Below are 57,340 nucleotides of genomic sequence, written 5' to 3' on the forward strand. Positions count from 1 at the left end.
ATAACGCCATGTCGATCACTCCATGACCCCCCGACCAAAAGCCAGGGGTGGGTTCGGACACGGGTCACTTCTCGATGGAAACTTCGGGCTCCGCTGGGTCAACTCTCAGCAGAAATCAACAGCCGTGGGCCGAGATCGATGATGTTGTTCCACAGTTTTACGGCGTGGTCGCGGCCTGGCATCGGCAGAACTCGGCTTCCGTTCGATGGGATGGCGCTCAGCTTCGCCGATCAACCTTGTGCGGGGATGGTGCCATGCAAAAGGCCACGCCTCTTTCGAAGCGTGGCCGAGGACACCTTGCAGTGAGGGGGAATGGCACCGCCGCAAAGCGGGGAACGCGTGGGCGCCGAAGCGATCCCCGCTTCGGCGCCCGCCGCTTAGCGGAACAGGCTCAGGATCTGCTGGGTGTTGGTGTTGGAGATCGTGAGCGACTGCATGCCGAGCTGCTGCTGGACCTGGAGGGCCTTGAGCCGGGTCGATTCCTCCTCCATGTCCGCATCCACCAGCGTGCCGATGCTGCGCTCGTTCGCCTTGATGAGCGAGTCCACGAAGTTCGTCTGCGAGGTGATCTGGCTCTTGGCCGAGCCGAGCGTGGTCGCGACGTTGGTCATCGCGTTCAGCGCCTTGTCGGCGAGGGCGATGTAGGCGCGGAGCTTCGACAGGTCGTTGTTCTGGATGTCGCCGATGTCGATCGTGTCGACGCTGAGCGCGTAGCCCTTGGCGAGGCCATCGTTGTCGGCGCCGGACACGGCCCACTGCTTGTTCAGGATGCCACCCGTACCGTCCGTCCCTGCGACGGCGGCGGTGTTCGCCGCCTTCACGCCGGTGTCGAAGGTCGTCTGGGCCGCCGAGAAAGTCGTCTTGGCGGTGTCGAGGGCGGTCTGGGCGGCCGCGTCCTTGTTGCTGGCGCCGAACGTCTTCTGCGCGGTGTCGAAGGTCGTCTGGGCCGTCTTGAAGTCGGCGACCAGGGTGCCGCCGGCCGCGCCGGCGCTGGCCGTGCCGGCCGTGGTCTTCGCGTCGTAGAGCTTGGTCTTGTCGACGGACACGGTGAGCGTGTCGACGGCGATCACGCCCTGGGTCCGCGTGAACGACGAGACGATCTTGCGGTCGGAGACGTAGTTGCCGGCGCTCGAATCCGTGGACAGCCAGGCCTCGCCGCTGACCACGGACGCGTCCGAGGTCTGCTTGACCGATTTCAGGGCGTCGTTGATCTCGCTCTGGATCTTGCTGCGGTCGACGTTCGGGGACAGGGCGGCGGTGAGCTTGTCCTTGATCGTCTGGAACTGGTTGATGACCGAGTTCGCGCCGTTGTAGGCGACATCGACCGAGTTGGCGCCGAGACCGAGCGCGTCCTTCACGGCACCGAGGGAGCCGTTGTCGGCGCGGATGGTGGTGGCGATCGACCAGTAGGCGGCGTTGTCGGACGAGGTCGCGACCTTCAGGCCCGTGGAGATGCGGGCGCTGGACTGGTCCAGACTCTGGTTGGTCAGCTTGAGGGTCGTCAGCGCCGTCATGGCGGACGTGTTGGTCAGAAGGCTCGACATGATGATGTCCCTAGATGAAAATTCGGGGACATACCGGATTCTCGCCGGTATAGCGGTGCGGCCTCATGCCTTCGAGCGCGCCCTCGGGCCTATCGCTCAATCCGCTATCGATCTGGACTGCGGCAGACCGTATCGAACACCTTGTCGATACATTGCTTCGCTGCCGCTTCGCGGGATTGATAGCCCGCAAGATCCTAACGACAGGTTAACGCGCGCGCTGTGACCCTTCGGTCGTGTCCCCGGCTGTGGTGTCGCTGAGGGTTGTCATCGGCGATTGCCGGTGAGGATTGGGTTGCGAGATCCACCCCTGACCGGAGAGACCCCCGATGACCGACGAGATGATGAACCTGCGCGGGCTGCTGGAGAAGAGTCCCGACGCGGATGTTTTGCGCGAGATGATCGGCTTTGCCGCGCAGCGCCTGATGGAGCTGGAGGTCGGGGGGCTGACCGGCGCCAGTTTCGGCGAGAAGAGCCCCGATCGGCTGGCTCAGCGCAACGGCTATCGCGAGCGCGACTGGGAGACGCGGGCCGGCACGGTCGAGGGCGACGGGCCCTATCTCTGGATCGACGCCACCTACGTGAAGGTCCGCCAGGCCGGCTGGATCGTTTCGGTGGCGGTGTTCGTCGCGGTTGGCGTCAACAACGACGGCCGGCGCGAGGTGCTGGGCCTGGATATCGGCCCCTCCGAGGCCGAGGCCTTCTGGACGGACTTCCTGCGCAAGCTGGCGCGACGCGGCCCGCGCGGCGTCAAGCTCGTCATCTCCGACAGCCATGAGGGCATCAAGGCGGCCGTCTCGCAGGTGCTGATCGCGACCTGGCAGCGCTGCCGGGTTCACGTCATGCGCAACGCCCTGGCTCATGCCGGCCGCTCGGGACGCCGTGTCGTCTCAGCCTTCATCGCCACCGCTTTCGCCCAGGACGATGCGGCGGCCGCAAGCCAACAATGGCGCAAGGTCGCCGACCAACTCAGGCCGACCGTCCCCAAGCTCGCCGCCCTGATGGACAAGGCCGAGACAGACGTGCTCGCCTACAGGACCTTCCCGACGCAGCACCGCGCCAAGCTGCACAGCACCAATCCGCTGGAGCGCCTCAACGGCAAGATCAAACGGCGAACCGAGGTCGTCGGCATCTTCCCCAACGAGGCTGACATCACCAGGCTCGTCGGCGCGATCTTGCTCGAACAGAACGATGAATGGGCCGTCCAGCGCGCTCGATACATCACGCTGGAAAGCATCGCTCCGATCAGCGATGATCCCGTCGTCAGCCCGCCAGCCGTGGCCGCCTGACCAGCCCGGCCAAGCCGGCGAGCGACGGTCCCTACCGTCAGCTACACCACGCTATGGGACACTGTCACTGACTGATCCGCAGCGAGCCGATGCTTGACGCGATCTTGCTGAAGGCGGCGATCAGATCGTCGGAGGTGTTGGCGATATAGGCCTGCGACGGAGACGAGGCGCAGTTCGCCAGCAGGGTCGTGCCTTGCGTATCGATCGGGTCCGAACTGACGCTGAACCCGATCGTATAGATCGAGATGCCGGCCGCTTGCGCGTTGGTACAGCTCAGCAGCGTCAACTGGTCGAGTGCCGTTCGCGCATCGCTGGCGTTGGTGAGGTTGCGGTAGCCCGTCGGCAGGCGGTTGTCCGGTGTGGTACCGTCGGCGTTGAGGAAGTATCCCATCGGAAAATACAACGTCTGATTATAGTTGTTGTAGGGATTGTCCGTCCAACTGTTGGCGCCGTCGGTCATCAGGATGATCACCTTGTTCGTCGTGGTCGCGTTGTAGGCTCCTCCGTCGGCGAACACGCTCTTCGGCGAGAGCGTCCGCCAGCCCCACATGAAGCCCTCGTGGATGTTCGTCGCGCCCGAAGCAACCAATGAACTGACGAGCGACTTCAGCGTCGCGGCACTGGTCGTAAGCCGCTGAAGCGGCTTGCTCGTACACATGAAATTCGGGCCATTCGGGATACCGACGTCGGAGCTGGTCGTGGAGGACGCTCCGCTCAAGGCGACGTACTTGCAGGCGCTGTTCTCGGCGGCCTGGAAGCTCGTTGGGCTGGCCTTGCAGGTGGCGATGCTCGTCGTATCGTCGATGTAACTGTTATAGCTGTAATAAGTCGTCGAGCCGGCCTTGAAAGCAACGCGGTTTATGCTGCCGTTGCCCGGCTCGTCGGGGGCGAACAAGGGTACATACAGGGTGTCGCTCGAACTCGGCGTACCATCCTTCGTGTTATCGGGAAAAGGCAGCGTCTCGAAGCAGCCGCCCCAGGCCCAGGCGGCATACTTCGCGGACAAGAGGCTGAAGATACTGAACCGGCTGGTGAAACCGGCCGCCTTCGCGAGCGTCTTGTCGACGTTCGTCCAATGGTAAGTCGAGGCGCCGGTCGTATCGACCCAACTGGAGGAGGCGTAAGACGTGCCGACGTTGACCGACGCAGCGAACGGGACGATCGAGATGCGTGTATCCGCGGAGAACGCAGAGTTGTTCTTGACGTAATCGATGAAGTTGGAGGCTGCGGTTTGCGCAGCCGAGAGCTTGGAGCCGCTGCCTCCCGAATTGGCCATCGAGCCCGTCGTGTCGAGCACCAGGGCAATCTCGAAGGTCTTCGGCATCGGCGATGCGCATTGCGACTGGACGGACACTCCGTTTGAGGTGCGGTTGAGGAATCCTCCGAAGAACATCGGGGCCGTGGCGCCGGCCGTCAGCAGGATCTTGCGCGGGCTGGCGGTGATCGTCAGCGGATTGACCGTCAGTCCGACGCTGCTGCCCATGTAGCTCGTCATGGAGACGAGAGCCTGAGCATTCAGGACGGTGTTCGTGGTCGTCGAGGCGGTCTGGCACAGCATCAGCGTCGACGCGTCGGCGGCCGCCTGAAGCTTGGTTCTCAGGCGCGTCGCGAGGCCGTAATCCACGGCCGCCCCCGCGAAACCGAGGAGCGGAAGGCTCGCCAAGGCGAAGATGATCGCGACGTTTCCGTCTCGGTGCGACCAAAATCGACGAAGTCGTGCGAGGGGCATCGGAAGCTCCTGAGACGCTGAACTCGGGCGGAGGAGATGGGAATGCCCCCCCGGTCAGGAGGCGGTCGTCGGGCACGAAATGCCGTTCGGCAGAATGATTTCGGCATAGGTGCTGTTGTAGGTCGTGCCGCCGCGGACAGGCCACGGCATGGTGGCGCTGAACGTGATGCTGGTGGTGCCGGTGAAGAGCTGTACCAGGGCCGCGCCCAACATCGGCGTATAGGGCATCGTCACCTCGGCCAGGATGTAGCGCATACCCGTCGTCTGAAAGGCGGTGGGAACGGTGATGTCCGTGGCCGCGGCCTTGGCGGTTCGGGCGGTGGCATTGAGAGCGGCGCTGGAGCAGACGTAGGGGCGCGTGTTCAGCGTCGTCAGGTAGACGCCCATCGCGCTCACCTTGATCGTGGCGTTCGCGCTGTTGAAGGGCGCGAGCACCAGTGACGCCGCGGAGAAGATGTCGCCCATCGTCGCCGAAGCAATCGGATTGGTCGTGTCGCCTTGCGAGGTCAGATCGGCAAGCGTGCGGGTCAGGAGCGTGACCTTGCGCGAGTTGTCGATGGCATGCGCCAATTCGGAGATGCCGACGAACAGGGACAGCATGATCGGCAGGATCAGGGCGAATTCGACGGCCGATACGCCCTGCGTGTCGCGGCGAAAATCGGATCTGAGCCGGGGAAAAAGCGGGTGCTTCATGGCGGGCCTTAGCAGGCCCCCGTGCTCGTGGACGAATAAGGCTCCGTTCGGAACACGCCGGTCGAACGCATCAGGTAGGACCCGTCCGCCATGCCGGTCAGCCCCGGCAGCAACTTCGCGAAGAACACCGACAGCGACACCACCGCGGTCACGACGACGATTTGTCCGGGTTTCGCGCAGGTATACCCCTCGAATTTCGCGCTGATCGCCTTGGTCGCTGGATCATAAGCGGTGGCCGAAGCACTACTGGCGAAGGAACTCGCCGACGAGACGTTGAGCTTGACATTGTTGCAGACAAAAACCGTCGCAACCGCGCTCGTGCCGGAACCGCACATGACGGTCTTGAGATTTGCCAGAAGGGTCGTCGGGTCGGTGACGCCGGTGTTGGCGGTTTGGAAGTTGCCGGTGAACAAATTGCGCTCAGCTCTTTCAACCATGAAGTCGAGGTTCGTCTGCGCCCAGATGATGAAGCACCACTGAATGATGCCGCCCAGCAACATGAAGAAGGGGAGACTCACCAGGGCGAACTCAACCGCGGCTGAGCCAGACGAAGCCGAGCGGAATCGGTCAATGCATTCGCGGAATGTTCGAGCCAACGAGAGGCGCATCACGAGGGGCAGCCAGAGGTTGTGGACCCAAACGATTATCTGCGGGCAAGTTGACCACGGTATCTTAACAATCGGTCAACAGAGGGTGGCATCTTAAACACGCTGTAGTGAGGATATTTATCGACGCACTTCTCGAATAAGCTGCGCGTTTACGAGCCTGAGCGTTGTGGAAGCGATCGAGATACGCGGGCTCAGCGTCGGCTTTCGCCGCCCAATCGGCCATCTGCTGGCGGGACGAGGCGCGGCCGCGCGGGTCGCTATGTGCTGTCTTGCCTCAGTCGGAAACCGGCCCGACGGCTTTCGGCCATTCACCAACGTGCCGACCAAGAGCCGCGGCAGGTGGGAATTGGGTGTCCGATGCCGATCGATTTACGCCGCGATGATCCAGCGCAGAACGGCCACGTATTCCGGCCTTAGCGCCGTCCCCGATCCTTCCCCTCCGCCGCCCGGCGCAGGGCCTCCGCAAAGGCACCTTCAGCCGCGGGACGTTCGGGCGAGGCTGCGCCCGGAGCCGCGCCGCGGGGCGCCGGGGCAAGGGCAGGGGCAGGGGCAGGGGCGGATTTCTGCTGGGACCGGACGGGCGTCGGCCGCTCATCCCGGTCTCGGGGGCGGGGCGCGTCGGAATCGTCCGCGCGCATGCTGAGCGCGATGCGCTTGCGGTTGGCGTCCACCTCGATCACCCGCACCTGAACCACGTCGCCGGGTTTCACCACCTCGCGCGGGTCCTTCACGAAGCGGTCGGCGAGCATCGAGATATGGACGAGCCCGTCCTGATGCACCCCGAGGTCGACGAAGGCGCCGAAGGCCGCGACGTTGGTCACCACGCCCTCCAGCCGCATCCCCGGTTTGAGGTCGGAGATCTTTTCCACGCCCTCCTGGAAGGTCGCGGTGCGGAAGGCCGGGCGAGGGTCGCGGCCGGGTTTTTCCAGCTCGGCGATGATGTCGGTGACGGTGGGCAGCCCGAAGGTCGCGTCGGTGAAGCGCATCGGGTCGAGGGCGCGCAGGGCGCCGGTGTTGCCGATCAGGGCGCCGATGGGCTGGCCCGTGGCGGCCAGGATGCGACGCACCACCGGATAGGCCTCCGGATGGACGCCCGAGGCGTCGAGGGGGTCGTCGCCGCGGCGGATGCGCAGGAATCCCGCCGCGAGTTCGTAGGCCTTGGGCCCGAGGCCGGCGACCTTCTTCAGGCTGGCGCGGGTGCGGAACGGGCCCTTGGCGTCACGCTCCACCACGATGTTGCCCGCCACCCGCTCGGTGAGGCCCGAGACCCGGGCGAGCAGGGGCGCCGAGGCGATGTTCACGTCGACGCCGACGCCGTTCACGCAATCCTCCACCACGGCATCCAGGGCCTTCGCGAGCTGACCCTCGGCGAGATCGTGCTGGTACTGCCCGACGCCGATGGCCCTGGGCTCGATCTTCACCAGTTCCGCCAGCGGATCCTGCAGGCGCCGGGCGATGGAGACCGCGCCGCGCAGGGTGACGTCGAGGCCGGGCAGTTCCGCGCTGGCATAGGCGGAGGCCGAATAGACCGAGGCGCCGGCTTCCGACACCATCACCTTGGTGAGCGTCAGCTCGGGCCGCTTGGCGATCAACTCGGCGGCGAGCCGGTCGGTCTCGCGCGAGGCGGTGCCGTTGCCGATGGCGACGAGCTCGACCTTATGGGCAAGGCAGAGCTTCGCGAGCACGACGAGAGCGCCGTTCCAGTCGCGCCGGGGCTCGTGCGGGTAGATCACGTCGGTGGCCGCCACCTTGCCGGTGGCGTCGACCACGGCGACCTTCACGCCGCTGCGAAAACCCGGATCGAGCCCGAGGGTCGGGCGGGCGCCGGCGGGGGCTGCCAGCAGCAGGTCGCGCAGGTTGCCGGCAAAGACCGAGACGGCGCCAGTTTCGGCGACCTGGCGCAGGCGGGCGCGAAGATCGGTGTCGATGGCCGGTTTGAGCCGCGTGCGCCAGGCCTTCCGTACGGTCTCCAGCAAGAAGGCATCGCCGGCCCGGCCCTGGTCACGGATGCCGAAGGTCCGGGCGATGCGCAGTTCCTGCGCGGAGGGCATGCCCTTGGCCGGCTCGTCGCCCACCGCGTCGGCGATGGCGAGATCGAGGACCTCCTCCTTCTCGCCCCGGAACAGGGCGAGGATGCGATGCGAGGGCAGGCGGGTCAGCGGTTCGGCAAAGGAGAAATAGTCGGCGAATTTCTCGCCGGACGCCTCCTTGCCGGCCTTGACCGAGGAGACGATGCGGCCGCGCTGCCAGCCGGTGTCGCGCAGGGCGCCCGTCAGGTCGGGATCCTCGCTGAAGCGCTCGATGAGGATGGAGCGAGCGCCCTCCAGCGCCGCGCCCGTATCGGCGACGCCCTTGGCCGCATCGACGAAGGCTTCGGCCGCGGCGGCCGGATCGCCCTCGGGCCGGGCGAGCAGGGCCTCGGCGAGGGGGCCGAGTCCAGCCTCGCGGGCGATCTGCGCCTTGGTACGGCGCTTCACCTTGAACGGAAGATAGAGGTCTTCGAGCCGGGCCTTGGTGTCGGCGCCGAGGATGCGGGCCTTGAGGCCGGCATCGAGCCGGCCCTGACCCTCGATGCTGTCGAGGATCGCCGCCCGCCGCGCCTCCAGGTCGCGCAGATAGGCGAGACGGACTTCGAGATCGCGCAGCTGCGCATCGTCGAGGCCGCCGGTGGCCTCTTTGCGGTAGCGCGCCACGAACGGCACCGTGGCGCCGCCGTCGAGCAACTCCACCGCGGCGGCGACCTGGCGCTCGGCGACCTTCAGCTCGGCCGCGAGGGTAGCGGTGATGGCGGCCATGGCTGTCTCCTCAGGGCAGGGCCGCGGTGTCTACAGGGGGGCGCCGAGGCAGGTCAAACCGACGCGGCTCACCAGAGGCGCATGGCGACCGCCAGGGCAAGGCAAAGCAGCGCCGTATCGGAAACCCGCTCGGGCCCGTGGTCGAGTTCACATCGGGCCGGCTCACCACCGAATCAGAGGCAAGCGAGGGTCGTGCAAAAGCCGCTGGGCCGAAGCGCGGCCACCGTATTCGGTCACAGATCGCTCGCCGCGTCCGCGAGGCGGATATCAGGTGACGCTCGTCCGCAGCTTCGGGTAAGGGGCATGCCGGCACCTGCCGGATCGAGGCAGGCCCCGCACGCGCCACAGGGGCGATCGAGGATCGAACCGATGCCTCAATGGCCGCCGAGTTTGCAGATTTCGCGCTGGCGGTTCGGCCTCTTCACGCTCCTCTACCTCTATCAGGGCGTCGTGGCCGGCTTCGCGCTGACGGCTTTGGCCAACCACTTCGCCGCAGCAGGGGCCTCCACGGCGGATATCGGTCGCCACCTTGCGATCGTCGGCCTGCCCTGGGTGCTGCAACCGCTGCTCTGGGGGCCGTTGATCGATCGCGCGACGCCCTATCGCATGGGACCCCGCCGCTTCTGGCTCGTCGTCTCCCTCGCCTGCGCGCAAGCCAGCCTGGCGGGTCTGCTGGTCCTCGGCGCGGATGCAAGCCTGACGGCCGTCAGTGCCGTCCTCTTCCTGCACAGCCTGGCCGCCTCCCTCGCCGATACCGCCACCGACCGCATGATCGCCGGCAGCGTGCCGGCCGACGCACTGGGGCGCACCAGCGCCGGAACACGCGCGGGTTTCGTGATCGGGAGTGCCGCGGGGACCGCGATCTTCGCCTGGATCCTCGAAACCAGAGGATTCCCGGCAGCGGCCGCGGCACTTCTCGGCCTGACCACGCCGCTTGCCCTCGCGGCCGTCCTGGTGCGCGAGGCACCGGGCGACCGGTTCCTCTCCCTGCGCCGGGACAGGCCGTCGCGCGCGCCGGTCCAGGGGCGTGGGTCGGGGGCGGTCTCTTTCGCGCGTCGGCTTCTCGCCGCGTTCCGGACGCGCGACGCGGCGATCCTGCTGGCGATGTGCTTTGCCATCGACTTCGGGCTCGCACTGTTCGAGGTGCCCTTCGCCGTTGCGCTGGTGCAGGTCCATGGCTGGGACGCGGGCGCTCTCTCGCGCCTGCAGGCGCTGCTCGCGCTCCTGGGCGGGACCCTCGGAGCGGTGGGCCTCGGCGCCTACGTCGACCGCATCGGGCCGGGGCAGGCCCTGCGCGCGCTCCTCGTCGCCTGCGCGGTGGCGTTCGGTGTCGCGGGGCTGTTGATCGCGGCCGGGCTGGAGACCGCAGCGGGTCCGTTCATCTTGGGGCTGGCCAGCGTCGTCCCGGCCCTGCTCTATGTCGCCCTGCTGCCGACCGTGCTTCTGGCGAGCCGCGACGGCCGTGCGTCGGCGACACAGTTCCAGGTCTATATGGCGGCGATGAATCTCGGTGACGTCGTCGGCGCGGCGCTGGCCGGGGCGCTCGCTTCGACGATGACTCCGACGCTCGTTGCGCTCGGTGTCGCCGGCCTGTTCCTGATCTGCGCGCGAGCGGCACGCAGGCCCGGCAATCGACCTGGTTTAGCGAACGAACAGCCGTTTTTTGCCGCCGAAGATCGAGCCCCCGATCACCCCATGTGACATGTCGAGGCTCCAGCGCGATGAGGACCCGATGAACGCTGGACGGCCGCCGCGTGGCGCTGTAGCCGTCCGGCGGCAGGTGCAGGGTTGCTGCGCGGGACGGGGTCGGCCTCTTGAACGAACGTGGAGGGGCCGAATCTCCGACGATCTACCTCGACGTGGACGGCGTCGTGACGACGGTCGGCTACCAACGCCAGGCCGGCAAGGACAGGCTGAACCCGGTCCAGGTCGCCCGCGTTGCCGCTTTGGTGCGGGAGTTCGACGCGCGGGTCGTCGTCTCATCGACGTGGCGCGTCGACGATTGCCGTCCGACGCTCGTCGAAGCCGGCCTACCCGGAGATTGCTTTCACCCCGACTGGCGGACGGCCATCCTGCCGACGAGCCGCGATGCCGAGACGGGCGCAATGCTCCCCGCCGAGCGCGCCAGACGCGGCGACGAGATCACCGAGCACGCGACTCGCAACCGCATCACGCGCTATCTCGTCCTCGACGACGTCGCGGTCGGCCCCGCCCATGCGGGCCGGCACGTCCGGCCCGATGCGGAAGATGGGCTTCGTGAAGCGGATGAAATCCTCGCCCGGACTCTCCTGGCGAGGATGACGGCTTGACCGATCCTGCGTCAGGACAGCGCAGTCCAGTCGGCCGCCGGTTTACGCTTCCGTAGCACTTGAACTTTCTGGAGGCGCGGGTCATTCCATGACAGTGGCGTGACGGTTTCGTCGTGCTGCTCCCGACATCGACAGGGTCGTCCCGACCTTCCGCCGGACTTGCCAGTTCGGCTTCTCCAGGACGCTGCACCCGTGCGGCGTCTGAGAGCACGTCGCGTCGGACCGTCGACAGGCAGGAAGGAGCGGCTGCGGTGTTTGGATTCAAAGATCAGGTGAAGACGACCAGACCCTCGCTTGCCGCCTTGGGCATCGTCGAACGGTCGGCTGCCAATGCCTATGCCGCCCTGATCGCCACAGGCTGGACCGAGATCGGTTTCGGCTACCACGGCACGGTCCATGCGCATCCGGACCATCCGGACGTCGTCGTGCGCTTCGCGCGCAAGGCCGACGGATTCGGTGACTATGCGGCCCTGCTGCGCAGGGGCTTCGCGGGGTCCGACGGGCCGCACGCTCCGCGGGTCCACGACCTGTCCGTCAGCCGCTGCGGTGCGCTGATGACGGTCGGCTCGCGCCTGACGAACCCGATGCCCGATACCTGGTGGTTGGCCTACGCCCACGCGGTCATCGCAGACCATCCCGGCGTCGCGATGGACGAGGGCGTCCGCGACCGGTTCAGGACGGAGTGGCCTGCGCACGAACCCTTGGTCGATCATTCGAGCTTCGACGGGATCCGGGAAGAGTTCAGGGCCGCGTGGCCGGACTACGAGGCCTATGTGGCCACCTTGCGGGCAGCGTCCCCGCGCGGGCTCGACCCGAACGTCGGGAACGTCCTCGTCGGCCAGAACGGCAATCCCGTGGTCAACGACCCGCTGTGCGACGACGGATTCGGCCTGTGGCGCTCACCTTTCTCGCGCAGGCTCACACGCTGCGCGGATGCCCTGCGCCGTCTGGTGGGCGAAGCACTCGGTCGAGCGCCTGTGGCCGCTTGATCGGGGCGGGTCGGCCTGTTCGGGGCAAGGCTGGAACCAGTCGACGGCGGGGACCGTGGTGAAGTCGGCATCGCGTTCGATGGTGCGAGCGCGGTTGGAAATCGTCTGTTTTGGATGATCCTGCCGGCTTGAGCCTCATGATCGGCGACGAACGATCAAGGGGCCCGGACTTGGTCCGCCCATTACAAGAAGCGAACGCAGCAGCGCATTGCCGTTGCGCGCGCTCATCGCTTCTCGCGTGACCGGCATCAGTCGGTAACCCCGGTTCGAATTCCGCCTCGTCTGCCCTCCGGCAAAGCCGGTGCGACCGGTTTCCCTCGGGATGCTCCCCGCGTCAGTGAGCCGGCCCCGGCTCCAAACGTGACAGGCGGTCGAGGAGCGCCCGGTCGTGGAGGAGGGCCATGCGCTCCTTGGGGCTGAGCCAGGCCGTCGCTTCGGTGATCGTCTGGGCCTCGACGACCTTGGCCTGGGCCAGCGCCCGATCGGTATCGACGATCCCGCGGGGGCGGGGGGCCGCTTCGGGCAGCATCGCGGCATGCGCTTCCGCAAAGCCGGGATCGGCGTGGAGCGCCTGGAGGGCATCGGCGTCGTCGAGGCCGAGCTCCGCGTTGCGGCGGCTCAAGACGCCGGCGCTCGTCGCGATGGAGGGCGGGTCGCGCTCTTCGGGCGTTATCAGCAGGCCGAGGCGCTTGAGGGCGAGGCCGAGGCCGAGCTGGCCGCTCGCCCACGAGATCGGGATCGCCAGGACGAGGCCCAGGATGGTGGGCGACATCCAGAGGAACAGCGAGGTGGCGATGGCGAAGGCCGCGATCCCGGTGATCAGCCCGAGCGCCATGTGCCAGCGGTGGCGCCGCACGATGTCGGACCACGGGATCGAGCCGTCGTCGCGGCGCTGCGGGTTCCAGCCGGTGTCGCGTCCGAGCAGGATCTGGAAGACCGAGCCCGACTGGATCAGCATGGCGATGGGCGCGATCAGCGCCGAGAGCAGCACCTCGATCAGGCTCGACAGGACGAGGCGGATGGCGCCGCCGCAGGCCCGGCGCACCGGCCCATCGATCAGCGCCAGGATCAGCCCGAGCCCCTTCGGCGCGAGCAGGATGCCCATGGTGAGCCCGAACAGCTGGAGCGCGCGCACCGGATCGAAGCGCGGCCAGACCGGATAGAGCCCGAACTCGCTGGTGAAGTATTCCGGCCGGACGTAGGCGGTCTGCAGCACCAGGGCGATACCGACCACGAGCTGGGCGAGCCAGAGCGGGGAGGCGACGTAGCCGGCGATGCCGGTGGCGAAATGCTGGCGCGAGGCCGGCTTCAGCCCGGCCGCCCCGATGATGCGGCTGTGCTGGAGGTTGCCCTGCGCCCAGCGCCGGTCGCGCACCGCGACATCGATGAGCGAGGGCGGGCTCTCCTCGTAGGAGCCGGGCAGGGCCGGCAGCATGGTGACGCTCCAGCCGGCGCGCCGGATCAAGGCCGCCTCGACGAAATCATGGGACAGCACGTGGCCGCCGAACGGCGGCTTCCCCTTGAGGTCGGGCAGGCCGCAGGCGGCGGCGAAGGCCCGCGTGCGGATGATGGCGTTGTGGCCCCAGTAATTGCCGTCGCGGCCCGACCAGACCGAGAGCCCGGTGGCGATGACCGGCCCGTAGATGCGCGCGGCGAATTGCTGGACGCGGGCGAACAGGGTGTTGCGGTTGATGATCAGCGGCAGCGACTGGATGATGCCGGAATCCGGATCGGCCTCCATGGCGGCGGCGAGCTGCACCACGCAGGGGCCGGTCATCAGGCTGTCGGCGTCGAGCACCAGCATGTGGTCGTAGGCGGCCCCCCAGCGGCTGACGAAGTCGCCGATGTTGCCGGCCTTGCGGTGATGGTTCTTGGCCCGGTGGCGGTAATAGAGCCGGGCATCCGCGCCCCAGCGGGCGCGCAGGTCCAGGAAGGCGCGCTCCTCGGCGATCCAGGCGTCGCCCACCGTCGAGTCCGACAGGACGAAGTAGTCGAAGGCGGCGCCCAATCCGGTGGCATCGATCTCGGCGCGCATCGCCTCGATGGCGGCGAAGGTGCGGGCGGTGGCCTCGTTGTAGACCGGCATCACCACCGCCGTGCGGGTGGTCAGGGTCGTCGGCAGGGCCGCGGCTGTGCGCCGGCGCAGGAGCACGACGAACCCCAGGATGGCGCCCGTGAAGGCCAGCGCGATCCAGGAGAAGTTGAGGGTGAACAGCGCCAGCAGCACGTATTGCAGCCCCGTGGTGCCGCCGGAGACCGAGACCACCTCGTACATCTGGAACGCGCCGTAGGCGGTGAGCAGGGCGGCCGCGCCGAAGACGAAAACGCGCGCCAGCCACGGCCGGGGATGGCGGATGGCCGGCCTATGCCCGGCAGCGGGATCCCAGGTTTCGAGCGCCTGCACCGGCATGGCGAGCGGCGATTCCGGCGGCATGGCCGACAGTGCCTCCGGCGGGTTGGCCGGACGGACGGATGCGGGCGGCGGCGCGGCCGCGACGAGGGGCATGGATGCGGTCACGGGGTCCAACGATACAGCCAGGTTTCGGTCAGGGGCTTGTCGGCGCGTTGCAGGTTCAGCCGCAATTCGCAGGCCTTCTCGCCGCGCGGATCGAGTTCGAAGGCGACCCGTACGGTCTTGCGCTCGGGGTAGCGATAGAGCGTGCTCGAAATGATCGCCCCCGGCGACACGCTGAGCTGGGTCTGGAGGTCGCCGGGGGCGGTCAGCCCGTCACCGGTGAAGTCGACGAGGAACAGGCGCCGGTTCTCCGACCCGCCATGCCCGCTGCGGGTGCTCGAGACCACGGCGACCGGAACGGGGTCGGGCGGCTGCCAGCACCAGTGCAGGCGGTAGCTGAACGGCAGCTCGGCGCCCTGGGCCAGCACCGCCTTCGGGCGCCAATAGGCCAGGACGTTCTCGTTGAACTCGGAATCGCTCGGGATTTCCAGAAGCGTCACCGCGCCGGGCCCCCAGGCCCCCAGCGGTTCGAGCCAGAGCGAGGGCCGCCACTCCCAATGCTGCACATCGTCCTGGAACGTGGCGTAGTCGCGCGCCCGCTGCATCAGCCCGAACCCCTTCGGGCTGTCGTCCATGAAGGAGGACACCTGCAGGGTCGGCGGGTTGCGGACCGGGCGCCAGATCGCCTCGTCGATGCCGGTGCGGATCTGCAGGCCCCCCGAGGCATAGGCGCCGGCGCGCGCGTCGTCGGCCCCGCGCCGGTCGTGCGGGCCGAACAGGTAGCTCGTGGTCATGCCGCCAAGGCCGAGATGGTCGATGGCGGCGCGCGCGAACACCGTGCCCTCCACATCGCAGAGCGAGCTCGCCCCCGGCCGCAGGCTCATGCGCAGGGCGGCGGTGGCGGAGGGCGAATCGACCAGCGCATGCAGGACGAGGGGAGAGCCCGGGGCGGGGCGCTCGATCCACAGGGCACGGAATTCCGGAAACTCCTCGCCGCGGGCATCGGCGGGCCGCAGGGTCAGTGCCCGGGCGGTGACGCCGAAGCCCTGGCCGGCGGCGATGAGCCGGAAGAACGACGCGCCCTGGAAGCTCGCGAAATCGGTGAGTTCGCCACCCGCGAAACGGGCGCGGATCCTGATGCCCGAATAGCCCGGATCGTCCTTGCCGGTATTTTTTTGAAAACTCGGCAGGGCGAAGCCATCCGTCTCGAAGCGGGCGCGGTCGTACGCAACCGGCGTCACCACGCCGTCCTCCACCAGCGCCAGGGCGACGCGGCCCTTGAACACCGAACCGCGATGGAGCGGTTCCACCGTGAATCCGAGATCGGCCTGCGCCCAGATCGCGGTGCCGGGGACGGTGCGGATGCCGGCATATTGCTCGCGGTTGAGGCCCGAGAGGGCATCGGGCAGATCGTCGGTCTGCGGTGCCGCGTAGGCCCGCTTGGCCAGGGCACGGGCGAGGTCGGCGACGAGGCTCGCCTGGAACGGCGTGCCGGCGGCCGGCAGGGCCGGTGCGTCGTCGGCCCAGGCGGGCAGGGCGGCGGGCAGGACGGACATTCCGCCGGCCAAGGCCGCGACGCCGGCACTGCGCAGGAGGTCTCGACGGGTGCGATCGCCGGAGGTCGAAGGGGAGGGGCCAGGGAGCGGCGGCGTCATCATGTCCGTCTTGTCGGCGCGGCTGCGCGGAAAGGAGGTGTCGGCACGCGTCTATCATGCCGGGCGCTGAACCGGGGGTTAAGCCGTCACGACGGTGTCCGCTCATGGGAGAGATGCGCGGGTCCGGTCCGAGGGTTCGGCCTTCAACGCGGCTCCGGGCCGGACCGTTCAGCGCGTCCTGCGCGGATCGCGCGCCGTGCCCTTCTCGGTGCCTCTCACCGGTCGGCATCGGGTCGGCACTCTTGAAAGAGCCGGGTTCGCGCAGTAGCCGAGCCGTGACAGAGTGGTTCGACCACACGGGCTCGACTAAACGGGCTTGGCGAAAACACACCGACTTGGGACCCCGATGACGGACCAGACGACCACGAATTCCGGACGCAGCCTCACGGCGATCGTGCTCGCCGCCGGCAAGGGCACGCGCATGCGCTCGGACCTGCCCAAGGTGCTCCATGAGGTCGCGGGTCGGACCATGCTCGGGCACGTGCTGGCCGCGGCCCAGGGTGCGGGGGCGACGCGGATCGCCGTGGTGGTCGAACCGGGTCAGGCCTCGGTCGCGCGCGAGATCGCGGCTTTGGCGCCCGGGGCGGCGGTCTATCCGCAGGCCGAGCGCCTCGGCACCGCCCATGCGGTGCTGGCCGCCCGCGCGGCTTTGGCGGCGGGCGCCGACGACGTGGTCATCGCCTTCGGCGACACGCCGCTGATCACGGCGGCCACCCTCACCCGCCTGCGGGCGCCGTTGGCCCAGGGCTGCACGGTGGCGGTACTCGCCTTCGAGACCCCGAACCCGAAAGGCTACGGCCGGGTTCTGGTGCGCGACGGCCGGGTCACGGCGATCCGCGAGGAGAAGGACGCCACCGAGGCGGAGCGCGCCGTCACCCTGTGCAATGCCGGGCTGATGGCGCTGTCGGGCCGCCACGCCCTCGACCTCCTCGCGCGCATCGGCAACGCCAATGCGGCCGGGGAATATTACCTGCCCGACGCGGTCGCCCTGGCGGTATCGGACGGCCTCGCGGTCGCGGTGGTCGACGTGGCGGAGGCCGAGGCGCAGGGGGTCAACGACCGGGTCCAGCTCTCCGTGGCCGAAGCCGCGATCCAGGGCCGCCTGCGGCACGCGGCGCAGGTCGCGGGTGCCACGCTCATCGCTCCCGAGACAGTTTTCTTCAGCCACGACACGGTGTTGGGGCGCGACGTTGTGGTGGAACCTCACGTAGTGTTCGGCCCCCGCGTGCGCGTCGGCGACGGCTGCGTCATCCACGCCTTCTCGCATCTCGAAGGCGCGACGCTGGCCGATGGCGTCGGCATCGGCCCCTATGCCCGCCTGCGCCCCGGCGCGGTGCTGGAGACCGGCGCGCGGGTCGGCAATTTCGTCGAGATCAAGAACGCCCGCCTGGAGGCGGGGGCCAAGGCCAACCATCTCACCTATATCGGCGACGCGGTGGTGGGGGCGGGCGCCAATATCGGGGCCGGCACCATCACCTGCAATTACGACGGGGTGAACAAGCACCGCACCACCATCGGGGCCGGCGCCTTCATCGGCTCGAACACAGCGCTGGTCGCACCGGTCGGGGTCGGGGCAGGCGCGATCGTCGGGGCCGGCTCGGTGATCACCGCGGATGTCCCCGACGGGGCGATCGCCGTGGCCCGCGGCCGCCAGCGCATCCTCGCGGGCGCCGCCGAGGGCAAGCGCGCCAAACTCCAGGCGGAGAAGGCGGCCCGGACCAAGGCGTCTTAAGGCCGGACCCACCGCCCGAAGCCCTTCCGCGCGCAACGCGGCGTCGAGGTTTTCGCGCCAAGTTCGGGACGGCTGGTACGCGAGCGTCCCGATCCGGTACAAGCCGGAGCGCGAAGGGGCGGATCGAACCTTGCGGGAGAACGGCCTCGTGCAGGGCCGACGGTCCCGCCCCTGTTTTGAGGACACGACCCATGTGCGGAATCGTTGGCATCGTCGGACGGGACGCGGTCGCCGGCCAGTTGGTCGAGGCCCTGCGCCGTCTCGAATATCGCGGCTACGATTCGGCCGGCATCGCCACCCTGGCCCATGGCCGGCTCGAGCGCCGGCGCGCCGAGGGCAAACTCGTCAATCTCGAGATGAAACTGCGCGACGAGCCGCTGGCCGGCGCCATCGGCATCGGCCACACCCGCTGGGCGACGCATGGGCGCCCCAACGAGACCAATGCCCACCCGCATGCCACCGCGCGCCTGGCCGTGGTCCATAACGGCATCATCGAGAATTTTCGCGAATTGAAGGCCGAGCTGCAGGGGCAGGGCGTCCGCTTCGAGAGCGAGACTGACACCGAGGTCGTGGCCCAGCTCGTCAGCCACGCCATGGATCAGGGCCTCGGCCCGGTGGAGGCCGTGGCCGCCTCGCTGCCGCGCCTGCACGGGGCGTTCGCCCTCGGCTTCATCTTCGCCGGCCACGACGACCTGCTCATCGGCGCCCGGCACGGGGCGCCGCTCGCCATCGGATTCGGGCAAGTCGTGGAAGGCATCGGTGAGACCTATCTGGGCTCGGACGCGCTGGCGCTGGCGCCGTTCACCGAGGAGATCACCTATCTGGAGGAGGGCGATTGGGCGGTCCTCTCGCGCGAAGGCGCCGAGATCCGCGACATCGCCGGCCATCCGGTCACGCGCCTGCGCCAGCGGATCGTCGCCCAGGCCTACCGGGTCGAGAAGGGCAACCACCGCCATTTCATGGCCAAGGAAATCCACGAGCAGCCGGAAGTCGTCGGCCGCACGCTGGCGCATTACGTCGATCTGGCCAACGGCCGGGTCGCCCTGCCCGAGGCGCTGCCCTTCGATTTCAAGACCCTGTCGCGCCTGTCGATCACCGCCTGCGGCACGGCCTATTATGCCGGCCTGGTGGCCAAGTACTGGTTCGAGAAGCTGGCGCGCCTGCCGGTGGAGATCGATGTCGCCTCGGAGGCGCGCTACCGCGAGCCGCCCCTCGACAAGGACGGCCTGACCCTCGTCATCTCGCAATCGGGCGAGACCGCCGACACCCTCGCCTCCCTGCGCTACGCCAAGGCGCAGGGTCAGCACACCCTGGCGGTGGTCAACGTGCCGACCTCCACCATCGCCCGCGAAGCGAGCGCCGTGGTGCCGACGCTCGCCGGCCCCGAGATCGGGGTCGCCTCGACGAAGGCGTTCTCGTGCCAGCTCACCGTCCTGCTCTGCCTCGCCATCGCGGCGGGCCGGGCCCGGGGCACCCTGAGCGTGGAGGAGGAGCGCCATCTCGTCGACGCCCTCATCACCGTACCGGGCCTGATGGCCGATGCGACGAAGCGCGAAGGCGAGATCGAGCTTCTCGCCCGCGAGGTCGCGAAGGCCCGCGACGTGCTCTATCTGGGGCGCGGCACCAGCTATCCGATGGCCCTGGAAGGTGCGCTGAAGCTCAAGGAAATCAGCTACATCCACGCCGAAGGTTATGCGGCGGGTGAACTCAAGCACGGCCCGATCGCGCTCATCGACGAGAGCGTCCCGGTGATCGTCATCGCCCCCCACGACGCGATCTTCGAGAAGACCGTCTCGAACATGCAGGAGGTCGCCGCACGCGGCGGCCGCATCATCCTGATCGGCGACGCCAAGGGCGCGGCGGAAGCCGGTCTCGACACCATGGCCACCGTGATGATGCCCAATGTCGACCCCGTCGTGGCGCCCATCGTCTATGCGGTGCCGATCCAGCTCATCGCCTACCATACGGCGGTGTTCATGGGGAAAGACGTCGACCAGCCGCGCAACCTCGCGAAGTCGGTGACGGTGGAATAGGGTCCGGCCGCCGGAGACCGAGGGACGCATGCCGATCCGACAGCGACGCCGCCGTCTTGCGCTCATCCCCGGCTTCGTCGCGGCATTCCTTGTCCTCGGCGCGCCGCCCGGCTCCGCAGAGTCCATCGCGCCGCCGGCCGAGGTTCCACAGGCCCCTCCGCCATTCGCCGACTGCCTCGGCGAGATCGCGGCGGCAGCACGCGCGCGCGGTGTCCCGCAGGCCCTGATCGACGCGCGCCTGCTGGGCCTCTCGCCCGATCCCGAGGTGCTCGGCGCCACCCGGAGCCAGGCGGAATTCGTCAAGCCGATCTGGGCCTATCTCGACGCCACCATCACCGAACCCAACATCGCCGAGGGCCGGCGCAAGCTGCAGGAATGGGCCTCGACCCTCGACACGATCGAGCAACGCTTCGGGGTCGACCGCCACATCCTCGTCGCCTTCTGGGGCGTCGAATCGCGGTATGGCGCGGTCCTCGACGATCCGGGCGTGGTCCGGCCGGTCCTCCGCTCGCTCGCGACCCTGGCCTGTGGCGACCAGGCCCGCGCCGGCTATTGGCGCGACGAGTTGATGGCGGCGCTGCAGATCCTCGCGCAGGGGCAGGGGGCGCCCGAGCGGCTGACGGGCTCCTGGGCCGGCGCCATGGGCCACACCCAGTTCATGCCGACGGTCTATCAGGCCTATGCGGTGGATTTCGACGGTGATGGCCGGCGCGATATCTGGACATCGGTGCCGGACGCCCTCGCGGCGACGGCCAACTACCTGAGGGCCATCGGCTGGCGAACCGGTGAAGCCTGGGGCACCGAAGTCGCGCTGCCCGAGGGTTTCGACTACGCCCTGGCCGACGAGAGCACGGAGCGCAGCCTGGCGGAGTGGCGGCAGCGCGGCGTGACGCCGGTACGGTCCGGCATCGACGAGACCGCGCGCGCCACCCTGGTGGTTCCGGCGGGCGCCGGCGGTCCGGCCTTCCTGCTCCTGCCGAATTTCCGAATCATCCTGCGCTACAACACCGCCCTGGCCTATGGCCTGACGGTGGCGCACCTGTCCGACCGCCTGCGCGGGGACCCCGCCTTCACCCGGGACTGGCCGCGCGGCGACCGCGTCCTGAACGCGGCCGAGCGCACCGACCTTCAAACCCTGTTGGCGCAACGCGGCTACGCGGTCGGCGGCATCGACGGGAAGATCGGTCCCAGGACCCGGGCGGCCGTCCGGGCCTACCAAGCCGCGACCGGACGCACGCCCGACGGTTACGCCGACGCGGCCCTACTGGAGAAGGTCAGGGCCGCTCCCTGACGGCGAGGCCGGCCCAGAGCCGCTCGGCCGGCGGGCTTTGGCGCATGCGCGACCGGAACAGGCGAATCGCGATGGGCACGTCCCGATCGAGCCCGGCAGCGCGGACCAGGGTGCCACGGGCGAGGTCGTCGCAGACGAGGCTCATCGGCGCCCAGGCGATCCCCCGCCCGTCGCGGGCCATGGCGACGAGGATCGAGGCGAGATGCGAGGTGAAGGCCGGAACCAGCCGGGACTCGTCGCGCTCGATCGCCCGGGTGGCCGTGAGGATGCGCCCGATCCCGGATTCGGCGCCGAACGACAGCAGCGGGAGCGCAGTGCCGGACTCGCCGGACAGGCTGTAGCGCGGTGCCGTCCCGGTCGCGTCCGGCGCGCTGACCGGCAGGAGCACGTCCACCCCGAGCGGGACCGACCGGAACTGCTCCGACATCATGAGGGTCGCGGCCGCCGGATGGTGGTGGCAGATCAGGAACTGCGCCTCGCCGCGCAGCATCAGGTGCTCGCAGGCCGCCATGTGGGCGGCGATGAGGTTGACCGTGGCGTTCAACGGCTCGCGGGCCTCGATCGACCGCAGCCAGGGCGGGAAGAAGGTCAGTGCCAGCGCCTGCGTGGCGGCAAAGCGCAGGGTCTCGGCCGCCATCCGGCCCGCCTCGCGGGCGGCCTCGCGGCCCTGGTAGAGCCGCCGCAGGGTCTCCTCGGCCACCGGACGGAAGCGCAGGCCCGCCGCTGTCAGCGCCACCGGCAGGCTGTCGCGGTCGAACAGCGGGCTGCCGACCCACTCCTCCAGGGCCCGGACCCGCCGGCTGAAGGCCGGCTGGGTGATGCCGCGCTGCTCGGCGGCCCGCGAAAAATGGCCGCCATCGACGAGCGCCAGGAAATCCTCGAGCCACGCGGCATCCATCGGCGTCGAATCGTCTCCCTCGGGGGCGCCGTCCTGGGGCGGTCCTGCCGGACGAGCATGCGAGGCCCGTCGGAGCGGGTCAACGCATTGCACGAGAGCGCCGGCATCGACCGATGCCGCATCGGCATTGGCCGCGGCCGCGCCGATGCGGTTCAGTCCGCCGCACCTCCGATCGAACCCAGCCGAGAGAGCCCGAGCGATGCGACCGCGCACCCTCTACGACAAGCTGGTGGACGCCCACACCGTGCGCCGCCTCGACGACCGCACCGGCCCCGGCGCCGGCGTGCTGCTCTACATCGACCGTACCGTGCTCAACGAATACACCAGCCCGCAGGCGTTCAGCGGCCTGCGCGCGGCCGACCGCGCGGTGTGGCGGCCCGGCGCCGCTCTGGCGGTGGTCGACCACGTCAACCCCACCGCCGCGCACAGGATCGCGGCGATGCCGGATGCCGGCGGCGCCCGACAGGTCGCGTATTTCGGTGAGAATTGCCGCGATTTCGGCATCGAACTGCTCGACGTGCTGCACCCGCTCCAGGGCATCGAGCACGTGGTGGCGCCCGAGCAGGGCTTCGTCCTGCCCGGCATGATCGTGGCCGCGGGCGACAGCCACACCACCACCTACGGGGCGCTGGGCGCCCTCGGGTTCGGCATCGGCACCTCGGATATCGAGCATTACCTCGCCACCCAGACCCTGGTGTACCGCCGGATGCGCACCCTGCGGGTCACGGTGGCGGGGCGCCTGTCGCCCGGCGTCACCGCCAAGGACGTGGTGATGGCGCTCATCCGCCAGATCGGGGCCGACGGAGCCACGGGCTACGCGGTGGAATTCGCCGGCGCGGGGATCGCGGCCCTCTCGGTGGAGGGGCGCATGACCATCTGCAACATGGCGGTGGAATGCGGCGCGCGCGGCGTCGTCATCGCCCCCGACGCCGCCGTCATGGCCTATCTGCGCGACACGCCGCGCGCGCCCAAGGGCGCCCTGTGGGACGCGGCCGTGGCGCAGTGGTCGACCCTGGCGAGCGACGCGGACGCGCGGTTCGACCGCGAGGTCGATCTGGCGGCGGACGCCATCGAGCCGATGGTGACCTGGGGCACGAGCCCGGACCAGGCCGCCCCGGTCAACGGCTGGGTGCCCGATCCGGACGCCGAGCCCGATCCCGGCCGGCGCCGCGACATGGTCCGGGCGCTGGCCTACATGGACCTCACCGCCGGCACGGCGCTGGCGGCGATCCCGATCCAGCGCGCCTTCATCGGCTCCTGCACCAACGCCCGCCTGTCGGACCTGCGCGAGGCGGCGACCATCGTGCGGGGACGGCACGTGGCCGAGGGCGTCCACGCCATGGTGGTGCCGGGCTCCTCCAGCGTGCGCCGGGCGGCCGAGGCCGAGGGGCTCGACCGGATCTTCCTCGCGGCCGGCTTCGAGTGGCGCCAGTCGGGCTGCTCCATGTGTCTGGCCATGAACGACGACGTGCTGGCGCCGGGCGAACGCTGCGCGTCGAGCACCAACCGCAACTTCGAGGGGCGCCAGGGGGCGGGCGGGCGCACCCACCTGATGAGCCCGGCCATGGTGGCGGCCGCGGCCATCGCCGGACATCTCACCGACGTCCGCACCCTCGCGCGGAAACCCTGACATGCAGCCCTTCACCACCGTCACCGGGCCGGCGGCCGCCCTGCCCGCCGCCAACATCGATACCGACGTGATCATCCCGAAGCAGTTCCTGAAGGGGATCGACCGCAGCGGGCTCGCCGACGCCACGTTTCACGACCTGCGCTTTTCCGCTCCCGGAGAACTCCGGCGGGATTTCGTGCTCAACCGCCCGGACTGGGCCGATGCCCGTTTCCTCGTGGTCGGCCCGAACTTCGGATGCGGCTCGTCGCGCGAGCATGCGGTCTGGGGCCTCCTCCAGCTCGGCATCCGGGCGATATTCGGCACGAGCTTTGCCGGCATCTTCGCCGACAACGCCGCCAATAACGGCCTCCTCCTCATCGACCTGCCCGCCGAGACGGTGGCGATCCTCGCCGGGCGCGCCGCCGATCCGGCCCGCAACCGCCTCACGGTCGATCTGCCGGCCGAGACGGTGACGGCCGCGGACGGCACCGTCTTCCCCTTCACGATTCCCGCCCTGCGCAAGGATGCGCTGGTGCGCGGCCGCGACGCCATCGGCGCCACCCTCGACCACGCCGCGGAGATCCGGGCCTTCGAGGCGCGCCATCTCGCCGCCAATCCGTGGCTCGCCTGAGGTTTTCGCCATGACCCTCACCGCACGCGGGCCGAGCCCGTTCCTCACCGGCTTCGACCTCGTCGATGCCGCCACTCAAGCGGGAGAACCGACCCTCCGGGCGGCGATCTCGGGCGGCGGGAGTCGCCTGCCCGTGCTCCTGCTCCACGGCCATCCGCAGACCCACGCCACCTGGCATGCGGTCGCCCCGGCTTTGGCGGCGGCCGGCCATCCGGTGGTGGCGCCGGATCTGCGCGGCTACGGCGATTCGCAGAAACCGCCTTCGGACGGCGACCACGCCACCTATGCCAAGCGCGCCATGGCCGCCGACGCCGTCCGCCTGATGCGCGCGCTCGGCCATGACCGCTTCGCCGTCGTCGGACACGACCGGGGCGGGCGCGTCGCCCACCGCATGGCGCTCGACCATCCCGAGGCCGTGGCGCGGCTCGCGGTTCTCGACATCGCCCCGACCCTGACCATGTACGAGCGCACCGACCGGGCCTTCGCCACGCGCTACTTCTGGTGGTTCTTCCTGATCCAGCCGGCGCCGCTGCCCGAGCGGATGATCGGCGCCGATCCGGAGGCCTATCTGCGGCATCATCTCGCCGGACAGAGCCGGACGCCCGGCATCCCGAGCGAGGCGATGATCCGGGAATACCTGCGCTGCTACCGGGGCCCCGACGGCATCCACGCGATCTGCGAGGATTACCGCGCCGCCGCCGGGATCGACCTCGATCACGACCGTGCCGACGATGCGGCCGGCCGCCGGATCACCGCGCCCCTGCTCGCCCTCTGGGGGGCGCAGGGCACCGTCGGCGCCCTCTACGACGTCCTCGCCACGTGGCGCGACAAGGCGGTGGACGTCGCCGGCCAGGCTCTGCCCTGCGGCCACCTCGTCCAGGAAGAGGCGCCCGAGGCGGTGCGCGAAGCGGTGATGCCCTTCCTGTGCGACGCCGCCTGAACCTCCGGGCCGGAGATTCTCGTCGGTGTATCGGCACGCGCCGATGCCGTCACACGCTCGGCCCGTGCTATGCGCCCGGCCACCAAACGCCGCGAAATCCGATCGGAATCCCGTGAACGCCGTCACGATCATCGCGCCGATCTTCGGGATCATCCTGATCGGCTGGGCCGCCGCCGTCGCCGGGCTCCTGTCCGACCGCGTCAGCGATGGCCTGTCCGAATATGTCTTCGCCATCGCGGTGCCGGCGCTGATCATCGGCACCCTGACCCGGCCCGGCCTCACCGGCGAGATCGCCTGGTCGTACTGGATCTCGTATTTCGGCGGCGCCGGCGTGGCGTGGCTCGCCGGGTCGTGGATCGCCAAGCGCCGCGCGGGCATCGGCCGGCAGGGCGCGGTGCTGCACGGGTTCGCGGCGAGCCAGTCGAACACGATCTTCGTCGGGGTGCCCACCATCCTGCAGGCCTATGGCGAGGAGGGCGCCTTCCCGCTCTTCCTGCTCCTCGCCGTCCACCTGCCGCTGATGATGGGCTGCGCCACCTTCCTGATCGAGGCCGAGGCCGGCCGAACCCTGGCCCAGCGCCTGCGCGGTCTGGTCCTGGTGCTCGCCAAGAACCCGATCTTCGGCGCCCTCCTCGTCGGCATGCTGCTGAAGGGCGGCGGCATCGTCCCGGGCGGCGTCGCCAAGTCGCTGATCGACGCCTTCGGCAGCACCGCCTCCACCTGCGCGCTGATCGCCCTCGGGGCCGGGCTGAGGCGCTACCGCCTGCTGTTCGACCTGCCCGGCGCCCTGGTGATCGCGGTCCTGAAGCTCGTGGTCCATCCCCTGGTGGTGTGGCTGCTGGCGACCCGGGTGTTCTCGATGCCGCCGGCCTATGCGGGGGTGGCGACGCTGTTCGCGGCGATGCCGGTCGGGATCAACGCCTACCTGCTCGCCGTGCGCTACAAGGCCGAGACCGGGCTGGTGGCCGCCTCGCTGCTGGTCTCGACACTGCTGGCGCCCTTCACCACCATCGCGTGGCTGACGGTGCTGGGACGGGCCTGACGCCGACCGGCGTCCCTGAGAGACCGATCTTCAGGATCGTGCGCGATGCCCTGCCCGACCACCGCGCGGCGCTGGGTCGACACGGTGCTGATGCACCGTCCGACACGCGCGCGTCCCACACTTGAGCCTTGGCAGCGTAGCCGCTACCTCTCTCACAGGGGCCGTCAGCGGCCGATGATCCTCGCGCACCGCTGATCGCGGTCGGAAAGTGTATCCGTGGCGCCAACCCTTCCACCGAGTCCGGAGCCGGACCTCGCCGGCGCCCGCCCGCGGGTGAGCGCACGGGGCCGCCTGCGGACCTATTTCCTCACCGGCATCATCGTGTCGGGGCCGCTGGCGATCACCATCTACATCACGTGGTGGTTCATCAGCCTGATCGACGGCTGGGTGAAGCCGCTGGTGCCGGCGAGCTACCTGCCGGACCATTACCTGCCGTTCTCGATTCCCGGCCTCGGCCTCGTCATCGCCTTCGTGGCGGTGACGCTGCTCGGCTTCCTCACCGCCAACCTCGTCGGACGCAGCGTCGTGGAGTTCGGCGAGGTGCTGCTCGCGCGCACCCCCGTCATCTCCGGGCTCTACAAGGGCCTGCGCCAGATCTTCGAGACCCTGTTCTCCGCCAACGGCACCTCGTTCCGCACCGTCGGCCTCGTGGAATTCCCCGTGAAGGGAACCTGGTCGGTGGTGTTCCTGTCCGCGCCCGCCGCCCCCGACGTGCAGAACGCGCTGGCGCCGGGGGGCGATCACGTCGGGGTGTTCCTGCCCTGTGCCCCGAACCCGACCACGGGATTCTTCTTCTACCTGCCGCGGGCCGACATCGTCGAAGTGGCCATGAGCGTGGACGACGCGGCCAAGCTGGTGATGTCGGCGGGCGTGATCCAGCCCGACGATCCCCAGGCCAAGCTCCAGGCGATGGCCGCATCCGTGCGGACGGCGCACGGGGAGGCGGCGCCGGTGGCGGCCAAGGCGATCGCGACCCCGGTGGACGCGTAGGACCGATCGGCGCGCGCACAGGCAGACGGGGAGGGGTCACCCCGCCCCGAGCAGCCGGATCGCCGCATCGCGCTCGAACAGGTAGAGCAGCACCCGCAGGGCCTGCCCGCGCTCGGTCCTCAGGCCGGGGTCGCGCTGCACCACGAGCTGGGCATCGTCGCGCGCCACCTGGAGCAGTTCGGCATCGCTCTCCAGGCTCGCGAGGCGGAAGGCGGCCATGCCCGATTGCCGGGTGCCGAGCACCTCGCCTTCGCCGCGCAGGCGCAAATCCTCCTCGGCGATGCGAAACCCGTCCTCGGTCTCCCGCATCATCTCGAGGCGCGCCCGCGAGACCTGACCGAGGGGCCCGCGATAGAGCAGCAGGCAGGTGGAGGCCTTGGCCCCCCGCCCGACCCGGCCACGGAGCTGGTGGAGCTGGGCCAGCCCGAAGCGCTCGGCATGCTCGATGACCATGATGGTGGCCTCCGGCACGTCGACGCCGACCTCCACCACGGTGGTGGAGACCAGGATCTTGGTTGTCCCGGCGGCAAACCGCTCCATCGCTGCGTCCTTGTCCGGCCCCGGCATCTTGCCGTGGATCAGGCCGACCGCGTCGCCGAAGCTGTGGTGCAGGTCCGCGTAGCGCTCCTCGGCGGCAGCGAGATCGACGAACTCGGATTCGGCCACCAGGGGGCAGATCCAGTAGACCCGGTCGCCGGCGGCGAGCGCGCGGCCCAACCCCGCCACCACCGCGTCGAGACGGTCGGTGGAGACGAGGCGGGTGACGATGGGCTGGCGCCCGGCCGGCTTCTCGTCGAGCACCGACACGTCCATGTCGCCAAAGCAGGTCAGCGCCAGGGTGCGGGGGATCGGGGTCGCGGTCATCACCAGGATGTCGACGGCGGCCCCCTTGGCCCCCAGCGCCAGGCGCTGGTGCACGCCGAAGCGGTGCTGCTCGTCCACCACCGCCACGCCGAGATCGGCGAACACCACGCTGTCCTGGAACAGCGCATGGGTGCCGACGACGATGTCGATATGGCCGTCGGCGAGGTCGGCCAGGGTCGCTCGGCGCTCGGACGCCTTGTCGCGGCCGGTGAGGAGGCGCAGGCGCAGACCTTCGGTGAGCGGCCCGAGCCGCTCGAAATGCTGCCGGGCCAGGATCTCGGTGGGAGCCATCAGGGCGGCCTGGCGCCCGACCTCGATGGCCGAGGCCATGGCGAGCAGCGCCACGGCGGTCTTGCCCGATCCGACATCACCTTGGAGCAGGCGCAGCATGCGCCGGTCGGAGGCGAGGTCGGCGCGGATCTCCGCGACCGCACGGGCTTGCGCCCCGGTGAGCGCGAAGGGCAGGGCGGCCTCGATCCGGTCCTTCAGATGGCCGTCGCCCGCATTGGCGCGGCCCGGAGCCCGGCGATTGCGGGCGCGCAGGAGGGCCAGCGCCAATTGCGAGGCGAGGAGTTCGTCATAGGCCAGCCGGCGCCGGGCCGGGCTCCGCGGTGGCGCGGTGGCGCCCTCCGGCACCGGGGGCGGGGCGTTCTCGGGCCGGTGTTCGGCGCGCAGGGCATCGGCGAAAGCCGGCAGGTTTTCGCGGGCGAGCCAGGCCGGATCCTGCCATTCGGGCAGCACCGGCAGGCGGTCGAGGGCGGCATGCGCCAGCTTGGAGATCGCCCGCGAGGTCAGCCCCTCGGTGGCCCCGTAGATCGGCTCCACCGCCGGCAGGGCGGCGAGCCCCGCCTCGTCGATGATGCGGGCCGGGTGCACCATCTGGCGGTGACCGTCCCACAGGTCGATGCGCCCGGTGATGTAGCGATGGGCGCCGAGCGGCAGCATCTTCTCCACGCGCGCCTGGGGCATGCCGAAGAACACCAGGGTGATGTCGCCGGTGGAATCCTCCACCAGCACCCGGAACGGGCGCCGGCCCGGTCCGGCCTGCGGCGGCCGGTAGCCGGTGACGGTGACCCCGAGCGTCACCGGCTCCCCCGGCGGCGCCTCGGCGATGGAGCCGAGGAGCTTACGCACGACGCCGCCCTGCGGCAGGTGGAACAGCAGATCGACGATCCGCGCCGGCTGCTCGGGCGTGCCCAGCAGGCGCTCGATCATCGGCGCCATCTTCGGCCCCACCCCCGGCAATCCGCGCGCGGGCGCGAACAGCGCATCGAGAATGCTGGGACGCAGCGGGGTCGGGCGGGGGACGTCGTCGGTCATGCGGCTCGGGCGAGGGCGGGTTTCGCGAGGCTACGGGGCGTGTCTCAAAGGGTGGCGGACGACCGCATCAGGCAAGACGACCGCACCGGGATGGTGGCACGGGCCGGCGCCTCTATATACGGCGATGAGCGCCCGGTCCCGACGCGGATGCCGCATCGGCCGGGCAGGGATGCCGTGATCCGAGGATCGCGGTATCCAAGTATCCCGTTACGATCGAGTATCCTGCAACGATCCTTGCATCCCTGCATCACAGGTTTGGCACGCATGTCCGGCACCACCCGCACCAGCGCGGATCTCGATCCGCGCCGCCGCCGCACCCTCTTCCGCGCCTGGCACCGGGGCATCCGCGAGATGGACCTGATCATGGGCCGCTTCGCCGATGCGGAGATCGGCACCCTTACGGACGAGGAACTCACCACCTTCGAGGCGCTGATCGAGGTCCCCGACCGCGACCTGTTCCGCTGGCTCACCGGCGAGGACGCCACCCCCGAGAACTACGACACGCCGGTGTACCGGCGCCTCAAGGCGTTCCACAAGCACGACGCGCCGATCCATTAGGATCCGAATCTGAGTCGGCCAAGCTGGGTGGGGAGCGGCAATCGGCGCCGAGGCCGGAAGCGGACTTTCGACTGTGCGCCTGGGGTGGTCGTCCGGCCTCTGCCCGGCCCCGATGGCGGCCGGTGGCTCATGGCGCAGGTGGCTCATGGCTTTGCCCTGACGGAACAGGATCGCCGCGCGCGGGCCGCACGCGTCACATGAGGTGGCGCAGGGCCACGATCGCGAGGACGCCGATGAGGATCGTCGCGAGGAGGGGGAGACGGGCGGCGGCGAGAACGGTGATCGCGCTCGCCACCGTCTCTCGCCAGCCCGTGGCAAGCATCGAGGGCGCGATCACCGCGACGAGAACTGCGGGCGGGATCGCGTCCAAGGCGGCCTGTGCCCGCGGGCCGAGATCGAAGCGCCCGGCCAGCGCGAGACCGCCGATACGGGTGAGGTAGGTCACGATCGCCATGCCGACGATCGTCGCGACGGTGGTGGGATCGAGGATCATCGGGCCTGCTCTTTCGGTCGCGCGGTGGCGGCGGCGGCCGCGATGCCCGCGAGCGCACCGGCCAGCACGTGCCAGGGCGTTCCGACGAGGCGGTAAGTCAGCGCGCCGACAGCTGCGCTCGCCAGGACCGGTGCCGCCGTCGCCGGACCGCGCCACATGCCCGCGACGATCCCGATGAAGAGTGCGGTGAAGGCGAAGTCGGCTCCGATCGCGCGGGGATCGCCGAGGAACGTGCCGCCGACCGCCCCCAGCGTCGAGAAGACCTGCCAGTTGATCCAGAGCGTCGCGCCCATGGCGCCGAAATACGCGGGCATCAGCCGGCGCGTGGTGGCGCGGCGTTCCGCGAAGGCCCAGTTCTCGTCGGACATCACGAACAGGGTGAGGAAGCGCTGCCAAGGCCGGAAGGCGCCGGTCTTGGGTCCGAGGGATGCGCTCATCAGGACGTGGCGGGAATTGATGAGCAGGGTCGAGGCGATGAGCGCCGCCACCGGCACGGGATAGCCCCAGAGCTCAATCGCGGCGAACTGAGCGCCGCCCGCGCAGACGAGGAACGACATCAGCCAAACCTCGGCCACGGACAGCCCTTTCGCCGTGGCAAGGGCGCCGAAAACGAGCCCGATCGGCATCGCGGCGATCGCGGCGGGGAGGATGTCACGAAAACCGGCCATCGCCTCCGATCGCGCGGTGCCGGGCTCCGCTCGGTCGGACTTCGGAGTGATCTCGATCATCGTAGCGACTTCATCATGGGAGCGACTTCCGCTGATTTTGCGGCAAAGCGGCTTCTGCGTTTTTCGCCAGAGCCCGTCATGCAGGGTTAGACAGCTTGCTTGCAAGCGGATCTGCCAAGCGGATCTGCCAGCCACCGAGACGCGTCGGAAGCGGACCCGCCATCAGCCAAGCTGATCGCGTTCAGACCCCGAGATCTCCGGAAAGCGACACGGGCGGCCCGTCGCCAAGCCGGGGATCGCCGAAATATCTTGACAATATTCCTATTTTCTGCCCATATCCCCGCACCTGCCGCCCGCACGAATCGGGAGCCCGACCGGAGACCGACCGGTTGGGCTGGGGGCGGCGGGGCGGTGCCCGCGTCGGTGGCTTCGGTCGCTGCCGCCCCGGGCGACGGCTCGTCACGACCGTTGGCTCGGGACAGGGCGGCGCGCCGGGGGAGGAAATGCCCCCGCCGACCGACCCGTCGCTGGGACAGCGGAGAAGAGCTGCGGCGCCGCCCATGACGAGGCGGCGTGCGACGAAGGCTCGCTCGAAAGCGTGCGGGGTCTCCAATACCCGCCGAACTTAGCGCCAGCGCGAGACCCGTCGGAGACACCGCGACGCGATGAACGGCCCCGGCGGTGACGCCGGAGCCCGGGACGCCGGGGAACCGGCAAATATCATAGCGCAACACTGGGTTCCGCGGCGTCCCGCGTCCCCGTTCGGCGTGTCTCCTGGGCCATGCCCCCGGCGCGGGACCGCGCGCGGGGGTAAAACCGCGTGGGGAAACGCCGGCGACAGCCGAGGGTGAGGGGAAAAACCGCCCCCATCGGCGCGACGCGCTCGGATCGGTGCGCTGGATCAACGCGGAGGGTTGCGTTAACGCCGGTACGGCGCCGGGCGGGTCTGGTAAGGACCGGGCTCACGGATACATACGGTCTAGTCCCGCGGGTCCGGTCCCGTTATTTGGCCCCGCTCTGTCCGCGTCTCAGGGGAACGAACGTCCTTCGAGGCGGCCGCGGCGGTCCTGCAGAGAACGATGTCGGACGGAACGGCTGGTTCCGACCGACGCAGCACGAGTGCAAAACCCCGACCCGATGGCAAAACCTCAGCCCAACGCGCCCGCCCCCAAGGCTCCTTCGAAACCCCAGACGGCGCGCTTCGCCCTGCCGAAATCGGGAGCGCTGGCGCGGGCCCTCGATGCGCTGAAACGCGGCGACAGCCCGACCCTCGCCAACGTGCCGGACGGGTTCGACGCGGTGGTGGTGGCCGACCTCGCCCGCGCGCTCAGCCGCGGCTTCGAGGGGCCGGCGGTGCTCGTCCACGTGGCCCGCGATTCCGGGCGCTCGGCGGCCTTCGTCAATGCGCTGAAATTCGTCGCCCCCGAGATCGAGGCGATGAGTCTGCCGGCCTGGGATTGCCAGCCCTACGACCGCGTCTCGCCCAACGCCGCCATCGCGGCGCAGCGCATGACCGCGCTCTCGCGCCTGACGCGCTCGCGCTCGTCCGAGGAACAGCCGCGCATCCTCTGCACCACGGTCAACGCCCTGGTCCAGCGCGTACCCCCGATCAAGCGCATCGCGGTGGAGACGTTCTCGGCCGCCATCGGCAACGTGGTGCCGATGGATACGGTGACCGCCTGGGTCGAGGCCAACGGATTTGTGCGCACCGGGACCGTGCGCGACACCGGCGAATACGCGGTGCGCGGCGGCATCCTCGACCTGTCGCCGCCGGGCCTGCCCAACCCGATCCGCCTTGACTTCTTCGGCGACACGCTGGAATCGATCCGCGCCTTCGACCCCGAGACCCAGCGCACCATCGGGCAGCTGCGCTCCCTCGACCTCGTGCCGATGAGCGAGGTCCAGCTCACCACCGAGACGATCCGGCGCTTCCGCCAGGGCTACATCTCCACCTTCGGCGCGGCCACCCGCGACGACCGGCTCTACGAGACCATCAGCGAGGGGCGGCGCTATGCCGGCCTCGAGCATTGGATGCCGCTGTTCTACGAGCAGCTCGACACCCTGTTCGACTATGTCGCGGGCGTGCCGATGATCTTCGAGGCCCAGACCGACGAGGCGGTGGCCGAGCGCCTCGCCCTGATCCGGGATTATTACGACGCCCGCTCCGAGGCGATGAAGACGCCGAGCGCCGGTGTCGCGCCCTACAAGCCGCTCAAGCCCTCCGCCCTCTATCTGACGCCGAACGAATGGAAGGAGCGGGTGGCCGCCGGCTCCATCGCCCGGCTCTCGCCGTTCTCGATGCCGGAGACTCCGGCGGCCATGACCATCGATTGCGAGGGCCGGTCCGGGCGCAACTTCGCGGTCGAGCGCGCCGACGAATCGGCCAGCGTGTTCGACGCGGCGGTGGCCCATGTGCGGGACCTGCAGGGATCCGGGCATCACGTGATCCTGGGATCCTGGTCCGACGGTTCGCGCGACCGGCTCTGCAGCGTGCTCGCCGACCACGGCCTCAAGAAGCCGATGGCGATCAACACCCTCGCGGCGGTGAACGCCCTGAAGCGCGGCTCGGACGTCGCCGTGGCGGTCTGGGGCCTCGAATCCGGCTTCACCATCGACAAGCTCGCGGTGATCTCGGAAGGCGACATCCTCGGCGACCGGCTGGTGCGCCAGAAGCGCAAGGCCAAGCGTCCGCAGGACATCATCCTGGAGGTGCAGGCGCTCCAGCCCGGCGATCTCGTGGTCCATGCCGACCACGGCATCGGCCGGTTCGTCGGCCTGAAGACGGTGACGGCCGCGGGTGCGCCGCACGATTGCCTGGAGATCCAATATGCCGGCGGCCTGTTGCTGCTGCCGGTGGAGAATATCGAGCTTCTGACGCGCTACGGCTCGGAGGATGCGGAAGTGGCCCTCGACCGCCTCGGCGGCGGTGCCTGGCAGGCCCGCAAGGCCAAGATGAAGAAGCGCATCCTCGAGATGGCCGGCCAGCTCATCAAGGTCGCCGCCGAGCGCTTCGTCCGCCAGGCCCCACGCCTCCAGGCACCGGATGGGCTCTACGGCGAGTTCGCCGCCCGCTTCGCCTTCGAGGAGACCGAGGACCAGGCCACCGCCATCGACGCGGTGCTCACCGACCTCAATGCCGGCCGGCCGATGGATCGCCTCGTCTGCGGCGACGTCGGATTCGGCAAGACCGAGGTGGCGCTCCGCGCCGCCTTCGCGGGTGCGCTCGGCGGCAAGCAGGTGGCGGTGGTGGTGCCCACCACCCTGCTCGCCCGCCAGCATTACCGCACCTTCGCCGAGCGCTTCAAAGGCTTGCCGGTGGAGGTGGCGCAGATGTCGCGCTTCGTCTCCAATACCGAGATGAAGCGGGTGCGTGACGGCCTCGTCGCCGGGACCGTCGACATCGTCGTCGGCACCCATGCGCTGCTCGCCAAGGCGGTGAGCTTCAAGGATCTCGGCCTGATCATCGTCGACGAGGAGCAGCATTTCGGCGTGGCCCACAAGGAGCGCCTCAAGTCGCTCCAGGCCGACGTGCACGTGCTGACGCTGTCGGCGACCCCGATCCCGCGCACGCTCCAGCTCGCCATGACCGGCGTGCGCGAACTCTCGATCATCGCCACGCCGCCGGTCGATCGCCTCGCCGTACGCACCTTCGTGACGCCGTTCGATCCGCTGCTGGTGCGCGAGGCGCTGCTGCGCGAGCGCTATCGCGGCGGCCAGTCCTTCTACGTGGTGCCGCGCATCGAGGACCTGGCCGAGGTCAAGAAGTTCCTCGATCAGGAGATGCCCGAGACCAAGGTCGCGGTGGCCCATGGCCAGATGGCGGCTGGCCAGCTCGAGGACGTGATGACGGCCTTCTACGAGGGCAAGTTCGACGTCCTGCTCTCGACCACGATCGTCGAATCCGGCCTCGACATCCCCACCGCCAACACCCTCATCGTGCACCGGGCCGACATGTTCGGCCTCGCCCAGCTCTACCAGCTGCGCGGCCGGGTCGGGCGGGCCAAGGCGCGCGCCTACGCGCTGTTCACGACGCCGCCCAACCGCACCCTCACGGTGCAGGCGGAAAAACGCCTCAAGGTGCTCCAGACCCTCGACACGCTGGGGGCCGGCTTCCAGCTCGCCTCCCACGATCTCGACATCCGCGGTGCGGGCAACCTCCTCGGCGATGCCCAGTCCGGCCACATCAAGGAAGTCGGCTACGAACTCTACCAGCAGATGCTGGAGGATGCGGTCACGGCCCTGAAGGCCGGCATCGACGAGCCGGTGGAGGAGGCGTGGTCGCCCACCATCGCGCTCGGGGCGCCGGTCACGATTCCGGAGGACTACGTCGAGGACCTCACCGTCCGGCTCGGTCTCTATCGCCGGCTCTCGACCCTGGAGAACGATGCCGAGATGGAGAGCTTCGGCGCGGAGCTGATCGACCGGTTCGGGCCGCTGCCGCCCGAGGTGGAGCAGCTCCTCAAGATCGTCACCATCAAGATCCTGTGCCGGGACGCCAACATCGAGAAGGTCGAAGCCGGCCCGAAGGGCGCTGTGGTCCATTTCCGCGACAAGTCGTTCGCCAACCCGCAGGGGCTGGTCGCCTATGTCGCCGAGCAGGCCTCCTTCGCTAAGGTCCGCCCGGACATGAGCATCGTGTTCATCCGCGAACTCGATTCGATCCCCGAGCGGCTCAAGGTGACGACGACGATCCTGCGAAGCCTCGCCAAGATCGCCCGGGCCAAGAAGGCGGCATAACCAAGAAGGCGGCGTGACCAAGAAAGCAGTACGACATGCAAAAAGGGCGCACCTCGCGGCGCGCCCTTTTCAAAAAACTATACGATACGAGCCGGTTAGGCCCCTTCGCTCACCTGCCGTCTCAAAGGTCCGGCTGGTTCAGGACATAGGGGCCGATCTGGCTCTGCAGGTCGATGGCGGTCCCGGCCCGCCCCGCGACCACTTCGTCCACCACGATCACCGGAATGCCGGCATGACGCATCAGCTCGCGCAGGCGGTCCGACAGCATTGCGAAGGCCGGATCGCGGCGCGAGGAGCTCTGGAGAAGAACGGCGGCCGGGCGCGCGATGACCGCGAGCACATCTTCCGCCGCCTCGAGGGACGCGGTGACGCTGGCATATCCGAGCTCTGCGAGTTCGGAGGCAAGCGAGCGATCGACAGCGCGGTGGCCATCGTCGACGACGAGAACTTGTTGCAGCGCACTCATGAACATCAGTGCTAGTCCATCCATCGTCCCTTGGGAAGGGACCTGTGTGACAACACACATGAGGACGGTTGGTTCGCCGGCCACATTGCGAGAATAATCCTGACGGGATGGACATGACCCGGCGATGAACTGAGTCTCAGGACTTCATCAAGCACTGATGCGCCGCGTTGATTTTACGCCTTAACCACTTCGGTGAAAACAGTTTTCCGCATCTGCGATGCGGGCTGCCCCAAGCTCGGATCGGTCCGATTCGGGCTTTGTGCCGAAAGTCGGGCAGGGGCGATCCGTTGGAAAGCCGCGGGCCCGTCAGCGCCGCAGGATCGCCGTGGCGCGTCCCGCTTCGGTGCTCGCCTGGAATCGCGACGGCAGCCATTCGGCGGTGACCTCCGCCTCCGGACTACCGCGTTGCAACGGCCCGGCCTGGCAGGCTCGGCCCCGAAAGGCGAGAAATCCGTCGGGATCGCGGCGCAGGGCCATCAAGGTCGAGAACAGGGGGCCGCGCTCCGGGTTGGCCAGGGTGAGGGCGACGTCGCTGCCCATGCGTGCGCCGGTGAGAAGCGCGGTCTCGTCGAAGGCGACGACGTCGATCACGCTGCGGGCCGGGTCGGCGGGAGCGAGGCGATGGGCCCCGAGCGCGCTGGGCGCGCGATGCACGAGCTGGATGGAGACCAGGGTCTCGGGCAGTCGGCACGTGGCGAGATTGCGCTCCAGCGCGGCGGGAGCGACGAGGCGGGTCGAAACCGGGCGGCCGAGGGCTGCGGCGAAGCTGCCGCTCTCGAATACCGGCAGGGTTTCGAGAGCGGCGCCGGCCACGAGGGCCGAGCCGAGACCGGTGACGAGTCCGCGCAGATCGGTCGCCGGCAGCAGGCTGAGGATGCGGTCGCCCGGCACTACGCGGGCGGTGACGAGATGGACGGCGATCGCAGCCAGAAGCGCATCGCCGCTGCGATGGATCGGCTGGGCCGGATCGCCGGCGGCGAAGCTGATGAGACCGCCCGGACCGGGCGCGAAAGGGCCGCCGGCCTGGTCGAGCGCCATGCCGTCGAGGTTGATCACCCCATCCGGCACATCCGGACCGAAGGCGGCCAGATAGCGCAGACCGAAATAGCGCACGGCCACCCGGCACAGGCGCTCGGCCGGGGCGAGGGGACCGAATCGCGACTGGGTGAGCACGGCCGCGATGCTCGCCGCCTGGACGGCGGTGACGAGGGCGTCCTCGTCGAGGGACAGCGGCAGGAGGCAGGGAATGTGACCGGCCGCCTCCACGGCCAGATAGGCGAGGAAGCTCTCGGAACTGCCCGCCATCGCTATGCCGACCCGGCTCGCGGGCGGTAAGCGCCAGCCCCTGAGGCCGTTGGCGAGGCGGGCCACGATCTCGGCCGCCGCCCCGTAGGTCCAGGTGATCGCGGCTCGGCCGCTCCAGAGCGCCTTGTGGGGTGGATCGACGAAGGCGACGCGCTCGGGGTGCGCGTGGGCGGTGGCGGCTAGAAGGGTACAGAGGCGGCTCGTCCGTCCGGGCGCGGCGCGCAACGGACCGGGAGCCGAGCCGGACAGGTCCGCTTTACCGCCACCACCATCCACCGGTGTGGGACGATTGGCCGTCATCGACGCCGGCAATCCGGTCGGCAGGGCCGCCGAAGTGGGGAATTCGAGGGAAAGGACTGCTTGCTGCGCCAACACTTGCGCTTGAACTCCCGCTGCCCTCCGTTCATGAAGCCTTAGGGTTAAGCCGGACTTAAGGACGAGCCCGAGGAAGCGGCGCGCGCGGGGCCGTCAGGACGCCGGTGTCATGTCTTCGCCGCATTCCGGGGGAAAGCAGACCGCCCGGTCGTTCGAGCGGGGTCGAGACGCGCTGCTGCCTGGTGCAGGTCGCGCAACCGCGTGCCGGTGGAGGGTTTTCATCGCGCCGTCGTCACGATCCCGGCCGAGTCGAAACGCCCACCGAAAACCCGCGTCCCATCCTTTCGGAAGACGCATCCCGCGAGCCGAATCCTACACGCCGAATCCAAGGGGTCAGAGCTGATGTTCTTCGCCAACCGTCCCGCGCGCCCGCTGCGCATCGCCGCCCTCCTCGCCGTGGCGGGCCTTGTCGGACCGAGCCTCGCCCAGGCCCAGCCGAAGAAGGCCGCGCCGACCGCTCCCGCCCCGGCCGCCCCGGCGCCGGCTGCTCCCGCCGCCGGTGCGCCCCAGGGCGGCATGGCCCAGCAGCAGACCGGCCCCCAGACCGTCAACGTCAAGTCCGAGCCGTCGCAGACCGATTGGACCAAGGTCTGCGGTAAGGACCAGGCGAGCGCCACGGACGTCTGCTACACTACCCGCGACTTCGTTTCCGACCAGGGCCAGCCGGTGCTCGCGGTCGCCGTCTACGACATGAAGAACGCCCAGCAGAACGTGCGCGTGGTGCGCTACCTACTGCCGCTCGGCCTGCTGCTGCAGCCGGGCATTCGCTTCACCATCGACGGACAGCAGGGCACCGCCGGCAAGTTCGCCGTCTGCTTCCCCAACGGCTGCTTCGCCGAGGCCGGCGGCGTGAGCACCGACCTCGTCAACGCGATGAAGAAGGGCACCACCCTCAACGTCAGCGTCCAGAACCAGACCCAGCGCGAGGTCACCTTCGCCGTGCCGCTCGCCGGCTTCGGCAAGGCCTTCGACGGCCCGGCCATCGACCCGAAGGTGCTGGAAGAGCAGCAGAAGAAGCTTCAGTCCGAGCTGGAGAAGCGCAGCGACGACATGCGCAAGAAGCTCGAGCAGCAGAATGCCGCCGGCGGCACCCCGGCCCCCTCGGCAGCACCCAAGCCCTGATCGCACCCGATCCGGTCGGACCACACTGAAAAAGGCCGGGCAATCGCCCGGCCTTTTTTACGCGTACGGTCCACCCAGGCGAAACCGCGCCCGTTCAGTTCGGGTGAGAATCCCGCACGCGATAGAAGCCCTCGGCATCCAGATCGAAAACCTCGGCGATACCGGCGTGGCGCAAGGCTTCGCCCGACGTATCGGATACGAGGTTCTGTTCGGAGACGTAGGCGACGTATTCGCTTTCCGAATTTTCGGCGAGGAGGTGGTAGAACGGCTGGTCCTTGCGGGGACGCACCTCTTCGGGAATCGCCAGCCACCATTCCTCGGTATTGTCGAATACCGGGTCGACGTCGAACACGACGCCGCGGAACGGATAGATCCGGTGGCGGACGACGGCGCCCAGGCCGAATTTCGCGGTTCTCATCATCGGGTCGGCAGTGATCGTATCGGTCATGATCTCAAAATAAGACGGCTTGCCCCCGTTGTCATCGGCGACGCGACGCCGATGACAACGGGTGGCGAAAACACCTCAGTTCGGGCTGTCTGCCGTCACTTCAGCCCGTAGGTCTTGGCGAGGTCCGGGTCTTTCTCGGCCACCAGCTTGGCGAGGTCGACGATGACCTTGGCCTGCTTCCAGGTTGCGTCGTCCTGCATCTTGCCGTCGAGCATCACCGCGCCGGTCCCGTCCGGCATCGCCTCGACGATCCGCACCGCGAAAGCGACCTCGGCTGGATCGGGGGCGAAGACCCGCTTGGCGATGGCGACCTGATTCGGGTGCAGCGTCCAGGCACCGGCGCATCCCATCAGGAAGGCGTTGCGGAACTGGGCCTCGCAGGCATCCCCGTCCGAGAAGTCGCCGAACGGGCCGTAGAAGGCCTTCAGCCCATTGGCCATGCAGGCATCGACCATTTTCGCGATGGTGTAGTGCCACAAATCCTGCTGGGCGGACGCCCGGGCGGCGCCGTCCGAGGTCGGATCGGCGATGACGCGGTAATCGGGATGGCCACCGCCGACCCGGGTGGTCTTCATGCCGCGCGAGGCGGCGAGGTCGGCGGGGCCGAGGCTCATGCCATGCATGCGCGGCGAGGCGGAGGCGATGGCATCGACGTTGGCGACGCCCTCGGCCGTCTCGAGGATCGCATGAACGAGGATCGGCTTGGTGACGCCGTGCTTCGCTTCGAGCTGAGCCAGCAGCTGGTCGATATAGTGGATGTCCCACGGCCCCTCGACCTTCGGCACCATCACCACATCGAGCTTGCTGCCGACCTGAGACACGATCTCGAAGAGATCGTCGAGAATCCAGGGCGAGTTGAAGGCGTTGATGCGGGTCCAAAGGCCCGTGCCGCTGGCCGCGAAGTCGGTGGCCTGCGCCATCGCCACGAAGCCCTTGCGCGCCGCCTCCTTCTGGTCGATCGGCACCGCATCCTCGAGGTTGCCGAGCACCACGTCGACGCTGGCCGCGAGTTCCGGAACGCGGGCGCGGACCTTGTCGTTGTGGGGCGGCACGAAGTGGATCATCCGCTCGAGCTTGATCGGAAGCTCGCGAAACGGGGCCGGCGCGCCGGTGGCGAGCGGCTGGAAGAAGCGGCGTGGCAGTTTCATCGGCGTCTCGTGCTCCGCGTTTTTCTTAAGCGTCGGTGTCCCGCCTCAGCGGTTAGTGCAACGCCGGCCTTGTCGTAAAGGTGTGCCGACGCACGCAAAGCATTTGCCATGGAGTCGAGACGGGAGGACCATCGGAACGTGAGTCGCCGTCTGACGTTCTGAAGAGCGAGGCGGGCACCTCATACGATACGAAGGACGGACCCATGTCCGGATCATCGATCAGGCGGTATCGCCTTCGGCACCCGGCGCTCCTGGGCGCACTCGTGATCGGCCTCAGCCTTCCGCAAATCGCCGCCGCCGCCGAACGGCCGAACCCGACCGCGCGTGTGGCCTACACGCAGGCCGAGGCCATCGGCGCCCGGCCCGATCGACTTCCCGCCGCGGTTCGGATTCCCGGCGACGACGCGCAAGCGTTTCGCAGGCTCGTCGACGGGGCGGAGGCCGCCAGCGATCCCTGGCTCGTGCTGTCGGGCGGCGGCGAGAACGGCGCCTTTGCAGCCGGCCTCCTCAGAGGCTGGAGCGAAGCCGGCACACGGCCCGTATTCGGTATCGTCACCGGCGTCAGCACCGGGGCGATGATCGCGCCGTTCGCCTTCATCGGCTCCACCGGGGACGAGGCCCTGCGCCAGAGCTACACCGAAATCTCGGCCGCCGACGTCTTCGAGTTCGGCGGCACCACCGAGGCGCTCACCGACACTTGGCCGCTCAAGCGCCGCATCGAGAAATCGGTGACGGTGAAACTTCTGAAAGCCGTGGCGGTGGAGCATGCCAAGGGCCGACGCCTTCTCATCGCCACCAATGCGGTGGATGGCGAACGTCCGGTCCTGTGGGACATGGGCGCTATCGCCAGTGCCGGCGGCCCCAAGGCGCTCGACCTGTTCCGCGCCGTGATCCTCGCCTCCGCGGCGGTGCCTGGCGTGTTTCCGCCGGTGATGATCGATGCGGTCGCCACCGACGGGAAGCGCTTCCAGGAAATGCACGACGACGGTGGCACCACAGCGCCGTACTATCTCGCCCCGGAAGCCATCCTGCTCGACCCGAGCGCCGCCCCCCTGCCGACGCATCGCGTCTACCTCGTGGTGAACAACACGATCACCCCGGACTTCCAGATGGCCTCACGCACGACACTGAGCGTGCTCGGCCGCTCGATGTCGGCGGCGATCAAGGCCCAGACCCGGGCTTCTCTGGCGCTCAGCCGCGCCTTTGCCCAGCGTACCGGCCTCGATCTCCAGGTGGCGCTAATCGACGGGCGCTTCACCCAGACCACGGCGGCCCCCTTCGACCAGACCTACATGAAGGCGCTGTTCACCCACGGAGAGGCGCTCGGCCGTGCCGGCACCGCATTCGGTGGAGAGGCCGCGCGGAAGACCCTGCCGCCGGTCTCGCTGAGCAGCGTCGGCGAGGCGAGACCTTCCGGGCAGAATCTCGCCCGGCGCTGATCCCGCTCAGCGCATCAAGCTCGGTGCACCGAGGCGCGGCAGCACGCCTTCACGCATCACGAGGCGCCGCAGCGGCGTGATCGTCGTCATGGCGAGGAGGCCGAGCCCGCGCAGGGCATCGACGGGCAGGAAGCCGGCGAGCAGGCTGCGGTTGAGCGCATCCACCGCCGTGGTCCGGAGCCGGGCATCGATGGTCCGGCCGCGGGCGAAGCCGACGAGCGCCGCGTGGGAGCCGGGATCGCGCCCGTCGGCCACAGCCGCGACGACGGCATCCCGCAGCGCCGCCGCATCGCGCAGACCGAGGTTGAGCCCCTGAGCTCCGATCGGTGGAAAGACGTGCGCGGCCTCTCCGATGAGGGCGAGGCGCGTCGCCACGGGGCTCGGAAGCGACATGCCCCGCATCGGCACGAGGCCGCGCGGTCCGTCGATCCGCATGGACCCGAGCATCGCCTGCGCCTGGTCCTCGATGGTACGGGCGAACGGCCCATCGTCGAGGGCGGCGAGGCGCTTGGCCGCCATCTCGCCCATGACCCAGACGAGGCTGGAGCGGTGTCCGCCCGGCAGCGGCACGAGGGTGAAGGGCCCTTGGCGCGTATGGAACTCGGTGGAGACGTCCCGGTGCGGACGTATATGGGCCAGGATCGTGGTGATCGCCGCCTGGGGATATGACCAGTCTCGCGTCTTGATCCCGGCGGTCTGGCGCAGTTTCGAGCGCGCTCCATCCGCCCCGGCCACGAGCCGGGCAGTGAGGCAGCGCCCGTCGGCGAGAATGAGGTCGGCTGCGGCCTCACCGGGCACGAACGCGTCGGCGTCGCTCTCGAACAGGGTCAGGTTCGGCATCGCGCGGGCGCGGTCACGCAACGAATCGACGAGGCGCGCGCTCTCGACGTTCCAGCCGAAAGCGGCCAGACCGATCTCGGTGGCGACGAAGCGGGCCGGCGGTGGTCGGAACAGGCTGCCGGTGTCGTCGACAATGTGGAGCTCGGCCAGGGGTGCCGCATGAGGAGCGATCGCCTCCCAGGCCCCGAGCGCCTGGAGGAAGCGCACCGAGCCGTCGAGCAAGGCCACGGTGCGCCCGTCGGCCACCGGCGCGTGACGTCCGACGAGGGCGGTGGCGATTCCGTCGCGCGCGAGACTTAGGGCGAGGCCGAGACCGGCCGCTCCGGCTCCCACGACGGCAACCTCGAAGCGGGGAGGGAGAGAAGGCGATGTCACCACGAGTCCGGTCTCCCGATGCGCTGCCGGATCAAATCGGCTGCGTCAGTCTCGATCCTTAACAGAGGGTCGCCCCTGGATCGGTCAAGTGCGCGATGGCGCGGCACGATTGCCCTCTGTAGCATCGCGCCAAGGCCTCCAATGGCCAGCCCTGGAAGGAATTCGGCCCGTGAGCCTGACGATCGCGCTTCTGGCGCTCGGCTTCCTGATGCTCGTCGCTTATCGGGGCTTCAGCGTCATCCTGTTCGCGCCCGTGGCGGCCCTGCTCGCGGTTCTGATCACCGATCCGTCGGCGGTTCTGCCGGTGTTCAGTGGGCTGTTCATGGAGAAGATGGTCGGCTTCGTGAAGCTGTACTTCCCGGTGTTCCTGCTCGGCGCCGTGTTCGGCAAGGTCATCGAGATGTCGGGGTTCTCCCGCTCGATCGTCACCGCGGTCATCGACCTCGTCGGCCCGCGCCGCGCCGTGCTCTCCATCGTGCTGGTGTGCAACCTGCTCACCTATGGCGGCGTCTCGCTCTTCGTGGTGGTATTCGCGGTCTATCCGTTCGCGGCGGAAGCCTTCCGCCTCGGGGACATCCCCAAACGCCTGATCCCCGGTACCATCGCGCTCGGCGCGTTCTCCTACACGATGGACGCGCTGCCCGGCACGCCGCAGATCCAGAACATCATCCCCACCACCTTCTTCGGCACCAATACCTGGGCCGCCCCGTGGCTGGGCCTCATCGGCGCAGCCTTCATCCTCGTGGTCGGTGTGGCCTATCTCGACCGGCGCATCGCCTCGGCCCGGCGCAAGGGCGAGGGCTACGGGACCGGCCACACCAACGAGCCGGTGGTGGTGGACGAGGCCTCTCGCGCCCACCCGGCCATCGCCCTGCTGCCGCTCGTGGTGGTGGGGCTCTCGAACCTCGCCTTCACGGCGGCGCTTCCGCGCCTGTACGGGCCGAAGATCGAGACGGTGCTGGCCGGTCTCGACAAGCCCATCGTCACCACGCTCTCGTCCGTCACCGCGATCTGGGCGGTGGAACTGGCGCTGCTCGCCGGCATCCTCACGGTCCTGGCCTTTGCCTGGAAGCCGGTCAGCCGAGGCTTCGCCGAAGGCAGCCGGGCGGCGGTGACGGGCTCGCTGCTGGCCGCCATGAACACCGCCTCCGAATACGGCTTCGGCGCGGTGATCGCCGCATTGCCCGGCTTCCTCGTGATCCGTGAAGTCCTGTCGGCGATCCCCAACCCGCTGGTCAACGAGGCCATCACCGTCACGGCGCTGGCCGGCATCACCGGCTCGGCCTCGGGGGGCCTGAGCATCGCGCTGGCGGCCATGTCGTCGACCTTCATCGCAGCGGCACAGGCCGCCAACATCCCCATGGAGGTGCTGCACCGGGTCGCCGCCATGGCGAGCGGGGGCATGGACACGCTGCCCCATAACGGCGCCGTCATCACTCTGCTTTCGGTGACAGGCCTCACGCATCGGCAGGCCTATGCCGACATCTTCGCGATCACCGTGTTGAAGACGAGCGCGGTGTTCCTGGTGATCGGCGTCTACTACCTCACCGGAATCGTGTGACCGGCCTCCGCACGGGTCACGGCCGTTCCGCCATGGGCGATGCCGTGTTCCACGATCCGCAGGGTGAGCTGCGTGAACGGCTTGATGTCCCAGGCAGTACCGGGATTGAACATCATCACGACGAGGCGACGCTCCAGAACCTCGAAGGTCGGCAGATCGGCTTGCGGCCGAAAGATCGTACCGGCCTGGACGGAGGGATCGTACCCGGCAGGACATATCCAGACGATCTCATCCATCCGGCCCGTTTGCCTTCAAGGTCGCGTATAGAGCAAGAACAACTACGAATTGCACAGGGCTAGAAATCCGGCTGGTCTTATCTAACGGTAAAGCGGGCCTTGGCGCAATTGGATCTGCGCGCGCGATGGGCCAAACCTGACCGGGTGCGGCGGCGCACGGCAGAGGCGGCTTTCGAGGCCGTGAGCCGCAGATCCGGCCAGGGACCCTTGCAAAGACCATTGCCCGAGGCGGTGCACAGTCTATCTCGCCTCCCACAGGCTACCACCAGGAGAACGACGATGCCCAAGGCGATCCGGGTTCACGAGTACGGCGGTCCCGAGGTGATGCTCTACGAGGAGGTCACCGTTGCGAACCCGGGGCCGGGCCAGATCCGCGTCCGCCAGACGGCCATCGGTGTCAACTTCATCGACATCTACTTCCGCTCGGGCACCTACAAGGTGCCGCAACTGCCCTTCACCCCCGGCAACGAGGGCGCCGGTGAGGTGATCGCGGTGGGCGAGGGCGTCACCGGCTTCCGCATCGGCGAGCGGGTCGCCTACGGCTCGGCCGCGGGCACCTACGCGCAGGAGGTGGTGATCAACGCCAGCGCCGCCGTCCATCTCGCCGACGGGGTGGACGACACCACCGCCGCCGCGATGATGCTCAAGGGCCTGACCGCCGAGTACCTGCTGCACCGGACTTACGCAGTGAAACCCGGCGATACGATCCTGTTCCACGCCGCAGCCGGCGGCGTCGGGCTCATCGCCTGCCAATGGGCCAAGCATCTCGGCGCCACCGTCATCGGCACGGTGGGCTCGGAGGAGAAGGCCGAATTGGCCAAGGCCAATGGCTGCGACCACGTCATCCTCTACCGCGACGAGGATTTCGCCGCACGGGTGAAGGAGATCACGGACGGCAAGGGTGTCCAGGTAGTCTATGACGGGGTCGGGCGCGACACCTTCCCCGCCTCCCTCGACTGCATCAGCCCGCTCGGCCTGTTCGTCAGCTTCGGCTCGGCCTCCGGCCCGGTGGACGATTTCAGCCTGGCGCTGCTCGGCCAGAAGGGCTCGCTCTACGCGACCCGCCCTTCGCTCTTCGCCCATGCGAGCAATCGCGCCACGCTGGACGCCATGGCGAAGAACCTGTTCGGCGTGGTGGCGAGCGGCGCCGTCACGATTCCGGTCCATGCCCAGGCCAAGCTCGCAGATGCGCCCCAGGTCCACCGGGACCTCGCCGGCCGCAAGACCACCGGCGCCACGGTGATGATCCCGTGATCCTGCGATACCCGGATCGGAGGATACCGTGATCCCGGGACGTGGCGACGTCCTCCTCGTGGTCGACGTGCAGGTGGATTTCCTGCCCGGCGGCGCGCTGGCCGTGCCGGATGGCGATACGGTGATCGGCCCGATCAACCGCCTCATCGGCCTGTTTCCGCACGTGGTGCTGACACAGGATTGGCATCCGCCGGGCCATGCCTCCTTCGCCACCAGCCATCCCGGCAAGGCGGCGTTCGAGACCGTGGCGATGCCCTACGGGTCTCAGGTGCTGTGGCCGGAGCATTGTGTGCAGGGCACGCACGGCGCCGCCTTAGCGCCCGGTCTTAGGGCGGAACGGGCCGAACTGGTGATCCGCAAAGGCTGTCACCAGGACGTCGACAGCTATTCGGCCTTCCTAGAGGCCGATCGGAGCACACGGACCGGCCTTGCCGGTTACCTCGCCGAGCGCGGGTTTACCCGCGTGGTCCTGTGCGGGCTCGCCACCGATTACTGTGTCGGCTGGAGCGCCATCGATGCCAAGGAGGCGGGCTTCGAGGCACGCGTGGTGATCGATGCTGTGCGCGGTATCGACATCGACGGCTCGGTGAAGCGCGCTTGGGCGGCGATGCAGAGCGCCGGGGTGGACCGGATCAAGAGCGGGGCGATCGGCGGCAGCTAGGGTGCCGGTCGGGAGCGTTAGACCGCGCTGCCGTAGAGATCATAGGCATCCGCCCGCTCGATCTTCACCGTAACGATGTCGCCCACCCGCAATGGCCGGCGCGAGGTAACATGAACGTTGCCGTCGATCTCGGGCGCGTCGTATTTCGAGCGGCCCTTGGCGACGCCGCCCGCGACGGCATCGATGATGACGGGCAGGCGTTTGCCCACACGCGCCTTCTGCAGGCGGGCAGAGACACTTTGCTGCGCCTCCATGAAGCGGCGCTTACGCTCGGCCTTGACCTCAGGCGGGACGAGGTCGCCAAGACCGTTGGCCACCGCGCCGCCCACCGGCTCGTACTCGAAGCAGCCGACGCGCTCGAGCTTGGCTTCGCGAATCCAGCCGAGCAACTCTTCGAATTCCGCCTCGGTCTCACCGGGGAAGCCGACGATGAAGGTCGAGCGGATGGCCAGATCCGGGCAGACCTCGCGCCAGCGCCGGATGCGCTCCAACTGCTTTTCCTGGTTGCCCGGACGGCGCATGCGCTTGAGCACGGACGGGCTCGCATGCTGGAGCGGCATGTCGAGGTAGGGCAGAATCTTACCCTCGGCCATCAACGGGATGACCTCGTCCACGTGCGGATAGGGATAGACGTAGTGCATCCGCACCCAGGCCCCGAGCTCACCGAGTTCGGCGGCGAGGTCGTAGAACTTGGCCCGCACCTCGCGGCCCTGCCACGGGCTCGTGGCGTAGCGGATATCGACGCCGTAGGCACTGGTATCCTGGGAGACCACCAGCAATTCCTTGACGCCGGCCTTCACCAGCTTCTCGGCCTCGCGAAGCACGTCGCCGGCCGGGCGGCTGACGAGGTCGCCGCGGAGAGATGGGATGATGCAGAAGGTGCAGCGATTGTTGCAGCCCTCTGAAATCTTTAAGTAAGCATAGTGGCGCGGAGTGAGCTTCACCCCCTGTGGCGGCACCAGGTCAAAAAACGGGTCGTGCGCCGGAGGCACCGCCTCGTGCACCGCTGCCACCACCGACTCGTAGGCCTGCGGTCCGGTGACCGCGAGGAGGTTGGGATACTTTTCGCGTATCTCCTCGGGCTGCGCTCCCATGCATCCAGTGACGATGACCCGACCGTTCTCGGCCATGGCCTCGCCGATGGCCGAGAGTGACTCGGCCTTGGCCGAATCGAGGAAGCCGCAGGTGTTGACGATGACCACATCCGCACCGTCGTGGCGTCGGGCGAGTTCGTAGCCTTCCGCGCGCAGATGCGTGAGGATACGCTCGGAATCGACCAGGGCTTTGGGGCAGCCGAGCGAGACGAAGGAAATCTTCGGGGCGGCCTTCGGCACGATCGGCAGCGTGGGGGATGCGGTCATGGATGCTCGTCGGGCATGGACACGGGAAAAACCGGACCGGCCGTGAAATCGGAGTGGATGCGGAAATGCGGGTTGACAACCCTATAACCGCATCGGCCCCGGCATGCGAGCCTCGTCGCCAGTCCGCGGGCAGAGCCATGCGCGCATGACGCTTCCGCGGCGGTGTCGCGCATGCCACCTGAGCAGATACCGGAGCGACCCCGGTATCCGTTTCCCGCGTGAGCATCTAAGTCAGAGCCATCATGTGGACCCGAGAGATCCCGTTCGTCGATCCCGTCGCTGCGGCGGAGGCCCTGGCCGTCTGGCCGGGCCTCGCCTTTCTCGACAGTGCCATGCACCACAAGACCCTGGGGCGAACCTCGACCCTGGCGGTCGATCCGTTCGCACGATTCCGGTATCGCGACGGTCGCGCGACCCTGGATGGTCGCCCGGTACCGGGCACCGGGCTCGAAGCCCTGCGCGCCTGCCTCGCCCCCTACCGCATGGCGCCCGACGCCGACCTGCCGGCTTTCGCCGGCGGGGCCATCGGTTATTTCGCCTATGATCTCGGCGCCCGCCTGGAGCGGGTCGCGGCCCCGGCCCGGCGCGCGGGATTGTGCGACGATATCGCCTTCAACCTCTACGATACGATCCTCACCATCGATCACGAGACCGGCCGCTGCCTCCTGATCGCCACGGGCTTTCCCGAGACGGAGAGTGGCGCCCGCGAGAAGCGGGCCACAGCACGACTCGCGCACTTTGCCCGTCTTCTGGAGGGCGCGAGACCGACCCCCGAGCCCACCGCCCAGGGACCGCTCGCCTGGCATTCGAACTTCACCCGTGCAGGCTACGAGGCCGCGGTGGAGCGCGTGCGCGACTATATCCGGGCCGGAGACATTTATCAGGCCAATATCTCCCAACGTTTCACAGCGGATCTGGCCGAGGGCTTCGACGCATTCGCGCTCTATCGCCGCCTGCGCGCTACCAATCCGGCGACCTTCGGCGCCTATCTGGCATTCGACGGTCTGCGCATCGCCTCGAGCAGCCCGGAGCGCTTTCTGAAGCTCGCCGGCCGCGCCATCGAGACCCGGCCGATCAAGGGCACGGTGCGGCGCGTGGCCAATCCGGAGGCGGATACGCGCCTGGGAGAGGCGCTGCAGGCCGACCTGAAGGAGCGCGCCGAGAACATCATGATCGTCGACCTGCTGCGCAACGACCTCTCGCGCATCTGCGAGCCGCACAGCGTGCAGGTGCCGGTTCTGTGCGGGCTCGAATCCTACGCCTCCGTCCACCATCTCGTATCGGTGGTCACCGGAACCCTGAAGGCGGATATGGACGCCATCGACCTCATCGCGGCGACGTTTCCCGGCGGCTCGATCACCGGGGCGCCGAAGCTTCGGGCCATGGACATCATCACGCAGATCGAGGGCGATGCGCGCGAACTCTATTGCGGGGCCATCGGCGCCATCGGCTTTGACGGCTCGCTCGACACCTCCATAGCCATCCGCACGGTGTTCATGGACGACCGCATCGCCGTGCTCCAGGCCGGCGGAGGCATCACGCTGCTTTCCGAGCCGGGGCCGGAATACGAGGAGACCCTGACCAAAGCCGCCCGGGTGTTCGAGGCCTTCGCGCCGGACGGGGAGGGCGGCCGATGATCCTCGTCGTCGACAATTACGATTCCTTCGTCTTCAACGTCGTCCGCTATTTCGAGGAACTCGGGCAGAGCGTCCGGGTGGTGCGCAACGACGCCCTCGACATCGCCGGTATCCGAGCCCTCGAGCCTGAAGCCGTGGTGATCTCGCCCGGTCCCTGCACACCGGCCGAGGCCGGAATCTCGCTGCCGGCGATCCGGGCATTGTCGGGAGAAATCCCGCTGCTCGGAGTGTGTCTCGGACATCAGGCCATCGGTGCAGCCTTCGGCGGAACCGTCACACGCGCCGGCCGCCCCCTGCACGGACAGGCGACACCGATCACCCATGACGGACGCGGCCTGTTCACCGGCCTGCCCAATCCGATGCAGGTGGGCCGCTACCATTCCCTCATCGTCACGCCCCAGCCCGGCATGGACCAGCAGCTCGCCATCGACGCGGTCTCGGCGGAAGGGGAGGTGATGGCACTCTCGCACAGGACCCACCCGACCTGGGGCATCCAGTTCCATCCGGAATCGGTGCTCACCGAGAACGGCCACGCCCTGTTCGCCAATTTCTTGAGCCTAGCGCGCGCGTGGCGGACGAATGGCGGATTTCGATCGGACGCGGTCGAGACTCATGCTCTGGTTTGACGGAGCGCTCATCGCGGGGACGCGGGCGCCCTTCGACCTGACCGACCGTGGGCTGACCCTCGGCGATGGGGCCTTCGACACGGCGCTCGCCCTTGACGGACGCATCGTCTTCGCGGAGGCGCATGTGGCTCGGCTCGTAGCGGCAGCAGCGTCTCTCGGCTTCGCCGTCGATCCGATCCAGATCGCAGAGGCCATGCGAGCGGTGGCGAGCGCCTTTCCCCAGGCGGCGATCCGCACCACCGTGACCCGGGGCTCCGGCCCGCGCGGGCTCGCCCCCCCGGCGGAGCCCCGGCCCATGCTGTGGGCGAGCGCTGCGCCGGTAGCGCCGGGCTTCGCCTTCGCGCCTCTGCGCCTCCACCCCACTGCGATCCGCCGCAACGAGACTTCGCCGACTTCGCGCCTGAAGACCCTCGGCTACCTCGATGCGGTGCTCGCGGCGGGAGAGGCACGCGCGGCTGGGTTCGACGAGGCCCTGTTCCTCAACACCCGCGACGCCGTCGCCTGCGCCGGCACCGGCAACCTGTTCGCCCTGTTCGGAACCCGCCTCGCGACCCCGCCCCTGCACGACGGCGTGCTGGCAGGCATCGTCCGCGGCGAAATTCTCGGGAGCGCCACGGCCTTCGGGTTCAAGCCGGAGGAACGCTCGCTGACGCTGCCTGAGCTGCTACGAGCGGATGCGGTGTTCCTCACCAACTCGCTCCGCGGCATCGCCCCGGTGACGGCGATCGGCATGACGGTCTTCACGGACCATCCGGCGATGGCCGTCCTTATCGCAGCTTTGCGTGCGGCGATGGCGGCATGAGGGCCTCTCGTCTGTGGCTGCGCCTCGGGCTGATGGCCGCCTATGGCTTCATCGGGGTGGTGCACCTCGTCGCCACGGACAAGTTCCTGCCGATCATGCCGAACTGGGTGCCGGCACCGCACCTCGTGGTGGTGCTCACCGGCCTGTGTGAACTCGCCGGCGTGGTCGGGCTGCTCTGGCCGCCGACTCGGCGCTGGGCCGGGATCCTGCTGGCGCTCTATGCAGTTTGTGTATTCCCGGCCAACATCAAGCATGCGGTGGAGGGCATCTCCATCGCCGGCCTGCCCGACAGCTGGTGGTATCACGGACCACGGCTGGCGTTTCAGCCGGTCTTCGTGTGGTGGGCGCTCTATGCGACCCATGTCATCGACTGGCCGTTCTCCAGAACCGACGCTTCCGAGGGATGAGGGCGCAGCGCGCTATGTCTCGGCGCGCTTGACCCTGTTCCAGGCCGCTTCCATGGCCGGAAGATCGCTCGATTCCAAGGGTTTCCCTTCATCGGCGAGGAGCTTGGCCATCGCGGTGAAGCGGCGTTCGAACTTGATGTTCCCCTCTCTTAGGGAATATTCCGATTCGATCCCGAGATGGCGGGCGAGATTGGCCACCGAAAACAGAAGATCGCCGATCTCCTCCCGGGTCGCGTCAGGATCCCCGGCCGCCATGGCCTCTTCGACCTCGTCGATCTCCTCGCGGACCTTGGCCACCACCTGGGAAGCGTCGGGCCAGTCGAACCCGTAACCCGCTGCCTTGGTGGAGAGCTTGTGGGCTCGGGTGAGCGCGGGCAGGGCTGCGGCGATGTCTCCGAGGGGGCGGGCGTCGGCTTCCGGCCGGGTAGCCCGCTCCTGCGCTTTGATCGCCTCCCACTGCCGCGCCACCGCATCGACGTCTTGTCGGTGCGCGCCGGCCGGCAGGACGTCTCCGTCGGTGGTGAAGACGTGCGGATGGCGCCGGACCATCTTGGCGACGATGGCGGCGACCACATCCGCGAAGGTGAATGCTCCCGCCTCCTCTGCCATGCGGGCGTGGAAGACCACCTGGAGCAGCAGGTCGCCGAGTTCGTCGCGCAGAGCGTCCGGATCGCCCTGCGCCACCGCGTCGGCAACCTCATAGGCCTCTTCGAGGGTGTACGGCACGATGCTGGCCGAGGTCTGCGCCACGTCCCAGGGACAGCCTATCTCAGGGTCGCGCAAGGTCGCCATCAGCTGCAGCAGGGGTTCGATCATCGGTCCATCCGGGGGTTGGCTCATGGGTGGAGCCTAGGCGATTTCGATGCCGCAGGAGAGGGCAGGGCCTGGGGAGAACACCAGGACAACCGGTGTTCATTCCTCGAATTCCTTTGAAAAACCTCTGTGGAGCCAGGCGTTCGCTTTGCCGAACGAGCGATGCGCGCCTTAGGAAAGGTATCAGTAAGAGACTCTCAGAGAGTCATTTCTGCAAGTTATAAGAGGGAGCAGAAAGCCGTTTTTTGCCAGAGACTTGAGCCGGGTTTGCGGATCGAACTCTGCGTGGATCCGTATCCGACTCTGCGCGAGTCCGTATGGGATTCTGCGTATGATTCACGCCGGTCCGTATGGGATTCTGCGTGGATCCGTATCGAGATCGGCGTGGAAAACCCGACAGTCCGGTGAACAACGGGGATGAAGGCCGGGGTAGGGGGCGTATCGAACTCTGCGTGGCCGGGTCAGCGCCCCATGACGACCGGTCACCGCGTCCTCCCCGGACAGCCGCTCTGCTCGAGCGTTTTTTTGAAGAACCACCCCGTGGATTACCGGGATGAATCCGGATCGGCGCGAGACTCGCGGGTAGCGAATCGGCCATGGTCCGGCCATCGACGCCAGGCGGGGCCCGCCTGTGGACCTCCGTCCTCGAACATCCAGGTACACTGCGACAATCAATGGGGATCGAGGACAAAATCGCCGGTATCCGCGATGCGGATCTGCTGGCCGAGCTCGACACGGCGCGCGGCAGCTTCCTGTTCGCCACCATCGTCGAGACCATCCTGCACCGGCAGCGCCTGCGTGACGCCGACACCGCGGCCCGCGGCGCCGTGGTCGGCCGGCGCGAGATCATGGGCCGCGACCAGCGCCGACGCGACGCGGTGCGCGAGGTCATCGAGAACGACCCCACCGGCCCGGAAAACCTCCAGCACATCCACAGCGTGCTGGCGCTCTGCGGCCTGCCCTATCGCGATCCCGGCCAGGCCCGCGAGTTCTTTCGTGAATATGGCCGCAACTCCCTGAGCCTCCTGGCCGGACGGCTGAAGAATCCGGCCAATGGCGAGATGGAGCTGCAGGGCCTGCCCTACGGCCCCAAGGCCCGCCTGGTGCTGCTGCATCTCTGCACCGAGGCGGTGCGCCAGCGCAGCCCCACCGTGGCGGTGGCCGACAGCCTGTCGGGCTTCATGAAGGAGATGGGCTTTGCCGTCACCGGCGGCGAGCGCGGCACGATCCGGCAGTTCAAGGAGCAGCTGGCGCGCCTCGCCGCCTGTACCCTGCAGATCGGCCTGTGGGACGGCGGCAGCACCGCCAGCACCCTCAACGTGCCGCCGTTCCGCCAGCTCGACCTGTGGCTGCCGCAGGGGGCGGACGGGGCGGTCTGGCAGAAGAACGTCCAGTTCCACCAGGATTTCTACGACAACCTGATCCAGCACGCCCTGCCGGTGGACATCCGCGCGGCCAGGGCCTTCTCCGGCTCCGCGCGCAAGCTCGACCTGTTGTTCTGGGTCGGCTACCGGCTGCGCGCCCTGCAGCGGCCGTTGCGGCTGACCTGGGACAACCTGCACAAGCAGTTCGGCGCCGACAATGCCAGCATCCGCAGCTTCCGGCAGGCGTTCAAGGCGGATCTCGCCCACCTCCAGGAGGTGTTTCCGAAGCTGCCGATCTGCCTCGACGACAACGGCATGATCCTTCAGCCCGCCGATCCGAGCGCCCTGCTGATCCCGCCCCGGACCGGGCGACCGGCCCGCAAGACGGCCGCCTGAACGATGACGCCAGGGTGCAACATTTTTGAGGAATTGTCGGAACTTTCCGCACTTGTGCATACGGAATAATCCGCTAAAACGACGGTCGAAACATTGTCGTTTGGAATATTCCCTATGGCTCCAACTGTGTTCTTGACGGAAGACGCGGCTGAAGCGGCGTTGAGAGACCTGCGCCGCCAGCGGGACGTCCTCGACCGGCAGATCGCCGACCACGCGCTCTATCTCGAGCTCGGCCGGCGCCTGCCGGGCAGGCCCCTCTCCAAATCCGGGCCCGAACCCGCGACCCCTATCGAAAGTCCCGCTTCCGCTTCCGCTTCCGCTTCCGCTTCCGCTTCCGCTTCCGTTCCGAGCGAGCCGCTGGGTCTTGGTTCGCGCGTGCCCGACGACATCGTCGCCGCCCGCCGGCACGGCCGCGCCCTGATCGCCGCCGCCCTCGACGTGCTGCACGAAGCCGCCCGGCCGCTCCATGCCGGCGAGATCCTGCAGGGCCTCACGGCCCTGGGCTTCGCGCTCCCCGGCCACGACCCCGTCGCCGCCCTCAACACCCGCCTGTGGAAGCGCTCCGGTCCCGGCGGCCCGCTCAGGCGGCTGGGGGATGCGGTCTATGCCCCGGCGGAAGCCGAGGACGACGAGGACGGCGTGGGTTTTTGAGAGCCGACATCCCAAACCCGACATCCCAAGGCTGATTCGGTGATCCGCCGTCGTCTCCGGACCCATACCGAAGGTCCGGAGCGGATAGTGGAATTTCGGCCTTGAACCGTCCCGGCTTGATCGCTTCCAAGCGCGCGTCTCCTTTCCTGGATGGAGAGAGACAGGGTGAGGTGTGTGACCGTTTCGGAGAACCCACGTCCCTCACCCCGATCCTCTCCCATGTACAGACGGGAGAGGGAGCCTGTTGCGCCTGGGCCCTCCTCGGTCGTCGACCGGGCGGGCCGGCGCTGGGGACCGGAGATTTCGGCGAAACGGCGTTCCCGCCTCACGCCAGGAATCCCTCTTCACGCCAAGACCCCGCCTCACCCCAGGAACCGGTCCGCGTCGATCGGGTCCGGGCGGTGGCAGGTGCGGTTGCGGGCGATGCCGTCGTAGAGGGCGTCCTGCCAGGAATGCGGCAGCCGCCGCAGGAGCGCGGCCCAGGACCACGGGCGCCCGAGTTCCTCCGCCAGCCGGAGCGCGCCCGCGAGCTTGAACCAGGCCCGACCCCGCATCAGCACGATGTTGGTCTCGAGCGCGTGCGGGTCGAGGCCGTAATGGCGGTAGAGGGCGCCGCCGAGCTTCGATTGCGCCGGGACGAACCGGATTCGTCGGAGGCGATCGTGCCGGATCACGAAGCGCACCAGGCCCGAGCACAGGGCGCAGTGCCCGTCGAAGACCAGGATCGGTCGGTCGTCGGGGAAGACCGGGACGGTGGCGTCCGCCCGGTAGCCGTAGGGACGTTGCGGATGGGCGCGGACCTCCGCCATGGCCGCGTTCACGCCTTCGTCTCGCCGCCCGAGAGCCGGAGCCGGAAGCGGGGTGAGGGCGCTGCGGCCGGGCGGGTCGCGCGGGCCGCATGGCACTCGGCCACCGTGGCCTTGGCGGTCTCGATGGCGATGGCCACCGCCGCCATGGTCCGGGCATCGGGTTCGCGCGCACGGGCCTCGCGCACCACGTCGATGGCGAGCCGGTCGATCTCGCCGGTGAGAGCCGACAGGCCGGCGGGGTCGCGCAAAGCCCGGGCTTCGTCGACGATTTCGAGGAGGCGGTCGGTGACCTCGTCGATGCGCTCGCGCCGCAGGCGGGCGAAGCGCTGGCGCAGCCAGGCGATGGCCGAACCGAGGCCGCCCGCCAGCGCGGCGAGCAGGTAGACCGTGTCGCCGTAGCGGTCGACGAAGCTGTGCTGTTCGCGCTCGAAATAATCGAGGGCGCCCGGATGGATCGGGATGCGGGCGCTGGTGGCCGCCACCGTGGTCTCGTAGGCGGGAGCGAGGATGTACTCGGCCGCCGCCGTCGCCTGGGCGGCGGCGGTGCGGAGCTCGAACAGGTGCTGGGTCACGTCGGCGGCCACCACCCGGCTGAGGGAGGCCCGCGCCATCAGGCGGTAGGAGGCGCCCACGGTCTTCACGTCGTCCTCCGGCAGCTTCGGACGGCCGCCGAACAGGCCGCCGGGCACCGTCACCGCCTGGAGCCGGGGGAAGCGCGCGATGATGGCGTCGCCATCGGCCACGGTGACGAAACCGACCTTGGCGCCCTTGCTCACCGCCTGGACCGCACCCACCAGGGCGAGTGCCTTGGGGGCCGAGGGGGCGATGATGCTGACGAAGGCGTCGATCCGCCGGTCGCGGATCGCCGGCCCGACCTCGGCCTCGGCGACGGCCACCAGCCCGACGCCGTTGGGGGGGATGGCGATGCCGGGAGCGGCATCCTGCAGGGTGAGGCCGTAATAGCCGAGCAGCGTCTTGAGGAGCTGGAGATCGGCGTCCTTGTGCGCGCCGATGCCGAGGCGCCGGCCCGCCAGCTTCGGGAAGCTCGCGATCCTGGAGGTCTCGGGCGACACCACCATCATCGCCTGATCGCGCAGGATCGCCAGGGTGAGGCCGTTGGTCGGCAGGGCCACGTCGGGCCGGACCACCGCGAGGTCGGCGCGGCCATCCTGCAGGGCGGCGGCACTCTCGCGCACGTCGTCGAAGGACAGGATCTTGAGGCGGATGTTCTCCTCGTCGGCATCGAGGGCGTCGGCATAGGCCTTGATCAGCTCCGGTTCGGTGCCGTCGCGCGGGGCCACCGCGATGGTGAGCGTGGTCGGCTGGGCGAGGAGAAAGGCGAGGCCGCCGAATCCGGCGAGGCAGACGAGGCCGA

Annotated in this window: 46 protein-coding genes (1 of these 46 cut by a window edge); 25 read left to right on the plus strand and 21 right to left on the minus strand. The window is 68.8% G+C overall.

Annotated elements, in window-relative coordinates:
• Positions 1 to 377 precede the first annotated feature (377 nt).
• On the minus strand, positions 378 to 1,544 hold the full coding sequence (locus G3T14_RS03655) for a flagellin (RefSeq protein ID WP_163640167.1): 1,167 nt from the start codon (positions 1,542 to 1,544) through the stop codon (positions 378 to 380).
• A gap of 326 nt (positions 1,545 to 1,870) precedes the next feature.
• On the opposite strand from G3T14_RS03655, the gene G3T14_RS03660 reads away from it, so the two are divergent.
• A complete protein-coding gene (locus tag G3T14_RS03660; protein WP_163640169.1) occupies positions 1,871 to 2,830 on the plus strand; it encodes an IS256 family transposase in 960 nt (319 codons plus the stop codon).
• A gap of 64 nt (positions 2,831 to 2,894) precedes the next feature.
• Here G3T14_RS03660 and G3T14_RS03665 read toward each other — a convergent pair whose 3' ends face one another.
• The 4 genes from G3T14_RS03665 to G3T14_RS03680 form a co-directional block, all read right to left on the minus strand.
• On the minus strand, positions 2,895 to 4,559 hold the full coding sequence (locus G3T14_RS03665) for a TadE/TadG family type IV pilus assembly protein (RefSeq protein ID WP_163640171.1): 1,665 nt from the start codon (positions 4,557 to 4,559) through the stop codon (positions 2,895 to 2,897).
• Between the two features lie 54 nt (positions 4,560 to 4,613).
• A complete protein-coding gene (locus G3T14_RS03670) occupies positions 4,614 to 5,252 on the minus strand; it encodes a TadE/TadG family type IV pilus assembly protein (protein WP_163640173.1) in 639 nt (212 codons plus the stop codon).
• An 8-nt stretch (positions 5,253 to 5,260) separates the two neighbouring features.
• Positions 5,261 to 5,860: a TadE/TadG family type IV pilus assembly protein gene (locus G3T14_RS03675; protein ID WP_163640470.1), complete on the minus strand. Its 600-nt coding sequence runs from the start codon at positions 5,858 to 5,860 to the stop codon at positions 5,261 to 5,263.
• A gap of 413 nt (positions 5,861 to 6,273) precedes the next feature.
• Positions 6,274 to 8,655: a Tex family protein gene (locus tag G3T14_RS03680; protein ID WP_163640175.1), complete on the minus strand. Its 2,382-nt coding sequence runs from the start codon at positions 8,653 to 8,655 to the stop codon at positions 6,274 to 6,276.
• Positions 8,656 to 9,024: 369 nt separating this feature from the next.
• Here G3T14_RS03680 and G3T14_RS03685 point away from each other — a divergent pair, with 369 nt between their 5' ends.
• From G3T14_RS03685 to G3T14_RS03695, 3 genes are all read left to right on the plus strand, one after another.
• Positions 9,025 to 10,356: an MFS transporter gene (locus tag G3T14_RS03685; RefSeq protein WP_163640177.1), complete on the plus strand. Its 1,332-nt coding sequence runs from the start codon at positions 9,025 to 9,027 to the stop codon at positions 10,354 to 10,356.
• A 113-nt stretch (positions 10,357 to 10,469) separates the two neighbouring features.
• The gene (locus tag G3T14_RS03690; RefSeq protein WP_163640179.1) at positions 10,470 to 10,964 is read left to right on the plus strand and encodes an HAD domain-containing protein; all 495 of its coding nucleotides are present in this window, start codon (positions 10,470 to 10,472) and stop codon (positions 10,962 to 10,964) included.
• 251 nt (positions 10,965 to 11,215) lie between these two features.
• The gene (locus G3T14_RS03695; protein ID WP_163640181.1) at positions 11,216 to 11,953 is read left to right on the plus strand and encodes a hypothetical protein; all 738 of its coding nucleotides are present in this window, start codon (positions 11,216 to 11,218) and stop codon (positions 11,951 to 11,953) included.
• A 334-nt stretch (positions 11,954 to 12,287) separates the two neighbouring features.
• Here the strand turns inward: G3T14_RS03695 and mdoH are convergent, their stop codons facing one another.
• A complete protein-coding gene (mdoH, locus tag G3T14_RS03700) occupies positions 12,288 to 14,459 on the minus strand; it encodes a glucans biosynthesis glucosyltransferase MdoH (RefSeq protein ID WP_163640472.1) in 2,172 nt (723 codons plus the stop codon).
• 8 nt (positions 14,460 to 14,467) lie between these two features.
• Positions 14,468 to 16,063: a glucan biosynthesis protein D gene (locus tag G3T14_RS03705; RefSeq protein ID WP_163640474.1), complete on the minus strand. Its 1,596-nt coding sequence runs from the start codon at positions 16,061 to 16,063 to the stop codon at positions 14,468 to 14,470.
• A 346-nt stretch (positions 16,064 to 16,409) separates the two neighbouring features.
• Here G3T14_RS03705 and glmU point away from each other — a divergent pair, with 346 nt between their 5' ends.
• From glmU to G3T14_RS03720, 3 genes are all read left to right on the plus strand, one after another.
• On the plus strand, positions 16,410 to 17,795 hold the full coding sequence (gene glmU / locus G3T14_RS03710) for a bifunctional UDP-N-acetylglucosamine diphosphorylase/glucosamine-1-phosphate N-acetyltransferase GlmU (RefSeq protein ID WP_163640183.1): 1,386 nt from the start codon (positions 16,410 to 16,412) through the stop codon (positions 17,793 to 17,795).
• Positions 17,796 to 17,986: 191 nt separating this feature from the next.
• Positions 17,987 to 19,828 carry a glutamine--fructose-6-phosphate transaminase (isomerizing) gene (gene glmS, locus G3T14_RS03715; protein WP_163640185.1) on the plus strand — a complete coding sequence of 614 codons (1,842 nt, stop codon included), beginning with the start codon at positions 17,987 to 17,989 and terminating at the stop codon, positions 19,826 to 19,828.
• Positions 19,829 to 19,856: 28 nt separating this feature from the next.
• Positions 19,857 to 21,119: a lytic murein transglycosylase gene (locus tag G3T14_RS03720; RefSeq protein WP_163640187.1), complete on the plus strand. Its 1,263-nt coding sequence runs from the start codon at positions 19,857 to 19,859 to the stop codon at positions 21,117 to 21,119.
• Here the strand turns inward: G3T14_RS03720 and G3T14_RS03725 are convergent.
• A complete protein-coding gene (locus G3T14_RS03725) occupies positions 21,103 to 22,017 on the minus strand; it encodes a LysR family transcriptional regulator (protein WP_163640189.1) in 915 nt (304 codons plus the stop codon). The genes G3T14_RS03720 and G3T14_RS03725 overlap by 17 nt on opposite strands.
• Before the next feature lie 199 nt (positions 22,018 to 22,216).
• On the opposite strand from G3T14_RS03725, the gene leuC reads away from it, so the two are divergent.
• The 5 genes from leuC to G3T14_RS03750 all read left to right on the plus strand — a co-directional run bounded on the left by leuC (position 22,217) and on the right by G3T14_RS03750 (position 27,229).
• On the plus strand, positions 22,217 to 23,647 hold the full coding sequence (gene leuC / locus G3T14_RS03730) for a 3-isopropylmalate dehydratase large subunit (RefSeq protein ID WP_163640190.1): 1,431 nt from the start codon (positions 22,217 to 22,219) through the stop codon (positions 23,645 to 23,647).
• 1 nt (position 23,648) lies between these two features.
• On the plus strand, positions 23,649 to 24,257 hold the full coding sequence (gene leuD, locus G3T14_RS03735; protein WP_163640191.1) for a 3-isopropylmalate dehydratase small subunit: 609 nt from the start codon (positions 23,649 to 23,651) through the stop codon (positions 24,255 to 24,257).
• A gap of 10 nt (positions 24,258 to 24,267) precedes the next feature.
• Positions 24,268 to 25,197 carry an alpha/beta hydrolase gene (locus G3T14_RS03740; RefSeq protein ID WP_163640192.1) on the plus strand — a complete coding sequence of 310 codons (930 nt, stop codon included), beginning with the start codon at positions 24,268 to 24,270 and terminating at the stop codon, positions 25,195 to 25,197.
• A 112-nt stretch (positions 25,198 to 25,309) separates the two neighbouring features.
• Positions 25,310 to 26,239 (plus strand): AEC family transporter, encoded by a 930-nt coding sequence (locus tag G3T14_RS03745; protein WP_163640193.1) that lies wholly within the window; start codon positions 25,310 to 25,312, stop codon positions 26,237 to 26,239.
• Between the two features lie 216 nt (positions 26,240 to 26,455).
• The gene (locus G3T14_RS03750; protein WP_163640194.1) at positions 26,456 to 27,229 is read left to right on the plus strand and encodes a DUF502 domain-containing protein; all 774 of its coding nucleotides are present in this window, start codon (positions 26,456 to 26,458) and stop codon (positions 27,227 to 27,229) included.
• Between the two features lie 36 nt (positions 27,230 to 27,265).
• On the opposite strand, the gene recG is transcribed toward G3T14_RS03750, so the two are convergent.
• Positions 27,266 to 29,413, minus strand: a complete 2,148-nt coding sequence (gene recG, locus G3T14_RS03755) for an ATP-dependent DNA helicase RecG (protein ID WP_163640195.1) — start codon at positions 29,411 to 29,413, stop codon at positions 27,266 to 27,268.
• A gap of 264 nt (positions 29,414 to 29,677) precedes the next feature.
• Between recG and G3T14_RS03760 the strand changes: the two genes are divergently transcribed.
• Positions 29,678 to 29,971, plus strand: a complete 294-nt coding sequence (locus G3T14_RS03760; RefSeq protein WP_163640196.1) for a succinate dehydrogenase assembly factor 2 — start codon at positions 29,678 to 29,680, stop codon at positions 29,969 to 29,971.
• Positions 29,972 to 30,164: 193 nt separating this feature from the next.
• On the opposite strand, the gene G3T14_RS03765 is transcribed toward G3T14_RS03760, so the two are convergent.
• Complete coding sequence (locus G3T14_RS03765) at positions 30,165 to 30,464, minus strand: AzlD domain-containing protein (RefSeq protein WP_163640198.1); 300 nt, start codon at positions 30,462 to 30,464, stop codon at positions 30,165 to 30,167.
• Entirely contained in the window at positions 30,461 to 31,192 is a 732-nt protein-coding gene (locus tag G3T14_RS03770) for an AzlC family ABC transporter permease (protein ID WP_163640200.1), read from the minus strand. The genes G3T14_RS03765 and G3T14_RS03770 overlap by 4 nt, the downstream gene beginning before the upstream one ends.
• A gap of 1,077 nt (positions 31,193 to 32,269) precedes the next feature.
• Between G3T14_RS03770 and mfd the strand changes: the two genes are divergently transcribed.
• Positions 32,270 to 35,869: a transcription-repair coupling factor gene (gene mfd / locus G3T14_RS03775; protein WP_163640202.1), complete on the plus strand. Its 3,600-nt coding sequence runs from the start codon at positions 32,270 to 32,272 to the stop codon at positions 35,867 to 35,869.
• A 121-nt stretch (positions 35,870 to 35,990) separates the two neighbouring features.
• Here mfd and G3T14_RS03780 read toward each other — a convergent pair whose 3' ends face one another.
• Complete coding sequence (locus G3T14_RS03780; RefSeq protein WP_163640476.1) at positions 35,991 to 36,335, minus strand: hypothetical protein; 345 nt, start codon at positions 36,333 to 36,335, stop codon at positions 35,991 to 35,993.
• Between the two features lie 306 nt (positions 36,336 to 36,641).
• Positions 36,642 to 37,940 carry an AMP-binding protein gene (locus G3T14_RS03785; protein WP_163640205.1) on the minus strand — a complete coding sequence of 433 codons (1,299 nt, stop codon included), beginning with the start codon at positions 37,938 to 37,940 and terminating at the stop codon, positions 36,642 to 36,644.
• Between the two features lie 417 nt (positions 37,941 to 38,357).
• Here G3T14_RS03785 and G3T14_RS03790 point away from each other — a divergent pair, with 417 nt between their 5' ends.
• Positions 38,358 to 39,137, plus strand: a complete 780-nt coding sequence (locus G3T14_RS03790; protein WP_163640207.1) for an invasion associated locus B family protein — start codon at positions 38,358 to 38,360, stop codon at positions 39,135 to 39,137.
• A 94-nt stretch (positions 39,138 to 39,231) separates the two neighbouring features.
• Here G3T14_RS03790 and hspQ read toward each other — a convergent pair whose 3' ends face one another.
• Together hspQ and G3T14_RS03800 are read right to left on the minus strand one after the other, a co-directional pair.
• Positions 39,232 to 39,585, minus strand: a complete 354-nt coding sequence (hspQ, locus tag G3T14_RS03795) for a heat shock protein HspQ (RefSeq protein ID WP_163640214.1) — start codon at positions 39,583 to 39,585, stop codon at positions 39,232 to 39,234.
• A 95-nt stretch (positions 39,586 to 39,680) separates the two neighbouring features.
• Positions 39,681 to 40,733 carry a CoA ester lyase gene (locus G3T14_RS03800; protein WP_163640216.1) on the minus strand — a complete coding sequence of 351 codons (1,053 nt, stop codon included), beginning with the start codon at positions 40,731 to 40,733 and terminating at the stop codon, positions 39,681 to 39,683.
• Positions 40,734 to 40,936: 203 nt separating this feature from the next.
• Here G3T14_RS03800 and G3T14_RS03805 point away from each other — a divergent pair, with 203 nt between their 5' ends.
• Complete coding sequence (locus tag G3T14_RS03805) at positions 40,937 to 42,172, plus strand: patatin-like phospholipase family protein (protein ID WP_163640218.1); 1,236 nt, start codon at positions 40,937 to 40,939, stop codon at positions 42,170 to 42,172.
• A 6-nt stretch (positions 42,173 to 42,178) separates the two neighbouring features.
• On the opposite strand, the gene G3T14_RS03810 is transcribed toward G3T14_RS03805, so the two are convergent.
• Entirely contained in the window at positions 42,179 to 43,390 is a 1,212-nt protein-coding gene (locus G3T14_RS03810) for an FAD-dependent monooxygenase (protein ID WP_163640220.1), read from the minus strand.
• 166 nt (positions 43,391 to 43,556) lie between these two features.
• Here G3T14_RS03810 and G3T14_RS03815 point away from each other — a divergent pair, with 166 nt between their 5' ends.
• Positions 43,557 to 44,948 (plus strand): GntP family permease, encoded by a 1,392-nt coding sequence (locus tag G3T14_RS03815; RefSeq protein WP_163640222.1) that lies wholly within the window; start codon positions 43,557 to 43,559, stop codon positions 44,946 to 44,948.
• Here the strand turns inward: G3T14_RS03815 and G3T14_RS03820 are convergent.
• Positions 44,927 to 45,184: a hypothetical protein gene (locus G3T14_RS03820; protein WP_204262614.1), complete on the minus strand. Its 258-nt coding sequence runs from the start codon at positions 45,182 to 45,184 to the stop codon at positions 44,927 to 44,929. The genes G3T14_RS03815 and G3T14_RS03820 overlap by 22 nt on opposite strands.
• A 279-nt stretch (positions 45,185 to 45,463) precedes the next feature.
• Here G3T14_RS03820 and G3T14_RS03825 point away from each other — a divergent pair, with 279 nt between their 5' ends.
• Together G3T14_RS03825 and pncA are read left to right on the plus strand one after the other, a co-directional pair.
• A complete protein-coding gene (locus G3T14_RS03825; protein ID WP_163640224.1) occupies positions 45,464 to 46,438 on the plus strand; it encodes a quinone oxidoreductase in 975 nt (324 codons plus the stop codon).
• Positions 46,439 to 46,466: 28 nt separating this feature from the next.
• Entirely contained in the window at positions 46,467 to 47,099 is a 633-nt protein-coding gene (pncA, locus tag G3T14_RS03830; RefSeq protein WP_163640226.1) for a bifunctional nicotinamidase/pyrazinamidase, read from the plus strand.
• 17 nt (positions 47,100 to 47,116) lie between these two features.
• Here the strand turns inward: pncA and rimO are convergent, their stop codons facing one another.
• Positions 47,117 to 48,460 (minus strand): 30S ribosomal protein S12 methylthiotransferase RimO, encoded by a 1,344-nt coding sequence (gene rimO, locus G3T14_RS03835; RefSeq protein ID WP_163640227.1) that lies wholly within the window; start codon positions 48,458 to 48,460, stop codon positions 47,117 to 47,119.
• A 242-nt stretch (positions 48,461 to 48,702) separates the two neighbouring features.
• Here rimO and pabB point away from each other — a divergent pair, with 242 nt between their 5' ends.
• Genes pabB through G3T14_RS03855 form a run of 4 tightly spaced genes read left to right on the plus strand, consistent with a single transcriptional unit; the run spans position 48,703 to position 51,932 of the window.
• Complete coding sequence (pabB, locus tag G3T14_RS03840; RefSeq protein WP_163640229.1) at positions 48,703 to 50,097, plus strand: aminodeoxychorismate synthase component I; 1,395 nt, start codon at positions 48,703 to 48,705, stop codon at positions 50,095 to 50,097.
• A complete protein-coding gene (locus tag G3T14_RS03845; protein ID WP_163640231.1) occupies positions 50,094 to 50,723 on the plus strand; it encodes an aminodeoxychorismate/anthranilate synthase component II in 630 nt (209 codons plus the stop codon). Before pabB ends, G3T14_RS03845 begins: the two co-directional genes overlap by 4 nt.
• On the plus strand, positions 50,710 to 51,525 hold the full coding sequence (locus tag G3T14_RS03850; RefSeq protein ID WP_163640234.1) for an aminotransferase class IV: 816 nt from the start codon (positions 50,710 to 50,712) through the stop codon (positions 51,523 to 51,525). Before G3T14_RS03845 ends, G3T14_RS03850 begins: the two co-directional genes overlap by 14 nt.
• Positions 51,522 to 51,932 carry a DoxX family protein gene (locus G3T14_RS03855; RefSeq protein WP_163640236.1) on the plus strand — a complete coding sequence of 137 codons (411 nt, stop codon included), beginning with the start codon at positions 51,522 to 51,524 and terminating at the stop codon, positions 51,930 to 51,932. The genes G3T14_RS03850 and G3T14_RS03855 overlap by 4 nt, the downstream gene beginning before the upstream one ends.
• 12 nt (positions 51,933 to 51,944) lie before the next feature.
• Here the strand turns inward: G3T14_RS03855 and mazG are convergent, their stop codons facing one another.
• On the minus strand, positions 51,945 to 52,748 hold the full coding sequence (mazG, locus tag G3T14_RS03860; RefSeq protein WP_163640238.1) for a nucleoside triphosphate pyrophosphohydrolase: 804 nt from the start codon (positions 52,746 to 52,748) through the stop codon (positions 51,945 to 51,947).
• Between the two features lie 671 nt (positions 52,749 to 53,419).
• Here mazG and G3T14_RS03865 point away from each other — a divergent pair.
• Both G3T14_RS03865 and G3T14_RS03870 read left to right on the plus strand, forming a co-directional pair.
• Complete coding sequence (locus G3T14_RS03865; protein WP_163640240.1) at positions 53,420 to 54,505, plus strand: replication protein RepA; 1,086 nt, start codon at positions 53,420 to 53,422, stop codon at positions 54,503 to 54,505.
• A gap of 126 nt (positions 54,506 to 54,631) precedes the next feature.
• Entirely contained in the window at positions 54,632 to 55,156 is a 525-nt protein-coding gene (locus tag G3T14_RS03870; protein WP_163640478.1) for a hypothetical protein, read from the plus strand.
• Positions 55,157 to 55,518: 362 nt separating this feature from the next.
• Here G3T14_RS03870 and G3T14_RS03875 read toward each other — a convergent pair whose 3' ends face one another.
• Both G3T14_RS03875 and G3T14_RS03880 read right to left on the minus strand, forming a co-directional pair.
• Entirely contained in the window at positions 55,519 to 55,977 is a 459-nt protein-coding gene (locus tag G3T14_RS03875; protein ID WP_348645205.1) for a DCC1-like thiol-disulfide oxidoreductase family protein, read from the minus strand.
• Positions 55,974 to 57,340, minus strand: the 3' portion of a protein-coding gene (locus G3T14_RS03880) for a TAXI family TRAP transporter solute-binding subunit (protein WP_163640482.1). The gene runs 49 nt beyond the window's last position; the window shows 1,367 of its 1,416 coding nt (coding positions 50-1,416); its start codon lies off the right edge, out of view; the stop codon is at positions 55,974 to 55,976. Before G3T14_RS03880 ends, G3T14_RS03875 begins: the two co-directional genes overlap by 4 nt.

The organism is Methylobacterium sp. BTF04 (assembly GCF_010692745.1).
Taxonomy (GTDB): domain Bacteria; phylum Pseudomonadota; class Alphaproteobacteria; order Rhizobiales; family Beijerinckiaceae; genus Methylobacterium.

Coding starts and splice junctions, on each gene's coding strand:
- G3T14_RS03655 (WP_163640167.1), bottom strand. CDS start 1,544: ATGTCGAGCCTTCTGACCAACACGTCCGCCATGACGGCGCTGACGACC.
- G3T14_RS03660 (WP_163640169.1), top strand. CDS start 1,871: ATGACCGACGAGATGATGAACCTGCGCGGGCTGCTGGAGAAGAGTCCC.
- G3T14_RS03665 (WP_163640171.1), bottom strand. CDS start 4,559: ATGCCCCTCGCACGACTTCGTCGATTTTGGTCGCACCGAGACGGAAAC.
- G3T14_RS03670 (WP_163640173.1), bottom strand. CDS start 5,252: ATGAAGCACCCGCTTTTTCCCCGGCTCAGATCCGATTTTCGCCGCGAC.
- G3T14_RS03675 (WP_163640470.1), bottom strand. CDS start 5,860: ATGCGCCTCTCGTTGGCTCGAACATTCCGCGAATGCATTGACCGATTC.
- G3T14_RS03680 (WP_163640175.1), bottom strand. CDS start 8,655: ATGGCCGCCATCACCGCTACCCTCGCGGCCGAGCTGAAGGTCGCCGAG.
- G3T14_RS03685 (WP_163640177.1), top strand. CDS start 9,025: ATGCCTCAATGGCCGCCGAGTTTGCAGATTTCGCGCTGGCGGTTCGGC.
- mdoH (WP_163640472.1), bottom strand. CDS start 14,459: ATGCCCCTCGTCGCGGCCGCGCCGCCGCCCGCATCCGTCCGTCCGGCC.
- G3T14_RS03705 (WP_163640474.1), bottom strand. CDS start 16,063: ATGACGCCGCCGCTCCCTGGCCCCTCCCCTTCGACCTCCGGCGATCGC.
- glmU (WP_163640183.1), top strand. CDS start 16,410: ATGACGGACCAGACGACCACGAATTCCGGACGCAGCCTCACGGCGATC.
- glmS (WP_163640185.1), top strand. CDS start 17,987: ATGTGCGGAATCGTTGGCATCGTCGGACGGGACGCGGTCGCCGGCCAG.
- G3T14_RS03720 (WP_163640187.1), top strand. CDS start 19,857: ATGCCGATCCGACAGCGACGCCGCCGTCTTGCGCTCATCCCCGGCTTC.
- G3T14_RS03725 (WP_163640189.1), bottom strand. CDS start 22,017: ATGGATGCCGCGTGGCTCGAGGATTTCCTGGCGCTCGTCGATGGCGGC.
- leuC (WP_163640190.1), top strand. CDS start 22,217: ATGCGACCGCGCACCCTCTACGACAAGCTGGTGGACGCCCACACCGTG.
- leuD (WP_163640191.1), top strand. CDS start 23,649: ATGCAGCCCTTCACCACCGTCACCGGGCCGGCGGCCGCCCTGCCCGCC.
- G3T14_RS03740 (WP_163640192.1), top strand. CDS start 24,268: ATGACCCTCACCGCACGCGGGCCGAGCCCGTTCCTCACCGGCTTCGAC.
- recG (WP_163640195.1), bottom strand. CDS start 29,413: ATGACCGACGACGTCCCCCGCCCGACCCCGCTGCGTCCCAGCATTCTC.
- G3T14_RS03760 (WP_163640196.1), top strand. CDS start 29,678: ATGTCCGGCACCACCCGCACCAGCGCGGATCTCGATCCGCGCCGCCGC.
- G3T14_RS03765 (WP_163640198.1), bottom strand. CDS start 30,464: ATGATCCTCGATCCCACCACCGTCGCGACGATCGTCGGCATGGCGATC.
- G3T14_RS03770 (WP_163640200.1), bottom strand. CDS start 31,192: ATGATCGAGATCACTCCGAAGTCCGACCGAGCGGAGCCCGGCACCGCG.
- mfd (WP_163640202.1), top strand. CDS start 32,270: ATGGCAAAACCTCAGCCCAACGCGCCCGCCCCCAAGGCTCCTTCGAAA.
- G3T14_RS03780 (WP_163640476.1), bottom strand. CDS start 36,335: ATGAGTGCGCTGCAACAAGTTCTCGTCGTCGACGATGGCCACCGCGCT.
- G3T14_RS03785 (WP_163640205.1), bottom strand. CDS start 37,940: ATGACGGCCAATCGTCCCACACCGGTGGATGGTGGTGGCGGTAAAGCG.
- G3T14_RS03790 (WP_163640207.1), top strand. CDS start 38,358: ATGTTCTTCGCCAACCGTCCCGCGCGCCCGCTGCGCATCGCCGCCCTC.
- hspQ (WP_163640214.1), bottom strand. CDS start 39,585: ATGACCGATACGATCACTGCCGACCCGATGATGAGAACCGCGAAATTC.
- G3T14_RS03800 (WP_163640216.1), bottom strand. CDS start 40,733: ATGAAACTGCCACGCCGCTTCTTCCAGCCGCTCGCCACCGGCGCGCCG.
- G3T14_RS03805 (WP_163640218.1), top strand. CDS start 40,937: ATGTCCGGATCATCGATCAGGCGGTATCGCCTTCGGCACCCGGCGCTC.
- G3T14_RS03820 (WP_204262614.1), bottom strand. CDS start 45,184: ATGGATGAGATCGTCTGGATATGTCCTGCCGGGTACGATCCCTCCGTC.
- G3T14_RS03825 (WP_163640224.1), top strand. CDS start 45,464: ATGCCCAAGGCGATCCGGGTTCACGAGTACGGCGGTCCCGAGGTGATG.
- rimO (WP_163640227.1), bottom strand. CDS start 48,460: ATGACCGCATCCCCCACGCTGCCGATCGTGCCGAAGGCCGCCCCGAAG.
- pabB (WP_163640229.1), top strand. CDS start 48,703: ATGTGGACCCGAGAGATCCCGTTCGTCGATCCCGTCGCTGCGGCGGAG.
- G3T14_RS03845 (WP_163640231.1), top strand. CDS start 50,094: ATGATCCTCGTCGTCGACAATTACGATTCCTTCGTCTTCAACGTCGTC.
- G3T14_RS03850 (WP_163640234.1), top strand. CDS start 50,710: ATGCTCTGGTTTGACGGAGCGCTCATCGCGGGGACGCGGGCGCCCTTC.
- G3T14_RS03855 (WP_163640236.1), top strand. CDS start 51,522: ATGAGGGCCTCTCGTCTGTGGCTGCGCCTCGGGCTGATGGCCGCCTAT.
- mazG (WP_163640238.1), bottom strand. CDS start 52,748: ATGATCGAACCCCTGCTGCAGCTGATGGCGACCTTGCGCGACCCTGAG.
- G3T14_RS03865 (WP_163640240.1), top strand. CDS start 53,420: ATGGGGATCGAGGACAAAATCGCCGGTATCCGCGATGCGGATCTGCTG.